Origin of the sequence: Nisaea sp. (assembly GCF_017640745.1) — a bacterium.
Lineage (GTDB): Bacteria > Pseudomonadota > Alphaproteobacteria > Thalassobaculales > Thalassobaculaceae > Nisaea.
Map to the genome: position 1 here is coordinate 111,527 of NZ_JAEPQA010000005.1, position 56,849 is coordinate 168,375.

Annotated in this window: 53 protein-coding genes (2 of these 53 running past the window's edge); 13 read left to right on the forward strand and 40 right to left on the reverse strand. The window is 64.4% G+C overall.

The features are described 5' to 3' along the window. Positions 1–506, reverse strand: the beginning of a protein-coding gene (ald, locus tag JJ959_RS05895; protein WP_292880776.1) for an alanine dehydrogenase. The gene continues 613 nt to the left of window position 1, outside the view; only the first 506 of its 1,119 coding nucleotides appear in the window; it begins with the start codon at positions 504–506; its stop codon lies beyond the left edge, outside the window. A 471-nt stretch (positions 507–977) separates the two neighbouring features. Between ald and JJ959_RS05900 the strand changes: the two genes are divergently transcribed. After that, the gene (locus JJ959_RS05900) at positions 978–2,144 is read left to right on the forward strand and encodes an FAD-binding oxidoreductase (RefSeq protein WP_292880779.1); all 1,167 of its coding nucleotides are present in this window, start codon (positions 978–980) and stop codon (positions 2,142–2,144) included. Between the two features lie 3 nt (positions 2,145–2,147). Here JJ959_RS05900 and JJ959_RS05905 read toward each other — a convergent pair whose 3' ends face one another. After that, positions 2,148–4,523 (reverse strand): transketolase, encoded by a 2,376-nt coding sequence (locus tag JJ959_RS05905; RefSeq protein WP_292880781.1) that lies wholly within the window; start codon positions 4,521–4,523, stop codon positions 2,148–2,150. 324 nt (positions 4,524–4,847) lie between these two features. Between JJ959_RS05905 and JJ959_RS05910 the strand changes: the two genes are divergently transcribed. From JJ959_RS05910 to JJ959_RS05920, 3 genes are read left to right on the forward strand one after another with little or no spacing between them, the layout of a single operon-like run. Then, on the forward strand, positions 4,848–6,212 hold the full coding sequence (locus JJ959_RS05910) for a class I SAM-dependent methyltransferase (RefSeq protein WP_292880784.1): 1,365 nt from the start codon (positions 4,848–4,850) through the stop codon (positions 6,210–6,212). Then, positions 6,209–7,240 (forward strand): GDP-mannose 4,6-dehydratase, encoded by a 1,032-nt coding sequence (locus JJ959_RS05915; RefSeq protein WP_292880787.1) that lies wholly within the window; start codon positions 6,209–6,211, stop codon positions 7,238–7,240. Before JJ959_RS05910 ends, JJ959_RS05915 begins: the two co-directional genes overlap by 4 nt. Positions 7,241–7,297: 57 nt before the next feature. Beyond that, entirely contained in the window at positions 7,298–8,047 is a 750-nt protein-coding gene (locus JJ959_RS05920) for an FkbM family methyltransferase (protein ID WP_292880790.1), read from the forward strand. A gap of 10 nt (positions 8,048–8,057) precedes the next feature. Here JJ959_RS05920 and JJ959_RS05925 read toward each other — a convergent pair whose 3' ends face one another. The 8 genes from JJ959_RS05925 to JJ959_RS05960 form a co-directional block, all read right to left on the reverse strand. Then, positions 8,058–9,893: an ABC transporter ATP-binding protein/permease gene (locus JJ959_RS05925; RefSeq protein WP_292880793.1), complete on the reverse strand. Its 1,836-nt coding sequence runs from the start codon at positions 9,891–9,893 to the stop codon at positions 8,058–8,060. 277 nt (positions 9,894–10,170) lie between these two features. Next, positions 10,171–10,524 (reverse strand): iron-sulfur cluster assembly accessory protein, encoded by a 354-nt coding sequence (locus JJ959_RS05930; protein ID WP_193179821.1) that lies wholly within the window; start codon positions 10,522–10,524, stop codon positions 10,171–10,173. Positions 10,525–10,583: 59 nt separating this feature from the next. Then, positions 10,584–10,988 carry an SUF system Fe-S cluster assembly protein gene (locus JJ959_RS05935; RefSeq protein ID WP_292880798.1) on the reverse strand — a complete coding sequence of 135 codons (405 nt, stop codon included), beginning with the start codon at positions 10,986–10,988 and terminating at the stop codon, positions 10,584–10,586. Further along, on the reverse strand, positions 10,985–12,214 hold the full coding sequence (locus JJ959_RS05940; RefSeq protein WP_292880801.1) for a cysteine desulfurase: 1,230 nt from the start codon (positions 12,212–12,214) through the stop codon (positions 10,985–10,987). Before JJ959_RS05940 ends, JJ959_RS05935 begins: the two co-directional genes overlap by 4 nt. Next, on the reverse strand, positions 12,214–13,524 hold the full coding sequence (sufD, locus tag JJ959_RS05945; protein WP_292880802.1) for a Fe-S cluster assembly protein SufD: 1,311 nt from the start codon (positions 13,522–13,524) through the stop codon (positions 12,214–12,216). The genes JJ959_RS05940 and sufD overlap by 1 nt, the downstream gene beginning before the upstream one ends. A gap of 19 nt (positions 13,525–13,543) precedes the next feature. Further along, positions 13,544–14,299: a Fe-S cluster assembly ATPase SufC gene (sufC, locus tag JJ959_RS05950; RefSeq protein WP_292880947.1), complete on the reverse strand. Its 756-nt coding sequence runs from the start codon at positions 14,297–14,299 to the stop codon at positions 13,544–13,546. Between the two features lie 46 nt (positions 14,300–14,345). After that, positions 14,346–15,803: a Fe-S cluster assembly protein SufB gene (sufB, locus tag JJ959_RS05955; protein WP_292880805.1), complete on the reverse strand. Its 1,458-nt coding sequence runs from the start codon at positions 15,801–15,803 to the stop codon at positions 14,346–14,348. A gap of 49 nt (positions 15,804–15,852) precedes the next feature. Next, on the reverse strand, positions 15,853–16,323 hold the full coding sequence (locus JJ959_RS05960; protein ID WP_292880808.1) for an SUF system Fe-S cluster assembly regulator: 471 nt from the start codon (positions 16,321–16,323) through the stop codon (positions 15,853–15,855). A gap of 236 nt (positions 16,324–16,559) precedes the next feature. Here JJ959_RS05960 and JJ959_RS05965 point away from each other — a divergent pair, with 236 nt between their 5' ends. Together JJ959_RS05965 and JJ959_RS05970 are read left to right on the forward strand one after the other, a co-directional pair. Continuing rightward, entirely contained in the window at positions 16,560–17,486 is a 927-nt protein-coding gene (locus JJ959_RS05965; RefSeq protein WP_292880810.1) for a DMT family transporter, read from the forward strand. Positions 17,487–17,570: 84 nt separating this feature from the next. Beyond that, positions 17,571–19,301 carry a hypothetical protein gene (locus JJ959_RS05970; RefSeq protein WP_292880813.1) on the forward strand — a complete coding sequence of 577 codons (1,731 nt, stop codon included), beginning with the start codon at positions 17,571–17,573 and terminating at the stop codon, positions 19,299–19,301. Positions 19,302–19,334: 33 nt separating this feature from the next. Here JJ959_RS05970 and JJ959_RS05975 read toward each other — a convergent pair whose 3' ends face one another. Together JJ959_RS05975 and JJ959_RS05980 are read right to left on the reverse strand one after the other, a co-directional pair. Further along, positions 19,335–20,195 (reverse strand): DUF1194 domain-containing protein, encoded by an 861-nt coding sequence (locus tag JJ959_RS05975; protein WP_292880816.1) that lies wholly within the window; start codon positions 20,193–20,195, stop codon positions 19,335–19,337. A 52-nt stretch (positions 20,196–20,247) separates the two neighbouring features. Beyond that, positions 20,248–21,054, reverse strand: coding sequence for an alpha/beta fold hydrolase (locus tag JJ959_RS05980; protein WP_292880819.1), 807 nt, complete (start codon positions 21,052–21,054; stop codon positions 20,248–20,250). Positions 21,055–21,223: 169 nt separating this feature from the next. On the opposite strand from JJ959_RS05980, the gene JJ959_RS05985 reads away from it, so the two are divergent. After that, the gene (locus JJ959_RS05985) at positions 21,224–21,889 is read left to right on the forward strand and encodes a trimeric intracellular cation channel family protein (RefSeq protein WP_292880822.1); all 666 of its coding nucleotides are present in this window, start codon (positions 21,224–21,226) and stop codon (positions 21,887–21,889) included. Between the two features lie 3 nt (positions 21,890–21,892). On the opposite strand, the gene JJ959_RS05990 is transcribed toward JJ959_RS05985, so the two are convergent. The 7 genes from JJ959_RS05990 to nhaA form a co-directional block, all read right to left on the reverse strand. Then, positions 21,893–22,477: a peroxidase-related enzyme gene (locus JJ959_RS05990; RefSeq protein ID WP_292880825.1), complete on the reverse strand. Its 585-nt coding sequence runs from the start codon at positions 22,475–22,477 to the stop codon at positions 21,893–21,895. A gap of 12 nt (positions 22,478–22,489) precedes the next feature. Then, a complete protein-coding gene (locus JJ959_RS05995) occupies positions 22,490–23,893 on the reverse strand; it encodes an FAD-dependent oxidoreductase (protein ID WP_292880828.1) in 1,404 nt (467 codons plus the stop codon). Then, entirely contained in the window at positions 23,880–24,197 is a 318-nt protein-coding gene (locus JJ959_RS06000) for a (2Fe-2S)-binding protein (RefSeq protein ID WP_292880830.1), read from the reverse strand. The genes JJ959_RS05995 and JJ959_RS06000 overlap by 14 nt, the downstream gene beginning before the upstream one ends. Then, complete coding sequence (locus tag JJ959_RS06005) at positions 24,178–25,296, reverse strand: FAD-dependent oxidoreductase (RefSeq protein ID WP_292880831.1); 1,119 nt, start codon at positions 25,294–25,296, stop codon at positions 24,178–24,180. Before JJ959_RS06005 ends, JJ959_RS06000 begins: the two co-directional genes overlap by 20 nt. Positions 25,297–25,303: 7 nt before the next feature. Next, the gene (locus JJ959_RS06010) at positions 25,304–25,657 is read right to left on the reverse strand and encodes an arsenate reductase (RefSeq protein ID WP_292880833.1); all 354 of its coding nucleotides are present in this window, start codon (positions 25,655–25,657) and stop codon (positions 25,304–25,306) included. 4 nt (positions 25,658–25,661) lie between these two features. Further along, on the reverse strand, positions 25,662–26,810 hold the full coding sequence (locus tag JJ959_RS06015) for a M14-type cytosolic carboxypeptidase (RefSeq protein WP_292880835.1): 1,149 nt from the start codon (positions 26,808–26,810) through the stop codon (positions 25,662–25,664). Positions 26,811–27,081: 271 nt separating this feature from the next. Continuing rightward, positions 27,082–28,296 carry a Na+/H+ antiporter NhaA gene (nhaA, locus tag JJ959_RS06020; protein WP_292880837.1) on the reverse strand — a complete coding sequence of 405 codons (1,215 nt, stop codon included), beginning with the start codon at positions 28,294–28,296 and terminating at the stop codon, positions 27,082–27,084. 116 nt (positions 28,297–28,412) lie between these two features. Between nhaA and JJ959_RS06025 the strand changes: the two genes are divergently transcribed. Then, positions 28,413–28,598, forward strand: coding sequence for a helix-turn-helix domain-containing protein (locus JJ959_RS06025; protein ID WP_292880840.1), 186 nt, complete (start codon positions 28,413–28,415; stop codon positions 28,596–28,598). Positions 28,599–28,712: 114 nt separating this feature from the next. On the opposite strand, the gene JJ959_RS06030 is transcribed toward JJ959_RS06025, so the two are convergent. The 7 genes from JJ959_RS06030 to pcaF form a co-directional block, all read right to left on the reverse strand. Beyond that, positions 28,713–29,015 (reverse strand): alkylphosphonate utilization protein, encoded by a 303-nt coding sequence (locus JJ959_RS06030; protein WP_292880842.1) that lies wholly within the window; start codon positions 29,013–29,015, stop codon positions 28,713–28,715. 203 nt (positions 29,016–29,218) lie between these two features. Next, positions 29,219–29,851 carry a LysE family translocator gene (locus JJ959_RS06035; RefSeq protein WP_292880845.1) on the reverse strand — a complete coding sequence of 211 codons (633 nt, stop codon included), beginning with the start codon at positions 29,849–29,851 and terminating at the stop codon, positions 29,219–29,221. Positions 29,852–29,867: 16 nt separating this feature from the next. Further along, positions 29,868–30,356, reverse strand: a complete 489-nt coding sequence (locus tag JJ959_RS06040) for a PAS domain-containing protein (protein ID WP_292880848.1) — start codon at positions 30,354–30,356, stop codon at positions 29,868–29,870. 708 nt (positions 30,357–31,064) lie between these two features. Then, positions 31,065–31,469, reverse strand: a complete 405-nt coding sequence (locus JJ959_RS06045) for a tautomerase family protein (protein ID WP_292880851.1) — start codon at positions 31,467–31,469, stop codon at positions 31,065–31,067. An 8-nt stretch (positions 31,470–31,477) separates the two neighbouring features. Then, the gene (locus JJ959_RS06050; protein ID WP_292880854.1) at positions 31,478–31,777 is read right to left on the reverse strand and encodes a hypothetical protein; all 300 of its coding nucleotides are present in this window, start codon (positions 31,775–31,777) and stop codon (positions 31,478–31,480) included. Between the two features lie 19 nt (positions 31,778–31,796). Then, complete coding sequence (locus JJ959_RS06055) at positions 31,797–33,305, reverse strand: 3-hydroxyacyl-CoA dehydrogenase (protein WP_292880856.1); 1,509 nt, start codon at positions 33,303–33,305, stop codon at positions 31,797–31,799. Between the two features lie 4 nt (positions 33,306–33,309). After that, positions 33,310–34,518 (reverse strand): 3-oxoadipyl-CoA thiolase, encoded by a 1,209-nt coding sequence (pcaF, locus tag JJ959_RS06060; protein WP_292880860.1) that lies wholly within the window; start codon positions 34,516–34,518, stop codon positions 33,310–33,312. 160 nt (positions 34,519–34,678) lie between these two features. On the opposite strand from pcaF, the gene JJ959_RS06065 reads away from it, so the two are divergent. Continuing rightward, positions 34,679–35,464, forward strand: a complete 786-nt coding sequence (locus JJ959_RS06065) for an enoyl-CoA hydratase-related protein (RefSeq protein WP_292880863.1) — start codon at positions 34,679–34,681, stop codon at positions 35,462–35,464. Between the two features lie 44 nt (positions 35,465–35,508). Here JJ959_RS06065 and JJ959_RS06070 read toward each other — a convergent pair whose 3' ends face one another. From JJ959_RS06070 to JJ959_RS06085, 4 genes are all read right to left on the reverse strand, one after another. Beyond that, positions 35,509–37,941 (reverse strand): patatin-like phospholipase family protein, encoded by a 2,433-nt coding sequence (locus tag JJ959_RS06070; RefSeq protein WP_292880865.1) that lies wholly within the window; start codon positions 37,939–37,941, stop codon positions 35,509–35,511. A gap of 87 nt (positions 37,942–38,028) precedes the next feature. Beyond that, positions 38,029–39,033 carry an NAD(P)-dependent alcohol dehydrogenase gene (locus JJ959_RS06075; protein WP_292880866.1) on the reverse strand — a complete coding sequence of 335 codons (1,005 nt, stop codon included), beginning with the start codon at positions 39,031–39,033 and terminating at the stop codon, positions 38,029–38,031. A 26-nt stretch (positions 39,034–39,059) separates the two neighbouring features. Continuing rightward, on the reverse strand, positions 39,060–39,821 hold the full coding sequence (locus JJ959_RS06080; RefSeq protein ID WP_292880868.1) for an SDR family oxidoreductase: 762 nt from the start codon (positions 39,819–39,821) through the stop codon (positions 39,060–39,062). Positions 39,822–39,835: 14 nt separating this feature from the next. Continuing rightward, positions 39,836–40,720 carry a 3-keto-5-aminohexanoate cleavage protein gene (locus JJ959_RS06085; protein WP_292880871.1) on the reverse strand — a complete coding sequence of 295 codons (885 nt, stop codon included), beginning with the start codon at positions 40,718–40,720 and terminating at the stop codon, positions 39,836–39,838. A 183-nt stretch (positions 40,721–40,903) separates the two neighbouring features. Between JJ959_RS06085 and ggt the strand changes: the two genes are divergently transcribed. Further along, entirely contained in the window at positions 40,904–42,490 is a 1,587-nt protein-coding gene (gene ggt, locus JJ959_RS06090) for a gamma-glutamyltransferase (RefSeq protein WP_292880874.1), read from the forward strand. A 29-nt stretch (positions 42,491–42,519) separates the two neighbouring features. Continuing rightward, positions 42,520–43,485: a Gfo/Idh/MocA family oxidoreductase gene (locus JJ959_RS06095; protein ID WP_292880876.1), complete on the forward strand. Its 966-nt coding sequence runs from the start codon at positions 42,520–42,522 to the stop codon at positions 43,483–43,485. Positions 43,486–43,508: 23 nt separating this feature from the next. On the opposite strand, the gene JJ959_RS06100 is transcribed toward JJ959_RS06095, so the two are convergent. Next, complete coding sequence (locus JJ959_RS06100; RefSeq protein WP_292880878.1) at positions 43,509–44,375, reverse strand: LysR family transcriptional regulator; 867 nt, start codon at positions 44,373–44,375, stop codon at positions 43,509–43,511. 111 nt (positions 44,376–44,486) lie between these two features. On the opposite strand from JJ959_RS06100, the gene JJ959_RS06105 reads away from it, so the two are divergent. Continuing rightward, positions 44,487–45,665: a YbfB/YjiJ family MFS transporter gene (locus JJ959_RS06105; protein ID WP_292880880.1), complete on the forward strand. Its 1,179-nt coding sequence runs from the start codon at positions 44,487–44,489 to the stop codon at positions 45,663–45,665. Here the strand turns inward: JJ959_RS06105 and JJ959_RS06110 are convergent. Then, positions 45,629–46,594 (reverse strand): C45 family autoproteolytic acyltransferase/hydolase, encoded by a 966-nt coding sequence (locus JJ959_RS06110; RefSeq protein ID WP_292880883.1) that lies wholly within the window; start codon positions 46,592–46,594, stop codon positions 45,629–45,631. The two genes, JJ959_RS06105 and JJ959_RS06110, sit on opposite strands and share 37 nt — an antisense overlap. A 5-nt stretch (positions 46,595–46,599) precedes the next feature. Further along, positions 46,600–47,511, reverse strand: a complete 912-nt coding sequence (locus JJ959_RS06115; protein ID WP_292880886.1) for a GyrI-like domain-containing protein — start codon at positions 47,509–47,511, stop codon at positions 46,600–46,602. 98 nt (positions 47,512–47,609) lie between these two features. On the opposite strand from JJ959_RS06115, the gene JJ959_RS06120 reads away from it, so the two are divergent. Continuing rightward, entirely contained in the window at positions 47,610–49,061 is a 1,452-nt protein-coding gene (locus JJ959_RS06120) for an L-lactate permease (protein ID WP_292880888.1), read from the forward strand. On the opposite strand, the gene JJ959_RS06125 is transcribed toward JJ959_RS06120, so the two are convergent. The 7 genes from JJ959_RS06125 to JJ959_RS06155 all read right to left on the reverse strand — a co-directional run. Then, a complete protein-coding gene (locus tag JJ959_RS06125; protein ID WP_292880890.1) occupies positions 49,056–49,481 on the reverse strand; it encodes a DUF1810 domain-containing protein in 426 nt (141 codons plus the stop codon). The two genes, JJ959_RS06120 and JJ959_RS06125, sit on opposite strands and share 6 nt — an antisense overlap. Before the next feature lie 12 nt (positions 49,482–49,493). Continuing rightward, on the reverse strand, positions 49,494–50,501 hold the full coding sequence (locus tag JJ959_RS06130) for an NAD(P)H-quinone oxidoreductase (protein WP_292880893.1): 1,008 nt from the start codon (positions 50,499–50,501) through the stop codon (positions 49,494–49,496). Between the two features lie 16 nt (positions 50,502–50,517). Further along, on the reverse strand, positions 50,518–51,543 hold the full coding sequence (locus JJ959_RS06135) for a 2-dehydropantoate 2-reductase (protein WP_292880895.1): 1,026 nt from the start codon (positions 51,541–51,543) through the stop codon (positions 50,518–50,520). Positions 51,544–51,636: 93 nt separating this feature from the next. Next, complete coding sequence (gene frc, locus JJ959_RS06140) at positions 51,637–52,878, reverse strand: formyl-CoA transferase (RefSeq protein WP_292880897.1); 1,242 nt, start codon at positions 52,876–52,878, stop codon at positions 51,637–51,639. A 70-nt stretch (positions 52,879–52,948) separates the two neighbouring features. Then, positions 52,949–54,673 (reverse strand): thiamine pyrophosphate-binding protein, encoded by a 1,725-nt coding sequence (locus JJ959_RS06145; RefSeq protein WP_292880899.1) that lies wholly within the window; start codon positions 54,671–54,673, stop codon positions 52,949–52,951. 60 nt (positions 54,674–54,733) lie between these two features. Beyond that, positions 54,734–55,420, reverse strand: a complete 687-nt coding sequence (locus JJ959_RS06150) for a GntR family transcriptional regulator (RefSeq protein WP_193179740.1) — start codon at positions 55,418–55,420, stop codon at positions 54,734–54,736. A 262-nt stretch (positions 55,421–55,682) separates the two neighbouring features. Next, positions 55,683–56,849, reverse strand: partial view of an FAD-dependent oxidoreductase gene (locus JJ959_RS06155; protein WP_292880904.1) — the 3' portion only. It continues 66 nt past the right edge of the window; 1,167 of the gene's 1,233 nt are visible here — the last part of the coding sequence; the start codon falls outside the window, past its right edge; its stop codon occupies positions 55,683–55,685.

Here is a 56,849-nt window from a genome sequence, read left to right on the forward strand (position 1 = left end):
CCCGCCGGAACGCCGGGCACGCCGCCGAGAAGCGTGCCGCTGCCGCCCTGCGCCTTCTCGAGGCAATGGGCGCCTGCCTGGATCGCCATACGGCCGGCGACCTCGCTCATCGGCGCCAGCAGGGGCAGGCCGCCGCGCGCGTTGGTCACGGTCTCGTAGGCGATGGCAATGGACCCGCTTTCGATCAGTCCGGTCGTCTGAGGCAGGTCCGGTGCGAGATGAAGGTAGGTGAAGAGGATCTGGCCCTCGCGCAGCATCCGGCATTCCACCGCCTGCGGTTCCTTCACCTTCACGATCATGTCCGCCCGCGCGAAGATCTCTTCCGCCGTCTGGACGATTTCGGCGCCTGCAGCCAGGTAACGGTCATCGTCGAGACCGATGCCGTATCCGGCATGGGACTCGACAAGAACCTTGTGCCCATGATGCACGAGCTCGCGCACGCTCGACGGGATCAGCCCGACCCGGTTCTCGTCCGTCTTGATCTCTTTCGGCACACCGATCAGCACGTTCTTTCCTCCCGTTTGTGTTGGGCTCGCGAGCCTTCATCTGTGTCGACCTCGCAAGGATGACTGTCAAGTTAGACAATCCGATTCACGGAATAGATGCCCTTATCCGGTCACAGAATGGTCACGATCGCTCACGAGGATTTCTTTTGTCAGCGATGGGAGCAAAGCCTACGGTATTCACAGCTGCGTGCCGCTGGCCGTCTTCCGATGTGTTGGCGAAGTGGCATGGGGAGAGGGTCATGACCGTCGAAGCGTATAATCTGAAGCGTTCCTGCGTCATTCTAGGCGCCATCGTGCTGAACGTTCTCGTTTGGCTGAGCGCGGCCCTGCCGGGGCTGGTCGTCTAGCCGGCACGGTCGCGAGGACGTTGAGATTTTTTCACCTGCCGTTCACGGGATGCGGGCGCTCGGACTGGATGCGCTTACGGATCGGGACTAGGCTTTGCCGGTTTCATTTTCCGGAGCGTCTTTCATGTACCGCCATATCATCGTCGGCCGCGGCCTGATCGGCTCCGCAGCAGCACGCCACCTATCGTCCTGGCAGGACGGCGTGGCCGTGATCGGCCCGGACGAGCCGGCGGACCGGATGTCCCATGACGGCGTTTTTGCAAGCCACTACGACGAGGGACGGCTGACACGGATCTACGATCCGGTGGCCGAATGGTCGATTACCGCGACCCGCTCGATCGCCCGCTATCCGGAAATCGAGGCCGAGAGCGGGATCGATTTCTTCACTCCGAGCGGCTTCCTCGGCATCGTCGGATCGGAAGACGTCACCACCAGACCCGCGGTCACGCTGGCGCGCGAAAACGGCGGCAACACGACGACGATAGACGCGGCGGCGATGCGCGAGCTCTATCCCTTTCTCTCGCTGCCGAACGATTGCGCTGGAATCCGGGAAACCGAGACCGCCGGCCACATCAGTCCGCGCGCTCTGGTCAAGGCGCAGACCGCCCTGGCGGAGAAGAACGGTGCCGACGTGATCCGCTCGACGGTCACGGCGATCGACGTCAAGGGATCGAGCGTCGATGTCACCCTGGATGACGGCCGCGTCCTCGAGGCCGAACGGGTGCTGATCGCAACCGGCGGCTACACCACCGCCTGCAAGCTGCTGCCGCGACCGGTGTCGACCAGGGTCTATGCCCGCACGGTCGTGCTGTTCCGCGTCACCGACGCCGCCGCCGAGGTGCTCGAGCACATGCCGACCATCATCGACAAGTTCGCCGGGTCGTACATCCTGCCGCCGATCCGCTATCCGGACGGACATTCCTACGTGAAGATCGGAATCGGTACCGAGGCGGATGCCCAGCTCGGCTCGCGCGAGGAGCTCGACGCCTGGTTCAAATCCACCGGATCGGAACGCAACCGGCTCGAGTTCACCGACGTCGTAGAGCGGCTGATCCCAGTCCTGAAGGACTGTCCGGAACGCCACACAGATACTTGCGTGACCACCTACAGCACCTCCGGCCTGCCCTATATCGACTTCGTCGCGGGCGACCATCTCGCGATCGCGATCTGCGGCAACGGCAAAGGGGCCAAGGGGTCGGACGATTGGGGCTATGCCGCCGCGCGCCTGATGGAAGGCGGCGACTGGGACCACCCAATCCCGCGCTACAAGCTGAAGGCGGTGTTTTCCTGAAGCTCAGACCGCCATCGGCGTTCCGCGCGCCGTATCCACGCAGGCCGCCGCCACTGCATCCATGATCGCCTCGGCGTCGATGCCGTGGGTCTGGTAGAGATCCGGCAGGTCTCCTGACTGACCGAAGGTGGTCACGCCGAGCGGGAACAGCCGGCGGCCGAGAGCACTGCCGATCCAGCTGAGGTTGGCCGGATGGCCGTCCTGCACGGTCACGATGCGGACCTCCGGCCCGAGATCCCCCATCAGCTTTTCGAGATGCGATTTCGGCGCCTCCGGACGGCGGATGCGGGATTGCCAGCCGCTGTAGAGCCGGTCCGCACTGGTGACCGCGAGGACGCCGACGCCCGGTAGTTCCTCTTCCAGCATCTCGCAGGCCTGCAGCACTTCCGGCGCCACCGCACCGGTGAAGACGATCACAGCCGGGGCGTCATGGGCCGGCGCGCGCAGCCAGTAGCCGCCGGAAACGATATCGTCGCGCAGCTCCTCATCGATCTCGCGCTCCGGCTGTTGAAGCGGCCGGGTCGAAAGCCGGAGATAGACAGCTCCGCCGTCATCGGCCTGCATATGCGCGAAGCTCCAGCGCATGATCTCGGCGAGTTCGTCCGCATAGGCCGGCTCGAAGCTGGTCAGGCCGGGCTGCCCCATGCCGATCAGCGGCGTCGAGACCGACTGGTGTGCGCCGCCTTCCGGCGCGAGCGAGATGCCCGACGGCGTCGCCACCACCATGAAGCGGGCGCCCTGGTAGCAGGCGTAGTTCAGACTATCGAGGCCGCGCTGGATAAAGGGATCGTAGAGCGTGCCGACCGGCAGCAGGCGGGTGCCGAAAAGCGGTCCGGAAAGGCCGAGCGCCGCCAGCATGATGAAGAGGTTGCTCTCCGCGATGCCGAGCTCGAAATGCTGGCCACCGCCGTGACGCAGCCATTTCTGCGCCGATGCCACCTTCTCGTCGCGGAAGACGTCGTTCCGCATGTCGAGACTGAAGATGCCGCGCTGATTCACCCAGGGTCCGAGGTTGGTCGAGACCGTGACGTCGGGCGAGGTCGTGACGAGACGCGAGGCGAGCGCCGAATTGCCGCGCGCGAGTTCGTTAAGCACCGCGCCGAAAGCCTGCTGGGTCGAGGTCTTGGCCTGCCGCTTGATGGCGAGACTGTCCGGCAGCTCGACCTTGTCCGCCAGATGCACGCGCGAGCCGCCGCGATTGAAGGACACGCCGGCGACATAGTCGCGGACCTCTTCCTTCGGCATGGCGAGATGCGCGAACGGATCCCACTCACCACCCTCGGGCACACCCATACCGGAGCGGAACAGCTCCATCTGCTCCGGCGTCATCAGACCCGCATGGTTATCCTTGTGGCCCGCCAGCGGCGTGTTGAAGCCCTTCACCGTGTAGGCGATGAAACATTGCGGGCTGTCGTCCTCCACGCCGTGGAAGCTTTCCAGCACCGACTCCATGTCGTGCCCGGCGAGGTTTGTCATCAGCTCGTGCAGCGCCCTGTCGTCGTGATCGTCGAGGATCGCCTTGATCCCCTTCACCCCATGCAGGTCCTTCTTCAGGTGGTCCCGCCATGTTCCGGTTCCACCGGCCTGTCCCTTGAAGGTCAGCGCGCTGTAGAGATCGTTCGGGCACTCGTCGATCCAGTTCTCCAGCACGTCGCCGCCCGGCAGCTCGAACACGCGCTGCAGCTTCTTGCCGTATTTCAGCATGTTGACGTTCCAGTCGACGGTTCCGAAGAACTGCCGGATCTTCTGGAACAGCCCGTCGGAGACCACGCCGTCGAGGCTCTGGCGGTTGTAGTCGATCACCCACCAGAGATTCCGGACGTCGTATTTCCAGCCCTCGAGCATGGCCTCGTAGATATTGCCCTCGTCGAGCTCCGCATCTCCCATGATCGAGATCATCCGCCCCGCCGGCTGCTGCTGCAGGCCCTGATCCTGGATCAGGTGATGCAGCCGGACATAGTCCTGCACCATGGAGGCAAAGAGAGTCATGGCCACCCCGAGGCCGACGGAACCGGTGGAGAAATCCACCTCGTCCCGGTCCTTGGTGCGCGATGGATAAGACTGCGCGCCACCGAGCGCCCTGAAGCGTTCCAGCGCGGACTGGTCCTGCCGCCCCATCATGTACTGGATGGCATGGAAGATCGGGCTCGCATGCGGCTTCACCGCGACCCGGTCCTGGGGCTTCAGGACGTCAAAATAGAGCGCCGTCATGAGGGTCGCGACGGAAGCGCAGGAGGCCTGATGCCCCCCGACCTTGATGCCGTCGCGCGAGGGCCGGATGTGATTGGCGTTGTGGATCATCCACATCGCCAGCCAGAGGACTTTCTTCTCCAGCTCGCGCAGGGTCTCGATCTTGTTCTGCGGTTCCACCAGGCCCATTGCGGCCCCCTTCCGACGGTCGTTGATCGGGCGAATATGCTGCCCGCGAAATAATGTGTCGATAGGGGGCAGTGAATTCGCAACGATCAAACCAAAGTCATCTCCGCCGCCCGCAAGTTTGCGCGCGCCCGGGCAAAGGACGGAACTTTGTTTCGCGGGCAGGTTCGCGAATCAGGGAAGACGCTGCCGATGGCTCGGACATTTCTCCCTTGCTTGCGGCAGGACCGCAGAAATAGAAGGAAGCGGCAGGCTGGTCTGCGCAGTGGCCAAGGAGTCTCCGCACGGCCTCGACGCAGAAAACCGGTTCAACAAGGATAGGATTCGATGGCCCCGAAAGTTACAGCGATCACCACCTTCAACAGGAAGGGGCTGGAACAATATGGGCGCACTGCGATCAGCAGTTTTCTGCAGCACTGGCCGTCCGAGGTGGACCTCGTGGTCTATTCGGAAGGCTTCGATCTCGAGCCTGCGCAGCGTATCCGCAGCATTTCGCTGAACGAGGCCGCGCCGCGGCTTGTCACCTTCAAGAACCACTACAGCAAGCAGCCCATGGCAGCCGGTCATACGAAGACTGGCTACGACTACAATTTCGATGCCGTCCGCTTCGCGCACAAAATGTTCGCCATGTTCGCGGCCGCCGGGACACTCGAGACCGATTATCTGGTCTGGCTCGACGGCGACGTCGTCACCCAAGCGGACGTTCCCGAGAGCTTTATACCCCGGATCATGCAAGGCGTCTTCGCCGTCTATCTCGGGCGCAAGGGAATGCACAGCGAAACCGGCTTCCTCTGTTTCGATCTGCGCCATCCGGAAGCGAAGCCATTCTTCGAAACCATGGAACGGATCTACCTCACCGGGGAACTGTTCAAGCTGAACGCCTGGCACGACTGCGAGGTGTTCGATGTGACACGCACCGTCTTCGAAGCGCAGGGCAAGATCAGGACACGTGACCTTTCGGCAGACCTTGAGACCCTCGACCCGTTTTCGGAAAGCTGCCTTTCCGCCTATATGAGCCACTTCAAGGGCCAGCCGAAGACCGAGGACGGCGCCGAGGATCAGGGCTCGATCGAGACCTTGAACAATCCGCGCCGCTACGAGCAGATCCTGCGTCTGATCGACGCCTTCAAACCGGAAACGATCGTCGAGGTCGGAACCTGGAACGGGCGCCGCGCGATCGAGATGGCGCGTCAGGGGCTGCGCCGCAGGGACCGTATCCACTATACCGGATACGACCTGTTCGACGACGCGACTCCGGAAAACGACTCCGAAGAGCTGAACGGCAAGAGCCCTGTGACGCTGGCGGCGGTCGACGCTGCGCTCGCCGCATTCGAAACCGCCAATCCGGGGTTCAGCTATCGCCTCGTCCGCGGAAATTCGATCGCCACCCTGGAAGCCCAGCACGCCGATTTCTGCTTCATCGACGGCGGGCATGCCTGCGAGACGATCTCGCACGATTTCTCGAAGCTGAAAGGTTCGGACATCCTCGTGTTCGACGACTACTATCTGGACGGGGCCGATACCGGCGCGTTCGGATGCAACAAGCTGCTTGAAACCATCCCGCATCTTGTTCTTCCGGTCACCGACAGGTTCTCCAATGGCCTCGCCATAGCGCTCGCGGTGACGGCAACGCCGGCAAAGCTGGCCGAAATCAAATCGCTGTTTCCACATGCATCGGGCAGAAGCGTATGAAGACCGCTCTCATCACCGGCATCACCGGTCAGGACGGCGCCTACCTCGCCCGGCATCTTCTGAACGAAGGCTACAGGGTGGTGGGAACGCGCCGTCGCTCGGCAAGCACCAATACCTGGCGCCTCGACGAACTCGGCATCACCGACCGGGTCGAGATCGCAACCATCGAGATGCTGGAATTCGGGAGCATCCTCTCCGCCCTGCAGGAGAGCAAGCCGGACGAGATCTACAATCTCGCGGCCCAGAGCTTCGTCGGCGCCTCTTTCGGGCAGCCTATCTTCACGATGGAGGCCAACGCCGTCGCGGTCTACCGGCTGCTTGAATCCATCCGGATCGTCAACCCTGAGGCCCGGCTTTACCAGGCCTCCACCTCGGAGATGTTCGGCGGCATCAGCGCCGAAAGCCTGAACGAGACCTCCCGCTTCTATCCGAAGAGCCCCTACGCGGTCTCCAAGGTCGCCGCGCATATGGCGACGACGAACTATCGCGAGGCGCACGGGATGTTCTGCTGCAACGGCATCCTGTTCAATCATGAGTCCCCGCTCCGCGGCGCGGAATTCGTCACCCGGAAGATCACGACCAACCTCGCCCGGATCGCCCTCGGCGACGACCGGCCGCTCACGCTCGGGAATATCGACGCCCGGCGTGACTGGGGATATGCGGAGGACTATTGCCGCGGCATGCACATGATGATGACGCGCGGGACGGCGTCCGATTATGTGCTCGCCACCGGCGTCAGTATCAGTGTCCGGGACTTCTTCCAGCATGCCGCCGAGGCGCTCGGGATGGAGATCGTCTTCGAGGGCAAAGGCGCCGAGGAGGTCGCGCATGATCGCAAGTCGGGAAAATGCGTGCTCAGGATCGACCCGGGCCAGTATCGCCCGGCCGAGGTGAAGACGCTGATCGGCGATGCATCCAAGGCCCGGCGCGAGCTCGGCTGGGCTCCGGAGGTCGAGGTCGGCGGTCTCGCGGCCATGATGGCGCGGAGCGACCTCGAGAGATTGAAACGCGGAGCGACCTTACTCTAGCGCCGCGCGGCACCGGTCAGCGGATGCGGCAGTTTGCACGTCGAGGAGGCGTTGCCCGTGAATGACAGGATAAAATCCACCGACGACGCCCTCGCGGAGATCGCACAGTACGAACGAGGCATGCCGTTCTTCAAGATGCGGGTTGGCGACGCGGTCCTCCGCATCGCGGTCCCGAACCATAAGTGCCTTTATTTCGCGACGTCATACGAGACCCGCGAGGCCGAGACGAACGACTGGATAAGATCCTTCCCCGACGACGCGGTGTTTTTCGATGTCGGCGCCAATATTGGGATCTTCAGCCTCCTGGCATCCGTCTGGACGAACGCGCGGATCGTCGCCTTCGAGCCTCATTTCGCGAGTTACTACGCGATGGTCAGAACCCTGCTCGAGAACGGGCTGCAGCAGCGCGTGCGTGCCTTTCCCCTCGCGCTGACAGACCGATCCGAATTCGGCAGCTTCTTCGTTGCGGACAGCACCGCCGGAAAGAGCCTGAACCAGTTTGGCGCGCCGAACCCGCAATACCAGGCGACGGGAGACGAATTCATCGAGCTTGCCGCCGTATCGACGACGCTGGACCGGTTTGTCTCCGAGTCCGCGATCGTCCCAACCCATATCAAGATCGACGTGGACGGTCTGGAACTCGCGGTTCTGCAGGGAGCGCACAATACATTGGCGCATCCGTCAATGTCAGCGGTGATGGTCGAGCTGGAAGGCGAGGAACAGCCCCAGATCATCGACTTCATGCGTGACATGGGATATGCGCGCGTCAACGGGGGAACGCCGAACGCGATCTTCCTTCGCTCCTGATAGCGGACAATCAGGCGCTTGCCGGCACCTTGTCGTGATCCCGCTGTTCCCGCATCTGTTCGCGCCACATCGCCGCGTAAACACCGCCAGATGCGAGGAGGTCCGCGTGACTGCCCCGCTCGGCGATCTCGCCGTCGCGCAGCACGATGATCTCGTGCGCATCGATCACCGTCGAGAGCCGGTGTGCGATGACGAGCGTCGTGTAGTTCTGGCTGACCTCGGAGAGGCTGCTCTGGATCGCCTTTTCCGTCTGGCTGTCGAGCGCCGACGTCGCCTCGTCGAACAGGAAGATCTTCGGACGTTTCAGCAGCGTGCGGGCGATCGCGACGCGCTGCTTTTCCCCGCCGGATAGCTTCAGGCCGCGCTCGCCGACTGTCGTCTCGTAACCGTCCGGCAGGCTCGTGACGAAGTCGTGGATGCTGGCGAGCCTTGCCGCTTCCTCCACTTCCTCGCGGCTCGCCGAGGGACGGCCATAGGCGATGTTGTAGAAGATCGTGTCATTGAACAGCACCGTGTCCTGCGGAACGATGCCGATGGCGCGCCGCAAGCTGTCCTGGGTCACGGTGCGGATATCCTGCCCGTCGATCAGGATGGCCCCGTCGTCGATATCGTAGAAGCGGAACAGCAGGCGCGAGATCGTCGATTTGCCGGCGCCGCTCGGCCCGACCAGCGCGACGGTCTTCCCTGCCGGGACCTCGAAACTGATGCCTTTCAGGATCGGCCGCGCGGCGGAATAACCGAACTTGACGTCTTCGAAACGCACCTGCCCCTGGTCAACCACGAGCTCCTTGGCGTCCGGCGCATCCTCGATCTCGCGCTCCTCGTCGAGCAGGCGGAACATCTGCTCCATGTCGGTCAGCGATTGCTTGATCTCGCGATAGACGAAGCCGAGGAAGTTGAGCGGCAGGTAGAGCTGGATCAGGTAGGTGTTCACCATGACGAAATCGCCGACCGTCGCCCGGCCTGCCGCGATATCTCCGCCGGCGAGGATCATCACCAGCGTCAGCCCCGCGGCGATGATCCCGCCCTGCCCGACATTGACCAGCGAGAGGCTGGTGCGGCTCTGCACCGCCGCGTCCTCGTAGGAACGCATGGACTGGTCGAAACGCTCCTCCTCGTGCCGCTCGTTCCCGAAATACTTCACCGTCTCGTAGTTCAGCAGACTGTCGATCGCCCGCGTGGTCGCCCGGTTGTCCATCGAGTTCATTTTCCGGCGGAACTTCAGGCGCCATTCGGTGATCAGCGTGGTGAAGAGGATGTAGGAGCCGATGGTGCCGAAGGTGACCACCGCGTAGCGGTAGTCGAACATCGCCCAGAGAATGCCGCAGACCAGCAGGATCTCGAACAACGTCGGCAGGATGTTGAAGAGCATGAAGTTGAGCAGGAACTCGATCGCCTTCGTGCCGCGTTCGATGACCCGCGAGATCCCTCCGGTCTGCCGGTCGAGATGGAACCTGAGGGACAACTGGTGGAGATGCCGGAAGGTCTTCAACGCTGCCATCCGGATTGCACGCTGCGCGACCCGCGCGAAGAAAAATTCCCGGAGCTGCGCGAAGGCCTGCTGCCCGAGACGGGTCAGGCCATAGGCGACGATGATCCAGATCAGGACCGTGAAGTCGAACTTGTCACCGCCGGAAATCAGGTCGACGGCGTCTTTGTAGAGGATCGGGACATAGACCGACGCCCCCTTGGCGAGCGCGAGACAAAGCAGCGCGATCACCACCCGCGCCCGCATCTCGAACTGCCCCTTTGGCCAGAGATACGGCAGGAGCGTCTTCACCGTCTGGATATCGGCCGTCGCCGGAGCGTCGGATTCGGTGAGGTTCGCGGTCGGGCGACGGGGCATGAAATTTCCAGTCAGGCGGAAGGGAGCAGTACTGAGCCCCATATTTGTTCGATGAATATGGAACTATTATTCGCAGGCGCGAGTCCAGCGTCAACCTCGCGCCCGGCAGCGAGACTAGATCCTACACTTAGGGAAGTTGACGGCCCGGGACCGCGAATCCGTCGCGGAAAGAAACCGGTGCTGTCGAGTTTACCGCGAGCATCGCAGGAGCAAACCCGTCGGGTCAGGAGATGAGGCTCCAGTCCCCGGATGAGATGGCTCTGCTCTTAAGAGAGCCTCAGGAGGCGACGTTGAAGCTCTCGCCGCAGCCGCAGCGGCTGGTCTCGTTCGGGTTCTTGAAGACGAAGCCCGAATAATACTTGTCCTGCTGGAAATCCATCTCGGAGCCGAGGATGAACATGACCGAGGCCGGGTCGACGAAGATCGTCACGCCCTTGTCCTCAACCACATCCTCAAATTTCTTCCGCTCCTTGGCATACTCGACGAAATAGCTGAGACCGGAGCAGCCTTTCGCCTTCACGCCGACGCGCAGCCCGAGAACGCCGTCCTCCGGATTGGCCGCCATCAGGTCCTTGACCCTGCCGGCGGCTGCGTCGGTCAATGTGATCGGGGCTTTACCGGGTTGAAACATGATGTCTCTGTCCTCTGATGAGCCTGCCCTTTCAATATAATGATGAGGCAGATCAGTTTCTAGAACATGTTGAGGGCAAGGCGCGCTTCGTCGCTCATCCGTTCGGGATTCCACGGCGGGTCCCAGGTCAGTTCCACCTGCACGCGCCCGACGCCCTCCACGGAGGCCGCCTTCTCGGCGACGTCGATCGGAAGCTGTCCGGCCACCGGACAGGCCGGTGCCGTCAGGGACATCACGATCCGAACGTCTCCGTTCTCCGAAATGGCGATCTCGTAGATCAGTCCGAGCTCGTAGATATCGACCGGAATTTCCGGGTCGTAGACTTCCTTCAGCGCGAGAATGATCGCGTCTTCTTTGGCAACCGCAACGCCTGCAGCGAGCGGCTCGCCCCGTTCCGCGACGATCCCCTCTTCCGGCGGCGGAAGATCGAGGAAGTCGTGCATACCCGGACCATGCGGCATCATGCGAAAATCTCCCTCACCTTTTCGAGGCTGTCGGCGAGCGCGTCGATGTCCTGGCGCGTGTTGTACATGCCGAGGCTTGCACGGGCCATCGCCGGAACGTCGAACCGCTCCATTAGCGGCTGCGCGCAATGGTGCCCCGCGCGGACCGCGACGCCGGCCTGATCGATAATCGTCGAGATGTCATGAGGGTGCGCGCAATCCATGACGAAGGACAACACACTCGCCTTACCCGGTGCTGTGCCGATAAGCCTGAGGCCCTCGACGGAGGCGAGACGCTGGGTCGCGTATTTCAGCACGTCGGTCTCATGGGCGCCGATCGCCGCCATGCCGATCTTCTCGACATAATCCACCGCCGCTCCGAGACCGACCGCCTGGACGATCGGCGGGGTCCCCGCCTCGAACTTGTGCGGCAGGTCCGCCCAGGTCGATTTCTCGAAGGTGACGGTATTGATCATGTCCCCGCCGCCCTGCACCGGCGGCATCTTCTCCAGCACTTCTTCCTTGCCGTAGAGGATGCCGATCCCGGTCGGGCCATAGAGCTTGTGACCGGAGAAGGCGTAGAAGTCGCAGTCGAGATCCTGCACGTCGACCGGCATGTGGGTCACGCCCTGGGCGCCGTCGACCACAAGCACCGCACCAGCCTTGTGCGCCAGCGCCGCGATCTCCTTCACCGGCAATACTGTGCCGAGCACGTTGGAGACATGGGGAACGGAAATCAGCTTGGTCTTCTCGGTGATCAGCGCCTCGAGATCGGCGATATGGAACGCCCCCTCGTCGTCGACGTCGACGACCTTGAGCGCCAGGCCCTTCTCGTCCCGCACCATCTGCCACGGCACGATGTTGGAATGGTGCTCCATCGTCGTGATGATGATCTCGTCGCCTTTCTCGAGAAAGGCGCGGGCGTAGGAATGCGCCACGAGATTGAGCGCGTCCGTCGTGCCGCGGGTATAGATCACCTCGTGACTGTGGCGGGCATTGATGAAGCGCTGCACCTTTTCCCGGGCACCCTCGTAGCGCGCGGTCGCCAGCTCGCTCAGATAATGCAGTCCGCGATGCACATTCGCATACTCGGCCTCGTACATCCGCGTGACCGCCTCGATGACCTGCCGCGGCTTCTGCGCCGACGCGGCGGAGTCGAGGAAGACCAGCGGCTTGCCGCGGACTTCCGTCGAAAGGATCGGAAAATCCCGGCGGATCGCTTCGACGTCGTAGGCCAGCTCGTTCATCACGCAGCATCCTCCCGAGCAATCCGCTCGGCCAGCCAGTCGGAGATCTTCTCGCCGAATGCGCGGGCGACCTTGTCGACCCGGATCTCGTCCAGCGCGTCGCGCAGGTAAGCCTCGATCAGCATGTTGCGCGCGTCGTGCTCGCTGATGCCGCGAGCCTTCAGGTAGAAGAGCTGCTCGGCATCAAGCTCGCCCACGGTCGCACCATGGCTGCACTTGACGTCGTCGGCATAGATCTCCAACTCCGGCTTGCTGTCGATCTCGGCCTTGCGGGAGAGCAACAGTGCGCGGTTCATCTGGTATCCGTCGGTCTTCTGCGCAGGGCGCTGCACCAGGATCTTGCCTTGGAAGACGCCGCGGCCGTTCTCGTCCAGAACGCCCTTGTAGATCTCACGCGACTCGCTGTTCGGCTTCGCATGCTCGATGAAGGTCGTGTTGTCGAGATGCTGGTTCGCCGCCGCCATGTAGACGCCGTTCACCGCATAGAGGATCTCCGAGCCGTCGAGCTTGCTGCGGATCTCGTTGCGGGCGAGCTTCGCGCCGCAGGAAAGGGCGAAATTGTCGTAGACCGTCTTCTCGCCGCAAAGCACGTGGGTCATGGCGACGTGGTAGGCCTCGCGGGACTCGTTCTGCAGCTTGTAGTGATGAAAGACCGCCTCGTTCTCGACCGTCACATGGGTGACAGAATTGGAGAAGTAGCCGCCCTCGCCGACATGGCTTTCGACCACGGTAGCCTTGGCGTTCGGGCCGACCCAGATCACGTTGCGCGGGGCGAAAGCGGTATTTCCAGTCCCGATCGAGATGATGTGAATCGGCTTGGCGATGTCGGCGTCCTTGGCAATTTCGATCAGCACGCCGCCGGTGATGCCGGCCGTGCTGAGCGCCGCGAGCGGCAACCCGTCGATCGCGCTTTCGTCCTGCAGGGCATGCATGGTCACGCCGTCCTTGTATTGCAGCGCGTCCGCCAGCGGCGTGACCAGCAGGCCAGCCGGCAGCCTGTCGAGGTCCAGCCGGCTCTCGTCGAGACGGCCATTCACCAGGACGATCTCGATACCCTCGATCCCGGCGATCCTGTCGCGCGGGATATCCACCGTCTCGGCACCCTTTGCCGGAGGGCTGAACTCCACGCCGCCGAGGCTTCGCAGGCTGGTATATTTCCAGGCCTCGGTCCGGTTCGTCGGCAGCCCAAGTTCCGCGAAGCGGGCGGCGCCGGCTTCGGTGACTTTCCCGAACCATTCGGGCGCACCGTCGAGCGCCGCGGCACCGAAAGCCTTCAGCAGCGGATTGTCATGTGCCATGTCGTTCGGCATCTCTCGCTCTCCGATCCGGTCAGGCGGCCTTGCCGGTGAAATCGGCGTAACCCTTTTCCTCGAGCTCCAGGGCCAGTTCCTTGCCGCCGGACTTCTGGATCTTGCCGTAGGCCATGACATGCACATGGTCCGGCTGGATATAGTTCAGCAGGCGCTGATAGTGGGTGATGACCAGCATGGAGCGGCCCTGATCGCGCAGCGCGTTGACGCCGTCGGCGACGATCTTCAGCGCGTCGATATCGAGACCGGAATCGGTTTCGTCCAGCACGCAGAGCTTCGGCTCCAGCACCGCCATCTGCAGGATCTCGTTCCGTTTCTTTTCGCCGCCCGAGAAGCCCACATTGACGGCGCGCTTCAGCATGTCGTCGCCCATCTCCAGCGACTTCGCCTTTTCGCGCACGAGCTTCAGGAACTGCATCGCGTCAAGCTCTTCCTGCCCGTTGTACTTGCGCTTGGAATTCAGCGCCTCGCGCAGGAAGGTCATGCTCGGCACGCCCGGGATCTCGACCGGGTACTGGAAGGCGAGGAACAGGCCCTCGTTGGCCCGCTCGTCCGCTTCCAGATCCAGCAGGTCCTTGCCGTCGAAGGTCACGGAGCCTTCGGTCACCTCGTAACCGTCGCGGCCCGCAAGCACGTAGGACAGCGTGCTCTTGCCGGAGCCGTTCGGCCCCATGATCGCATGCACCTCACCCGGCTGGATGGTCAGGTCGATCCCCTTGAGGATTTCCTTGCCTTCCTCTTCCAGCGAAGCGTGCAGGTTCTTGATTTCCAACAGAGCCATGTCTCTCTCCGAGCGTATTCTTATTTGATGATGTGGCGCGTCAGCCGACGCTGCCTTCCAGACTGATACCGATAAGCTTCTGCGCCTCGACGGCGAATTCCATCGGCAGTTCCTTCATGACTTCCTTGCAGAAGCCGTTGACGATGATCGAGACCGCATCCTCTTCCGAAAGACCGCGCTGGGCGCAGTAGAAGAGCTGGTCCTCGCTGATCTTCGAGGTCGTCGCCTCGTGCTCGACGCGGGCCGTCGGGTTGCGGGATTCGATATAGGGCACCGTGTGGGCGCCGCACTGATCCCCGATCAGCAGACTGTCGCACTGGGTGTAGTTGCGCGCATTCTCGGCCCCCGGAAGGATCTTCACCAGGCCGCGATAGGTGTTGTCGGCCTTCCCGGCGCTGATGCCCTTGGAGATGATGGTCGACTTCGTGTTCTTGCCGATATGAATCATCTTGGTGCCGGTATCGGCCTGCTGCGCATTGTTGGTGATCGCGACCGAATAGAACTCGCCGACCGAATTGTCGCCCTGCAGGATGCAGCTCGGATATTTCCAGGTAACGGCGGAGCCGGTTTCGACCTGGGTCCAGGAGATCTTCGAATTGTCGCCGCGGCAGGCACCGCGCTTGGTCACGAAGTTGTAGATGCCGCCGGCTCCGGTCTCGTCGCCCGGGTACCAGTTCTGCACCGTCGAATACTTGATCTCAGCATCCTTCATCGCGACCAGTTCGACCACAGCGGCATGGAGCTGGTTCTCGTCGCGCTGCGGGGCGGTGCAGCCTTCGAGGTAGGAGACGTAGGAGCCTTCCTCGGCGACGATCAGGGTGCGCTCGAACTGGCCGGTGTTCTCCGCGTTGATGCGGAAATAGGTCGAGAGTTCCATCGGGCAGCGCACGCCCTTCGGGATGTAGACGAAGGAACCGTCGGTGAAGACCGCGCAGTTCAGCGTCGCGAAGTAATTGTCGGAGTACGGGACCACCGAGCCGAGATATTTCTTCACCAGCTCCGGATGCTCCTGGATCGCCTCGGAGATGGAGCAGAAGATGACACCGTATTCGGCCAGCTTCTTGCGGTAGGTGGTCGCGACGGAAACGGAGTCGAAGACTGCGTCGACGGCAACGACGCCGGCGAGCACTTCCTGTTCCTTCAGCGGAATGCCGAGCTTCTCGTAGGTCTTGAGCAGTTCCGGGTCGACCTCGTCGAGGCTTTTCGGCCGCTCCTTCATCTTCGGCGCGGCGTAGTAATAGATGTCGCTCAGATCGATCGGCGCATACTCGACCTTGGCCCAGTCCGGCTCTTCCATGGTCTTGAAATGCTCATAGGCCTTGAGGCGCCATTCCAGCATCCATTCCGGTTCTTCCTTCTTCGCCGAAATGAAGCGAATGACCTCCTCGCTGAGGCCCTTCGGCGCCATTTCCGACTCGATGTCGGTGACAAAGCCGTACTTGTACTTCTCGGTACCGAGTTGTTCGACCTGTTCGATTGTCTCGACAGTTGCCGCCATGTCTCTGTGTCCCGTGTCCTAAAGCGTCAAATCAAAAACCAAATGCCCGTCAGCTCTCGGCGACAGCCGGGCTCCGGGAGCCTTCCCGCACGGCCGGCCGTAGCGGGAACATTTCCGTCGGGTCCAGCAGATCGGCCAGCGTCACTTCTTCGAGCGCCGCACGCACCGCCTGGTTGACCCGGTCCCAATTACCGCTGATCGGGCAGGAGTTGCTGACCTCGCAACCGCCGTCGCCCTCCTCGACACAGGCCGTCAGCGCGATAGGGCCGTCGATCGCCTGGACGATCCGCGCCACGGTGACCTGCTCCGCCGTCACGTCAATTGAGTAACCGCCATTGGCGCCTCGGTGGGAGGTCACGAGCCCGGTTCCGGCGAGTATCTTCAGCAGTTTGGAGACCGTCGGAAGCGGAATGGCCGTGCTGTCCGACAGCGCCGCCGCGGTCCGCACCCGGCCCGGCTCGCGCGCCATCTGGCCAAGCACCACGACCGCGTAGTCGGTCATTTTGTTGAGTTTCAGCATCGCGTCGCCCCGAATTCGGACTAATTTTGTCCCATTAATTAAACCTGCGGGGAGATAAATCAACCGCAATCTGCGGGCTGACGGCAAAATTTTTGAAAGGTTCTAATTCCGGGGAGGCACCGGAGATGTGCCACAATCCGCGCAACCATGCGAGCGATTTATTGCAGGATACGCGGCCGCGTATACCGTTGCGCCGGGCTGCCTCAAATCAATCAAGAAGACCGTCCAGACCCGTCATGACCTCGCCCCAGAACCAGTCGCAACCGCTCCTCGCCGTCCTCTGGATGATGGGCGCGCTCGCCTCCTTCACTTCGATGGCGGTCGCCGCGCGGGAGCTGACGCAGGAACTCTCGGTCTTCCAGATCTCCTTCATGCGCTCGGCGATCTGCCTCAGCCTGCTGATGCCCTTCGCCATCCGGCTCGGCTGGCAGCAGATGAAGACGCCGCACCTGAAGACGCATCTCTGCCGCAATGTCATTCATTTCGCCGGACAGTTCGGCTGGATCTACAGCGTCGGTGTTCTGCCGCTTGCCGCTGTCTTCTCGCTCGAGTTCAGCGCCCCCCTCTGGACCGCCATCCTCGCCGCCATCCTGCTGAAAGAACGGGTGACGCGGACCCGCGCGATCGCGATCGGGCTCGGCTTCGCCGGCATCCTCGTCATCCTCCGTCCCGGTTCCGAGATGATGCAGCCTGCCTCCTTCATCGTGATCGGTTCCGCGATCTGCTTCGCCTTCACCTATGTCTTCACCCGCGGCCTCGCCGCCACCGAAAGCGCGTTCAAGATCATCTTCTACATGAATCTGATCCAGCTCCCGATCGGGCTCGTGCCCTCCATTCCCGTCTGGATCACGCCCAGCATCGACATGGCGCCTTTCATCGCCATCCTCGGGATCTGCGGCATCACCGCGCATTACAGCGTGGCGCGGGCAATGGCCCATGCCGACGCCGCAGTCGTCAGCCCGCTTGATTTCCTGCGCCTTCCTCTTATCGCGGTGATCGGTTACCTGCTCTACCAGGAGCCATGGAACCCGTACGTCCTGCTCGGCGGTGCGATCACCTTTTCCGGAAATCTGCTCAACATCTGGACGGAACAGAAAGCTCACCGGAAGACCGCCATGCCGGTCCTCGACACGACCGAAGCCGCCCGGGAACGCGACACATAAACTGGCACGAATCCTGAATCGCCTTTATCCGCAATCAAATTAACAATAAAATCACCCGAATTCCGGGAAAGGCACTCGGCCAGGATGCGTCGAAACAAGAATCTAGAGATCCTGACCCTTCGCGAAGGGTCATGGGCCATCGAAGGTGCCGCGCGCGATATCGAAAGCGCGGAGAAGACCGCCATGCAGTTCATGGCGCGCGCCGGCGTCATGGGTGTCCGTGTGGTCAAGGAATCCCTCAAGGACATCCGCAATCCGGCACCAGGCGACATCCTGTTCGAAAAACTCCGTGCAACCGGCGGCGGCGATCAGATCGCCGTCGGCGAGATCGGCAACACCCCTCCGGTCTGCGAGGATGTGGAGGAACTCTTCCACGGCGCGGGCCGCAAGACCATCAACCGGCTGTTCCGCGCCTATCTCGACAAACAGGGCGTGACGCCGACCGAGGTCATGCACAATGCCCGCGAGATGAAACGCGCCATGGACTTCCAGTCCATGCTTCCATCGGCCGTCGCCAGAGTCGCCCAGCTCCAGTCGCGGGGCGAGGATGGCGGAGCCACGGGCGCCCGACGCGACGCGCTCTACGGGTTTGTAGAGAAGATCAGCGAACGCGCCAAGAACGCGGAAAGCAAGAAGCTGCCGTCGATCGAAAAGGACGGGATCAACGAATCCATCGAACGCATCAACAAAGCGGCGAACGGAGAGGCCCCCGGCTATCTCTTCCGCGTCGCGGCGAGCCGAGACCTGGTCGGCAAGCGCAACTGGTGGGACAAGTTCGCGACCTCCGTCGGCTGGGCGGAAGCGTGCGAGTCCGACCCCGCTCTCGCCAATCTCGACTGGTTCATCAGCGATGCCCTCAGCAACGCGGAAGTCCTGCAGGATCTGCTCGGCGAACAGGACAGTCTCGCGGGTGCCCTGATCACGCTCATGGAGATCGCTGACGGCGTCCGCGAGATCAACGAAGAGAAAGCCGGCAACCCGGAGAACATCGAGGCGACGGCACTCAAGATCAACAAACTGTTCCGCAAGGCGAAGCTGCCAGAGTCCAAGCTCGCGGTTATGGACCGGGTCTGCCGCCAGCTGCAGGGTTCCGGAGCACTGACCAAGGACAAAGAAGACGAACCGAAGGTGTTCCGGGAAATGCTGCAGAAGCTGATCCCGGGAACCGAACTCGTCGGAGGCCCCGAGATGGCGGAGGCGATCACGCACCGCCAGTCCCACATCATCAACAAGGGCGGCGAAGGCGGCCTGAAGGCGGCAACCGCGAGCGTCCTGCCGGCCCTGCGCGATCCTGGCCGCAAGGCAGGGTACCTGCTCGCCCTGTTCGAGAGCGATCTCGGGCGCAGCATTCTGAAAGACGAGATCGAGCATCATCTCAACGGGCTCTTCATGACGCCCGCGTCGGTCAACCAGATCGTCCGCAGCTCGGTCGCGCCGAACAAGAAGATGGAGAAGGTCACCTCGATCTTCTACCGGATCCAGAACTCGAACCTGCCCGACGCGCGCAAGCAGCAGCTGACCCAGCATCTCGACGAGTTGCTGGCGACCTATATCGTCGACGGCCGCATCCTCGACCGTGTCGACGATCCGGACAAACCGCTCCATATCCGGGCCTTCATGCTGGTCAGCATGTGCCAGCCCGAAATGCTTCCCGACGGCAAGGCGTCAAAACTCGCGCGGGAAATCATCGTGAAGCATTTGCGCCGGCCGAATTTCGAGACCGAGCTCGTGGCACAGGTCCCGGACCCGGCGAAGAAGGAAAAGATCCTCCGGGACTTCCACGTCCAACTGCAGCGCAGCGGATTTTTCGGCTGACCCTGCCGGACAGGACGATATTCCGGAAAGGCGCTAGTCCCCGCCCCGGTTGAGGAACTCGTGCAGCTGCTTTTCGCCGATCCCGCAATTATACCCGCCGGGGCCCCTACCGAGCGCGGCGGGCAGAGCGCGGACCGGTTTCTCCGGCACAAGCCCCGCGACCTCGAGGATCATCTTGCGGCGCACCGCCGAGGCAAAGGATTTGATCCCCTTGGCGGCGATCACAAAGGCACCGTCGCCGCCGATGACGCATTCCTCGTAATAGACATCGAGATCGTCGAGTTTCGGGAAGCCGTAGGGCGACGGCCGCTCGTTCAGGATCGGCAGGGCATTGATCACCAGCCCCGCGGCGATCGCCCGGTCCCGCGCCTCGTCCACACGGGCCCCACTGTTGTTCGGCCCGTCTCCGGAGATATCGATCACCTGTCTTTCCGCAAAGAAACGCGGGTCCTGGAACATCTTGACCGCAAAATCCAGCATGTTGCCGATCGAGGTGCGACGGCCGGCCATATGCGCCCGGACGGAGAGGTTCTCCGCGAAATCATAGGCCGCCTGCTTGCTGTCGATCAGGGTCCAGTCAAGCAGCACGCGCTGATGGGTGCCGCCGGCCCACTCGACATATGAGAGCGCGATGCGACCGAGCTGTCCCGAGAGGATGGTATTGATGACGGCATCGTCCTTGAGGGCCTCGACATAGCCGTCGCGCTGCAGTCCGCCTTCCCAGAAATCGATCGATCCCGAGACGTCGACGGCGAGCAGAAGCTTCAGATCGACCAGCTGCGGACCGGTCTGGGGCAGGCTTTGGGCAAGAGAAGCAGCAGGCAACAGGAAGAGCGCAGCGAGCGCACCGATCGCGGATTTACGCCAAACACCGATAAAACGCGCAAGCGGCATATCAGGTGACCTCCACCCGTATTAGCGCGCATTTTCGGGCGGAGAGGCAAGCCTATGTTGAGAGGAACTCCCTCAAGAGTCCGTTATAAGCCTCCGGCGCTTCCATGTAGGGAGCATGTCCGACCCCCTCTATCCGCACATGTCGCCCGGCGGGATAGAGCGCGGCCAGCGCTTCCGACTGGCGATGGGACACCACCTTGTCGCCCGCGCCGGAGATCAGCAGAACCGGGCAGCGGATCGCGGGCGCCACCGGGCGGGTATCGGCGTGATGAAGCATGGTCGCACAGGTCCTCAGCCCCGCAGCGGTTACCCCGCGGGCAATCTCCTCGACCGTCGCCCGGACCGCTTCCGGTGCGCCGTCCGCAACCATCATGCCGGAGCGCTGCGCGGCGTAGGCCGCACTGCCTTCCTTCTCCAGCGCGGCAATACGCGTCGCGTAACTGGCGGACAGCGGCTCGCTTGCCGGCTTGGCGCTGCCGGAATGAGTACAGGAGAGGATCATGTGCTTGACCCGCTCGCCGCCCTCGCCTGCCACCGCCTGCGCGACGATGCCGCCCATGGAATGCCCGATGACGGAAAAACCGCCGACCCCGAGATGATCCATCAGCGCAAGGGCTAGGGTCGCGAACGCCGTCTGGTCCGGGCCGATCACCATGGTTTCGCCATAGCCCGGCGCGTCCCAGCCGATAATGCGCCAACTATCCGAGAGCGCTGCATACTGCGCCCGCCAGGTCGCCGAATTACCGCCGAGACCATGCAGTGCCAGCAGCACGGGCTTGCCCGAACCGGTGCCGGCCTCGCGATACGAGATATGCCCGGCCGGGGTATCGACCCGCTTCCGCTCAGGTTCTTTCGCCATGACCGTCTCCCTCGGCAGCGCCGGACTCTGAAAATCATTGATTCTTGGGTCATTATGCCAGCATTCCGGCGCGGATAAACGCGCTGACTGCCCCTCCTCTCATTCCATACGAGAACAAGCGCGCATGGCCCGCGATCCGTCGTATCATCCGGCAAAACGGGGAGTAACCATGCAGGACATCGTCGAACTTTCGCGCCTGACTTTCGTCATGGACATGCTGGCGGCGGTGGCCTTCGCGATTTCCGGCTCGCTCGTCGCCTCGCGCAAGGGGCTCGATATTCTCGGCTTCATGTGGCTCGCCATCCTGACCGGCGTCGGCGGCGGCACGGTTCGCGATCTCGTGCTTGACGTGCCCGTCTTCTGGGTCGCCGATCCGTCCCACGTGATCGCCTGCCTGATCACCGCGACGGTGATGTTCTTCATCGCGCCGAAAGTCGAGTCCCGGATCCGGCTGGTGCTATGGTTCGACACACTGGGGCTGGCCTTCGTCACCGTGGTCGGCACGGTCAAGGGGCTCGATCACGGCACCGGACCGCTCATCGCGGTGGTCATGGGTGTGGTGACGGCCTCGGTCGGAGGCATCGTGCGCGATGTGGTCGGCAACGAGGAAAGCATCATCCTCCGCCGGGAGATCTACGTCACCGCCGCAGCCCTCGGAGCGATCACCTATGTCGCACTGGCAGGTCTGGCGATCGGGCGGCTGGAGGCGGCTGTGGCCGCCTTCCTTGTCACTTTCGCCGTCCGCGCGATGGCAATCACCTTCGACTGGTCGATGCCGAGCTATTACCGCAAGCCGAAGACGATCGACGAATACCGCCAGAGCCGAGAGGGCTGACGCTCAGCCGCGCCCGGCCGAGTGATATTCAGCGTTCGGCATCATGTGCACGGCGCTCGCCACCCGGTTCGACATGTTGAAGAAGCCGGCGACATTGGCGATATCCCAGATGTCGCGATCGGCGAACCCGGCGTCGCGCAGCGCCTGCCGGTCGGCCTCTTCCATCTCCCAGGGAGACCGGGTCAGCTTCTCGACGAACGCAACCATCGCCCGCTGCCGCGCGTCGAGACCGGCGTACCGGTGATTGAAGGCGAGCGCCTCGCCAAGCTCCGGCTGGCCGGACAGCTCGCGCACCGCAGCACCGTGGGCGACAAGGCAATAGAAGCAGTGATTGATCGAGGAGACGACGACCGCGATCATCTCCCGCTCCAGCTTGCTGAGACCGGAAGGGCCGAGCATCAGCGTGTTGTAGAGCGAGGTGAAGCCTTTCAGATGCCCGTCGTCGGAGCTGTAGGCCTTGATGACGTTCGGCACCAGACCAAGCTTCTCCGCGCAGAGATCCCAGTATTTCCGCGTCTCTGGCGACAGATCGTCCGCATCCGGGACCGGCAGCCCGATTTCCAGGGCATGCACTTTTTCCTTGCTCACTCTTTCCTCCTGTCAGTCCGATCCGTCCAGCGCCGCCAGCTCACCGAGCGTGACCGGCTTGATGGGCGGGCGGATCCGGTAATAACCGATCCGCTCCGGGGATTCCCCGCGCGCATCGGCAAGAATTTCGGTCACGGTAAGACCGCACATGCGTCCCTGGCACGGCCCCATGCCGGCGCGCAGGAAGGCTTTCGCCTGGTTCGGTCCCGGTGCACCGAGGGCGGCAGCATTGCGGATGGCGGCAGCGCTCACTTCCTCGCAGCGGCACACCGTCACGTCTCCGTCCAGCCGGGCGATCCAGTCCGGCGGCGGGAACATCGCGTCGAGCAGAGGCCGGACGGCGAGTTCCGCACGCAGCGCGTCCCGCGCCTTGACGATCTCGACATCGCCGGAGGGACGGTTGACCGCACCGCAGCGCTCGGCGATCTCGAGCGCCGCGATGCGTCCCGAATGGACCGCCGCCATCGCGCCGCCGATGCCGCCCCCATCCCCGGCGACGAAAACGTTGTCGACGCTGGTCTCGCCGCGATCGCTGAGATCCGGTCGGAAACAACGCTGCGCCGCGTCCCAGTGATGCTCGCAGCGCAGCAGCCGGGTCAGCTGCGGGTTCGGAACGACGCCTTCGTGCAGCAGCAGGTGCGCGGCCTCGAGTTCCACCGGCATGCCAGCGCTCCGGAAACGCACGCGCTCAAGCCGTTCAGCGCCTTTCGCGGCGAGGTCGGTGACGGCCCGGTAAACCGGTATCCCGGAAACTCCTAGCTGCCGCTTCAGCCTGTGGCCCTTGAGCAGCGTGCGCCAGCCGAGCATAGCTTTCGGCAGATGCGGCAGACCGCGGAGATAAGCGCCCGGCGGCGTGGTTTCCAGCAAGGCGGCGATCTTGATGCCGGCGGCGACGCACTGCGCGGCAAAGAGCAGCAGCAAGGGGCCGCTCCCAGCCAAGAGCAGCGATGGCTCCGGATAGAGACCGGAGCTTTTCAGCAGCGTCTGCGCCGCACCGACCGTCATCACGCCGGGCAGCGTCCATCCGGGCACCGGGACCGGACGTTCCATCGCGCCGGTGGCGATCAGCAACGCGCGCGCCGTGAACTGCCGGGTCACCCCGTCCCAGGCGACCGTCAGGCTCTTGTCGCCGTCGTCAGGGCTGTCGACGTGCCAGACGGACGCGCTCGGCCAGAACTGCGCGCCCGAAGCCTCGAAACGCGCGGCAAGCTTCGCACCGCTCGCATAATCCTCGCCGAGAATAGCGAGATTTCCCGGGCGCGCGCCCGCGTTGCGGCCGATCGCGCGCCAGATCTGCCCGCCCGGGGCCGGCTGCTCGTCCACCACAATGACAGAAAGTCCGGCGTCCCGCGCCGTGACCGCCGCAGACATCCCCGCCGGACCGGCGCCGATGATCGCAAGGTCAAACCGGGTCATCGTCCGCCTCCCCCGGCAACCCCGGCGCGCCCTGCTGGCGCCGGACCCGCATCCCGTCCCGCACCTCGACCAGGCAGCTCTGCCGGTTCGGCACGCCGTCGATCTCAACCAGACATTCGAAACAGACGCCCATCATGCAGTAGGGCGCGCGCGGCGCTCCGCTCTTCGGCGTCGTCCGGGTCGTGCCCGCACCCGCAGCCATAAGCGCCGCGGCGACAGAGTCGCCCTCGAGCGCGCTCACCTGCTCGCCCTCAAAGAGGAAGCGTACTTTCCGTCCCTTCTGTTCAGGCAGCCGGCGCAGCATCGAACCTCTCCGGAGAAAAGGCGGCGAAGCGCGCGTTGAACCCGCCGCGAAGGATAACCGGCGCGAGTTCCATCGCATGTGCCGCAGCCAGCGTGACGCCGCTGTGGCAGGAAATGCTGAAGGCGCCGGGCATCGTCTCGCTCTCCCGGTAGATCGGGAAGCCGTCCGGAGACATCACCCGAAGCGCGCTCCAGGTACGGACGATCCGGGCGTCCTTCAGGACCGGAAAGCAGCGGATGATGGAGCGGGCAATCTCGCCGAGTTTCGCCGGATTGATGCGCGTGCTGTAGCCCGCATCCTCCTTCGAATTGCCGAAATTGATCGTGCCGTCGGCGGTCTGCCGCGCATTGACGAGAAGCGTCGGGATCACGGGCTGCATCCGCTCCGTGATCAGGATATGGCCCCGGTTCGGCTCGACCGGGATCGTGAGCCCGACCATCTCCGCCAGCCACTTGTTGGCGAGCCCGGCGGCGATCACAACCTTGCCGCCCCGGAACGTCCCGGCCTTGCCGGAGACGCTGAAACCGTCCCCGTCCTTCTCGATCTTCCGCACCTGCGCGCCGCTGACATAGAGTGCACCGAGCGCCTGCGCGCCGCCATGCAGGCCGCGCAGCAGATAAAGCGGGTTCACGTGGCCGTCGTGGGGAGAATAGCTCGCGCCCGTGACCTCCGGTCCGATCAGCGGCAGCATCTTCCGGACCTCTTCGCGGTCCAGCATCACCCGATCGTTCTCGCCGACTCCCGGCTGGTTGTGCATGCGGCGGATCTCGTCCTCGTTGGCGCGGAAATCCTCCTCGCCGAGGCAGAGTTCCAGCCCGCCCTCCTGCTTCAGTTCGATATCGGTTCCGTCGCCGCCGCGGATCGTGTCGGCAAAGCTCCGGTAGAGATCCTTCGAGCGCCGGGTCCAGCTGGCATATTCATGCATCCCGTCGCCCTTGCCCTGCACCCAGACGAGCCCGAAATTGCCGCGCGAGGCCCTCAGCGCGACATCGCCCTCGTCGAGCATCGTGACGGACGCCCCCTCGCGGGCGAGCCCGTAGGCGACGGCCGCGCCGACCAGCCCGCCGCCGACAACGATGACGTCACTGGCGCCGGTCATCGCATGGTCAGTCGAGCAGCGCTTCGAGATCGGCCTGGACCGCCTTGTCGAACCCGATGAGACGGATCTCGCCGAGATCGATGACCGGCCGCTTGACCAGCGAGGGATGGCTCGCCAGCAGCGCCGGGGCGGTCGTATCGGTCACGCTTTCCTGGATCGCGGGATCGAGCTTCTTCCAGGTCGTGCCGCGCTTGTTGACGACTTTCTCGACACCGAGTTCTTCGATCCAGCCCGCGGCCCGTTCCGCCGTCAGGCCGCCCTTCTTGAAATCGTGGAAGCTGTATGTGACGCCGCGCGCATCGAGCCATTTGCGGGCCTTCTTCACCGTATCGCAGTTCGGAATGCCGTAGACCGTAATCATCGCCTCAGTTCCTTTCCATGCGCGCCGGCAGATCGTCCACCGTCGCGAGCAAGACGTCGACCAGGCTGCGGCCGAGGGTCTTCGAGCGCTCCCCGTCCCAGCCATGCACCGGATCCGGCTGGTTGTCGGCGTCCTTGAACGGCATTTCCAGCGTCATGGAGAGCGCGCCGAGCCTGTTCGCGATATGCCCGGTCGAGGTGGTCAGATTGCCCTTGCCCGGCGCCGGTTTCGGATAGCCGTACGCCGTCTGGAAATCCGGGTTCATCGCCGCGTAGACCGCCTGGAACCGGTCCAGCATGGTAACATGCGCCTCCGATATCCCCGGCACGCCGTAGCTTCCGGCGATGAAGTTATAGGGAATCGCCTCGTCCCCATGAACGTCGAAGGAGAGGTCGATGCCGCGCTCGGCCATCGCCTCCAGCACGCAGAGCACTTCCGGGCTCTTCTCCCGGCTCGGTTCCGCCCATTCGCGGTTGAGGTTCACCCCGAGCGCATTGGTCCGGAGATGCCCGCGCTTGCTGCCGTCTGGGTTCATGTTCGGCACCGCATAGATCACCGCCTTTTCCAGCAGCGCCCGGCTGGTGCCGTCGGCGGGGTCGAGCAGGCGCTCGATGAAGCCTTCCATGTACCATTCCGCCATAGGCTCGCCCGGATGCTGACGGGCGAAGACCCAGAGCTTCTTCTTCCCCTCGGACGGCGTGCCGATGGTCAGCAGGTCGATGGTCTGCAGGTCGTGCGTCTCGCCGATCACTTCGGCGGTGCAGCGCGGGGAGCCCTGCGCGGCGGCGATCAGGTCCTGGTGCCGCTCCATCGAATAGGGCTGGAAATAGGCGTACCAGACATAATCCGCCTCCGGCACATGCCGGATCGTCAGTTCGGTGCCGTCATAGGAGGTCGGCACCCGGAACCAGGTCTCCCGGTCGTAGGAGGCGCAGGCGCGGTAATTCTCCCACCCTTTCGGATAGCTCGAGCCGCTGGCGTTCAGGATCCGCATGGTAACACCGCGCCCGTTCGCGCCGGAAAGGCGGAAATGGAACCACTGGTAAAAGTCGGAGCGGTGGTCCTTGACGATGCGGAGCCGGATGTCGTTCGGATCGTCGATCGAGACGGTCTCAATATTGCCGCTGTCGAAGGCAGCATCGATACGCAGCATGGGAACTCCCGGAGGTGGTCGGCGGTGACGGAGCGGTGCGGATGACCAGTTTCCGGGAGACTACGCGGCACCAGCTTTCCGCACCAGAGAGGAGTGCGGAAAGAGTCTCTTGGGTAACCGGCGCCGCAAGACATTCGAGGATGCGGAACGGGACCGCCGACGATCCCCGGGCTTTGACAGCGCGGGGACTGGTGCCGCCGCCATCCGTGAATCTTCACTCAGAAAAAAACCCCGGCCGTCATCGGGCCGGGGCAAGAGGGAGGATATTCGTTCAGGCTCTCGCAGAGGCCTCGGTTGCCGGCTGCTCGGCACTTCGGATCGCCCAGCGCAGGACCGTGTAGCCGATCACGCCGGAAAGGATGGAGCCGCTCATCACGCCGAGCCGCACGGCGCGCGCATGCTCCGGATCGCTGAAGGCGAGCGTGCCGATAAAGAGGCTCATGGTGAAACCGATACCGGCCAGCAGCGAGACGCCATAGATCTGCGCGAAGTTCGTATCTTTCGGCAGCGAGGTGAAGCCGGACTTGATCATCGCAAAGGTAAAGCCGAAGACGCCGATCTGCTTGCCGAGGAAAAGACCCAGCGCGATACCCAGCGGCAGCGGCTGGAACAGGTCGGCGATCGAGAGGCCGGTCAGCGGAATGCCGGCATTCGCGAAGGCGAAGAGCGGCATGATCATGAAACCGACCCAGGGCTTCAGGCCATGCTCGAGACGGATCAGCGGCGGCTCCTCGTCCTCGCGGGTGCGGAGCGGGATCGTCAGGCCGATCACCACGCCGGCCAGCGTCGCATGCACGCCGGACTTCAGCACCGCGACCCACATGACCGCCCCGACCAGTACGTAGGGCGCAACGCGCGTGACGCCGAGCCGGTTCATGGCGACCAGCACCACCGCGCCCACCAGCCCGGACAGCAGCGCGGTCTGCGAGAGTTCCGCCGTGTAAAACAGAGCGATGATCACGATCGCCCCGAGGTCGTCGATGATCGCGAGGGACAGCAGGAAGACCTTGAGAGCCGGCGGCACGCGATTGCCGAGAAGCGCCAGAACCCCGAGCGCGAAGGCAATGTCGGTCGCCGCCGGGATCGCCCAGCCCTGCATTTCCACCGCCATGCCCCAGGTGAAGAAGAGAAAGATCACGGCGGGCATCGCCATGCCGCCGACCGCCGCAAAAGTCGGCAATGCGGCCTCGCGCGGATCGGAAAGATGGCCTTCCACCAGCTCCCGTTTGATCTCGAGCGCGACGTAGAAGAAGAAGATCGCCATCAGGCCGTCGTTGATCCAGAGCAGCAGCGGCTTGTCGATGATGATCTGGCCGACCGCGAAGGTCACCGGGGTCTCAAGCAGCCCGTCATAGGCCCAGGACAGCGAGGAATTGTCGAGGATCAGCGCGAGGATCGCGGCGAGGAACAGCAGGACGCCCGGCGCCGCCTCGTGGCGCAGCAGGGCGAAAACGGAGCGCGAAGCAGCGGGTGCGGAAGCCGACATGGGAAATCCTGACGTCAGAAATGCGACAAACTGACGTTTATGTAGGGGAATGGATTTGAAATTCAACAAACAGATATAAAATGATATAAACGACGACGCAAAAATCAGGCACCGCGATGCTGAGCAAACCGCTTCTGACGATCCACGAGGTCGCCGACCTGTTGAAAATGAAGGAAAGCACGGTCCGCCACTGGATTCGCGACGGCGATTTGCGTGCGATCAAGATGGGGCGCGACTGGCGAGTGTCGGAAAAGGATCTGGAAAGCTACCTGAACGCCCACGCCAACAAGCCTGAGGCCTGAGTCCAGAAGCCCCCACCGTCATCCCGGCGCAGGCCGGGACCCAGGGGATCATGGAACCGCACTCTGCATCGCTGGGCCCCGGCCTCCGCCGGGGTGACGGCATGTGACTAGTTCTCACCGCTTGCGCACGAACTCCGTGCGGAGCACGAGGCCCTTGATGCTCTCGTGCCGGCAGTCGATCTCTTCCGGATTGTCCGTCAGCCGGATCGACTTGATGACGGTGCCCTGCTTCAGGGTCTGCCCCGCGCCTTTCACCTTCAGGTCCTTGATCAGCGTGACCGAGTCCCCGTCGGCGAGCGTGTTGCCGGCCGCGTCCAGGACCGCGTTCGCCGCCGCCCGCTCGGCCGCGAGCTCAGAGGCCGGCCGCCATTCGCCGGTCGCTTCGTCGTAGACGTATTCGTCATCCTGATCGGACATGGGGGTCTCTTTCCTGCACGGGATCGTGCGGTCCTTATACGCCCCTCGCCCGCCCGCACAACGGCCATGGGGTCGCACCCCTCAGCACGCACAACGGCCGTCATCCCGGCGCAGGCCGGGACCCAGGGGATCGTAGAGCCGTGCCCGTCATCCCTGGGTCCCGACCTCCGTCGGGATGACGACTTCGGAAAGCTAGGGCGGCGCTACCCCTTCAGCGCCAGCACCCCGCCGAGCGCGACGAACGCCCCGCCGGCCAGCATCTTCGCCTGCCGGAGCCAGGCGAACCCGCTCGCCCGTGACGCGAGGCGTTCGGCGGCGAAGACATAGACCACCTTGACGCCCCCGACCGAGACCACGGCGATGAACGAGAGCAGCGCGATATCCGCTCCGGAAAGGGCGGTCAGATCGAGGAAGGTCGGCAGCAGGCTCGCATAGAAGAGGATCGCCTTCACGTCCCCCATGGTCAGCAGCAGCCCGGCCATGAAGCTCCCCGCAAGCCCGCCACGCGCGCCCTTCGGTTTCACCGCGGCGCCCTCCCCGGCCACGGGCCGCAACTGGGAACGGATCAGCGAGATCCCGAACCAGACGAGATAGGCCGCCGCCGCGTAGCGGATCAGCGCGAACAGCGCCCCGAGCTCCGCCGCCAGCGCCGCCATGCCGAGCACCGCGAGCGCGATGAACACCAGGTCCCCGGTCACGATCCCGAGCGCCACCGCGAGCCCGTGCCGCACGCCGGACATCGCCGACCGCGCGACGACGAGCGCGACGCTGGAACTCGGCAGCGCCGCCATCGCGGCCAGAACGAGGAAAAGTGTGGCGGTGCCGAGGAGAGTCATGACGCCGTGCTCCGTTTCAGATCTTGCGGTCCCGCGCGGAAGGCAGTCCGGGATAGTCGATGACGGTAATCAGCTGGTCGACCTCGCCGCTACCGCAGCAGACCGGCGTCGAGACGGATTCGAAGGCGATCCAGGAATTGTTCAGCGACCAGATCGTCGAGCCCTTGCGGAAGGTCGGGACGGCGCGGCCGATGGTCTCGCGGTACCGTCCGAGCATGGCCTCGGCGCCGATCTTGTACTCGGACTCCGAGACGTATTTGCGGCTGAGGTCACGCCCGATCACGCTGACGATCTCGGTGCCGACGATGCGGTGAAAGAAATCGCGTCCGCCGTCGACGACCTCGACAATCTGCACATGACCGATCCAGGGCAGCAGGCTCTCCGGCGTGAAATGCGCGCGGTCCGGGATTTCCGCGCCATGGCGGCACTCCTGCCAGAAGCGGTGGAAGGAGCGCACGAGCGGGCTGGTGATGGCCTCTTCGGTAACGATGTCGGTCTCAGACATTCGGGCGCCTCCCCGCATCCACGCGAGACCTCAAGGCGACGGAGGGCGATCCGCTATGTCCCGAACATTCCTGCAACGATATGTCGACCAGAACCACGCAACATCAAAAGGATAGTCAGGATATCCGAGTTCCGGGCCGGCGGCAAAGGGGCGAATTGGGTCGGGTGGCGGCGCCTGTGCGCGAGAGATGGGGGGCGAGGGAGAGATGAGCAGGATTTCCCGCTAACTTCGGGTGTCCCGCCAATTTCAAACGAGTCGTGTGTCCATTTAATCTCGCCGCTCAAAATCGCCACGTAAATACCGTCATCCCGGATCGGGGTCCGGGATGACGAATTGTTGTTGTGGACTTGGCTGTATGTTGAATTAATCTAAACAAATAAAATCTCAAGGCGCGAACGAATGACAACCCTACGTATCCGCCGGTCCTATCGAATAGGCTTACTACTAATCGAACTTGTTTTATTCGTTTGCATATTTGTCTCTATTCCATCCAATCAAAGCGCGTCGTCAAAGCCTTACTACATTTTGCAATTGAGGAATGTGTTTGGTGAGTGGAACGACGCTCTCTTGGTCTTTGGATATGCGGATAATGCTTATGCGTGTAAGGAAGTGCTTGAAGCGATGACGGCAAAGAATCCAGCTCGACTATACAGATGTGTTCGTAAGACCGAATGAATGACAGCTTATAAAAAAAAGGAGTTGCGCAGATCACTGCTGCTGAATGTTACTCCCAACCCGATACCCCAACACCAGCTCGTCCCCCGTCTTCCCCCGGATCCCCCAGTTCGTCCTCGGCGTTTCGAAGATCGTGATCTCCACATCCTCGACCGGGATGCCGAGCCCCGCCGGGACCCGCTCCATGATCGCGTGCAGCAGCGCCCTCTTCGTCTCCGGCGCCCGGCCCTCGAACATGGAGATCTCGATCACCGTATAGGCGGACGTCCGGTCGGCCGGGCGGATGAAATCCTCCGGTTCGAGCGGGATGAAGCGGTGGAAGCGCTTCTCCTCGGGCAGTTTCAGGAATTCGGTCGAGCAGCCGTGCAGGATGTCGGACAGGCGCGACCGGTGGCGCGCGAGATGGGCGCGCTCACCGTAGATCTTGTAATGAGCCATGGGAGGGCTCAGCCGTCGTCGCGGGTCTCGGACGCGGCGGCCTGCGCCTTCTCCTGCCGCTTCTGGCGCCAGAGCGAATAGACATACATGACCGCACCGAACACGAGGCCATAGACCACGGCGCGGTAGACGTCCTCGCCGGTCACCTCGGTGCTCGGGCCAAGCCAGCCCTGCGCCTGGGCGCCGAGCATCAGGATGCAGAGCACGACGCCGTTGAAGACGCCGCGCCAGAGCGGCTTCTCCAGGATGAAGGGTTTGCGTTCTTCCCTCCCAGTCCCGGGGGTCCCGGATCCGTTCTCGCCGCTCATTGCATTTCCCTCACGTCACTCAGTTGGGCGTTTTGATATCGAGGCCCAATTGTGCCCGACGGCGGAGCCAGAGGCTAGGCCGGTAACGGTCGTCGCCGCTGACGGCATGCATCGCCGCCATGATGGCGAAGGCGCGCTCGACGCCGAGATCGGCGACGATCTCCAGCGGGCCGAGCGGATAGTTCAGGCCGAGCTTCATGGCGAGGTCGATGCTGTCCGGATCGGCGATGCCGATCTGCGCCATCTCGCAGCCGAGATTGCCGACCATGCCGCGGATGCGCTGGGCGATGAAGCCGGCGCTGTCCTTGATCGCCGTCACCTTGCGCCCGTTCTTCTGCAGCGCCGCCGAGACCGCGTTGAGCGCGTCTTCCGACGCCCCCGGCGCGGACATGATCGTCACCCTTTTGGAGGTATCGCCGGTCACGTCGATGGCGACGAGACGGGTGTGGTCGATGCCCATGCGGCTGGCGAAGGTGGCGCAATCCTCGCCGAAGAGCGCGGCGACGATCGGCGAGGAGCCGTCGTCGGTCTCGTCGAGCGCGACGCCCGCCAGCAGGTCGTCCAGTTCCGGCGCGTGCGCGGCGCCATGGATCTGCACCGCCGCGGCGGCCGAGGTCTCGTGATCCGGGCTCGGCGGATCGATCTCCTGCCCCTTTTCGTCATAGCGGAAATGGCCGATGCCGGTCTTCCGCCCGAAGCGGCCCGCGTCGTAGAGCGCCTTGTGCAGCGGCACGGTGCGCAGGCGCGGATCGTAGCTGTACTGCTCGTGAACGATCATCGAGACCGGGTAGTTCACGTCGATCCCGGTCAGGTCCATGAGCTGGAACGGGCCCATGCGGAAATGCCCGCAATCGCGCATCACCGCATCGACCTGGGCCGGCGTCGCGACGCCCTCGTGCACCACGGCGAGGCCCTCGGTGGTGAAAGCGCGGCCGCCGAAATTCACCAGGAAGCCCGGTGCGTCCTTCACCTTCACGGGCGTACGGCCCATGCGCTCGCCGAGGGCGCAGAGCCCGTCCATCACCCATTCCTCGGTGCCCGGTCCGCGGATCACCTCGACGAGGCGCATCAGCGGCACGGGATTGAAGAAATGGAAGCCTGCGACCCGCTCCGGGCGCTTGCAGACCCGCGCGATGGAGCCGATCGGCAGCGAGGAGGTGTTGGAGGTCAGCAGGCAGTCTTCGGCGACATGTTCCTCGAGCTCGGCGAAGACCTTCTGCTTCACCTCGAGATTCTCGAAGATCGCCTCGACCACGCACTGGCAATCCCTGAAGTCGGCGAGGCTGGAGGCGACGGTGACCCGCTCCGCCATCGCGGCGACAGCGTCGGCCGTCAGCTTGCCTTTCTCGACCAGACGCTCGAGGCGCGAGATCACCTGCGCCTTGCCGGCCGCGGCGGCGCCCTCCTTGGCGTCGAACAGCACGACGTTCATCTCGCCCTGGAGGGAGACCTGCACGATCCCCTGCCCCATGGCTCCCGCACCGATCACACCGACGGTGAGACCGGCTTTTCCCGCATCGAATGTCATCGCATCAGACCTTTTCAATGATGGTCGCCATGCCCTGGCCGACGCCGATGCACATGGTGCAGAGCGCGTATTTGCCGCCCTTGTCCTGCAGCTCCTCGGTCGCGGTCATGATCAGGCGCGCGCCGCTGGCGCCGAGCGGATGGCCGAGCGCGATGGCGCCGCCGTTCGGGTTCACCCGCTCGTCGTCGTCGTCGATGCCGAGATCGCGCAGCGAGGCGAGCACCTGGGCCGCGAAGGCCTCGTTCAGTTCCATCACGGAAAGGTCGCCGACCTTGAGACCGGCGCGCTCCAGCACCTTGCGGCTGGCCGGGATCGGGCCGACGCCCATGATCCGCGGCTCGACGCCGGCGGCGGCACCGGTGACGATGCGGGCGCGCGGGGTCAGGCCATGACGCCTGGCGGCTTCCTCGGAGCAGACGATCATCGCCGCCGCGCCGTCATTGACGCCGCTGGCATTGCCCGCCGTGACGGAACCGCCTTCCTTGCGGAACGGGGTGCCGAGCTTGGCGAGCGCCTCGGCGGTCGTGTCCGGGCGCGGATGCTCGTCCGTGTCGACCACGGTGACGGCGCCCTTGCGGCCCTGGATCTCGACCGCGGCGATCTCGCGCGCAAGACGGCCGTTCGCCAGCGCCTTGCCGGCGCGCTGCTGGGAGCGCAGCGCGAAGGCGTCCTGGTCCTCGCGGCTGATCTGGAACTGCTCGGCGACGTTCTCCGCCGTCTCCGGCATGGAATCGGTGCCGTACTGCTTCTGCATCTGCGGATTGATGAAGCGCCAGCCGATGGTGGTATCGTAGATCTCGGCATTGCGGTCGAAGGCGCTGGTCGCCTTGCCCATGACGAAGGGCGCGCGGGACATGCTCTCGACGCCGCCGGCGATGAAGAAATCGCCCTCGCCGGAGCGGATCGCGCGGGCCGCGGCATTCACCGCCTCCATGCCCGAGGCGCAGAGCCGGTTGACCGTCGCGCCCGGCACTTCCGGTGACAGGCCGGCCAGCAGCAGGGCCATGCGGGCGACATTGCGGTTGTCCTCGCCGGCCTGGTTGACGCAGCCGTAATAGACGTCGTCGAGATCGTTCCAGTCGACCGAGCCGTTGCGCGCCATCAGGCTCTTGATCGGATGCGCCGCCAGATCGTCCGCGCGGACCGCGGAGAGCGCGCCGCCATAGCGGCCAATGGGGGTGCGGATCGCATCGCAGATGAAGGCTTCGGTCATGTCGGCGGCTCCCAATGAGTTTTTTGCGAAACTGAATTTCGCAGCTTATTGTCGCGTGCAGTATGCACAGCCTAATATCCCGGTCAATTTCCACTCGGGAAGCATAATCTTGCCGTCCGCGCCCTCACCTCCGGACGGTGCCAAGCCAAGGGAGCAAACAGTGTCCGTCGTCATCCTCGATCATCCGCGCGAGCGCGAAGAGAACGACCGCATCGCCATCGTCCGCATCAACCGTCCGGACGCGCTGAACGCGCTGAACCTGGAAGTGCGGCAGGAGCTGGCCCGCATCTTCCGGGAGCTGACCGAGGACGACGAGGTGCTGGCGGTGGTGCTGGCCGGCGACGAGAAGGCGTTTGCCGCCGGCGCGGACCTGAAGGACATGGCGGACCGCACCACTGTCGAGATGTTCCACCGGCGCACCGAACGCCTCTGGCAGGCGATCGCCGACTATCCGAAACCTGTGATCGCGGCGATCAACGGCTATGCCCTCGGCGGCGGGCTGGAGCTCGCCATGCATGCCGACATCATCGTGATCGGCGAGACGGCGCAGGTCGGCCAGCCGGAAGTCCGCGTCGGCATCATGCCGGGCGCCGGCGGCACCCAGCGCCTGACCCGCGCGGTCGGCAAGTTCCAGGCGATGCGGCTCTGCCTCACCGGCCGGCCGATCGACGGCAAGGAGGCCTTCGCCATCGGGCTCGCCAGCCAGGTGGTGCCGGACGCGGAGGTCTTCGAGACCGCCTACAAGATGGCGAAGGACATCACCCGCATGCCGCCGATCGCCGTGCAGCAGATCAAGTCGGCGATCATCAAGGGTCAGGACGCCTCGCTGGAGACCGGCATGGCGCTTGAGCGGGCGATGTTCCAGGGCCTCTTTGCCACCGCCGACCAGAGCGAGGGCATGCATGCCTTCATCGAGAAGCGCCGGCCGGAGTTCAAGGGCGAATAGGACGCCTTCCCTCAAAGGGAGCGGAAGATGGCGGCGGCGGGAGGCTACGCACCGCCGTCCGCCGCTCCCCAGGCGCGCGATAGCAATGTCCTCAGGCGCGCGCCCCTGATCATATCCTCTCCGATCGCATTGCCCAGTTCCCGATAGGCCTCGAACTGCGCCGGGTCGAAGAACTGGTCCGAGGTCGGCTCGTGCGGAAAGGCCGGATGGTCGGTCTTGTAGCCACGCGTCTCGAGGCTGAGCCCGTCCAGCATCACCGCCTTGATATAGACGATCACGCCCTCCTCCTCCGGCGTCTCCGTCCCCCGCGCGGGATATTTGATCCGGCCGATGATGTATCCATGGTCCGCGGCGGTCCCGTTGACCGGAAAACCGGTCTCCCGGCGCGGCACGAGGCTGGAGACGCGGTTGCGCCAATGGTCGTAGACCTGGCTCTCGCCGAGCGCGACGGGCTTGCCCGCCCCATCCGCCTTCTCGAAGGCCTTCACATATTCGTCCCGGTCGTAGAACGGCTGTCCGAATTCGACATTCACGCCGAAATCCTGGCTGACCCGGCGGACCGTGTTCTGCAGATCGCCGAACTGGAAATCCGGATCCGCCCCGGCATCCGACACGACGATGAGTCGGCAGCGCCGGCGGATCAGTTCGTAGATCGCCAGATTTTCGAAATGCCCCCCGTCGCTGAGCTGGAACCATTTCCCCTTTTCCGACAGCGGCGACAGGCCGATCGACGAGGCCATGACGTCGAAATGGCTCGGCTTGCCGCTGTACCAGAGGAATTTCGGCGCGTTCCTGTTGCGCACGAAATAGCCGAGCCGGATATTCAGCAGGCTCATCAGCCAGGAGACCGAGCGCCTCCGCGTCGCGCCTGTGCCCGCCCAGCCGGAATTCGGGTTCGCCGCTGCGCCCGAAATCGTCATCGCGGTCGCCAGCGTCATGTCGCCGCCGGAGAACTTGACGGTCGGCTGGTAGCCCCCGGCATCGCCGCCGCAATAGATCCGCGACATGACGAAATTGTCCCCGCCGCGCCGCCGGTAGAGGCTGTTCTTGGACTCCGTCAGGATCAGATTTGTATTGACCAGATGGTACGGCGCACCGGTGTCCGGATCGGAAATGTCGCGCAGTTCCTCGATATTCGCGCCGGTCGCCTTGTCGACCCGGTTGCCGGAAATCGACTGCGGCATCGGCATGAAGGCTTCCATCAGCCGGTCGCGGTAGAAGCGGTGCAGCGAGATGTAGTTCGCATTGACCAGATAGCCGCTGAGCAAGGCAACCGCGAGGAAGACAAGGAAAACGGCATTGCCGATCCCGAGCTGGGCGATCCAGTGTCCGTCGGAATCGGAAACGGCGATGACGCCTCCATGTTCCCGCACGATCAGCCCGAGCGTGCAGGTCAGCACCAGAAAGCCGCCGAGCACGAGCAGCGCAAGCCCGGGGAGAACCGCGCTTTTTATCAGTGGATGCTGGGATTTCTTTGCCGAGACCAGCGCGCTGGCCATACCGGCAAACATCGCCCCCGCACCGGAGCTGCCAAAACTTCCGAGGGTGCCATGCAGCAGAACGGCGATGTAGGGAAGCACGCCGACCGCGACTGCCAGCACGCTGAACGGCAGGATCCACTTGCCGGAAACCTCGAAGAGCCGGCGCTGGGCATAGGACCAGGCAGCATCCTTTCGCCGCGTGATGAAGAAGGTACCGACGGAATAGATCAGCGAGACCAGAGCGAAGAACGCGAGCCCCAGAAGTCCGCCGATCAGGACGATCTCGTGCAGATTGAGGAACCCTGGCCGGAGCAGCGACGCCGCCGCTTCCGGGAGGTTTGATTCAATCGCGGCGGGATCCAGGACCATCGCCTGAAGGTCCGGCCACCAGGGTGCCCGGAAGCCGAGCATCAGGATCAGGAAGAGCGCCATGAAGACCGGCACCCAGACCAGCAAGTTCAGCAGGATGCCCCGCACCACAACGGCAACCCCGGAGAGGAGAGAGATATCCGGGTTCGGCGCGAGATATTCCGCATGTTCGCGCAGGTAGCGCAGCATGCCTTCCCAGTGCGCCGGGTTCGCCCGGTCCTTCGGCGGTGCGGTGCCGAAGGGAAAATCGGCGGGGCCGAGGCCGTACGGGCCGCGGCCGGAGTCGGCCTCGGCGCGGTGCTTCTCGTAGTTCTTGCCGAGCAGCCAGCTGAGGCAGGAGCCGATATAGCCGCCGCCCGAGACCGTCGAGAGATAGTCGAAGCCCTTCAGCAGATCGTGGCGTGCCAGCGATTGCAGCAACCCGAGCGCGAAGGTGGCGGAGCGGATGCCGCCACCGGAGATGGCGAGCCCGGTGAACCGCTCGGCATCGCCGCCGCCGAACCTGCCGCGCCGGGCCGAAAGCCGGGCGCGTTCAAGCTTGTAGATTTCGCTCTCGCAGAAATTCTCGCCGCGGATCTCGTCCTTGGTGCGCGATCCGATCGGCCTGAAGGTGGCGTCTTCCGTCATCACTCTTCTCCATGCCTTTCGCAAGGATGGAGAAGAGTAAATAGATATGCAATTTAAAATTGCAGATCGACCGATGTATTTTTCACCCTAAAGGCGCACCACCAGCTTGCCGAAATGTCCGGCCGCCCGCATGGCATGGAAAGCCTGACGCGCGTCCGCGAAATCGAAGGTCTCGCTGATCACCGGTTTCAAGCCATGCTGCGAGATCGCCGCGTTCATGTCTTCGAAGACCCGCCGGGAGCCGACATAGATACCCTGCAGCCGGATGGACTTGCGCATGATCATCACCGGATTGACCGTGCCGCCCGTCAGCACGCCGATCAGCCCGATGCTGCCCGCGATCCGGGTCGAGGCGATGGAGCGCTCCAGCGTTCCCGCACCGCCGACCTCGACCGTATGGTCGACGCCGCGTCCGCCGGTCAGTTCCAGAACCTTCTCCTGCCACTCGGGATGCGTGCGGTAATTGATCACCTCGTCCGCACCCATCGCCTTCAGACGCGCGATCTTCTCGTCGCTGGAGGAGGTGCAGATCGCGCGCACGCCCATCAGCTTGCAGAACTGCAGCGCGAAGACCGAGACGCCGCCGGTACCGAGCAGCAATACCGTCTCGCCCGCCTTCACGTTGCCCTTCTCCACCAGGCTGACCCAGGCGGTCAGCGCGGCGCAGGGCAGCGTCGCCGCCTCCTCGTAGGAGAGATGCGCCGGCATGGCGACGAGCCCGTCCTCGCGCAGCACGACATACTCCGCCAGCATGCCGTCGACGGTCCCACCGAGCGCGCGCCCCATGATCTCCGGCGTGATGTCGCCGTCCTGCCAGCCCTGGAAGAAGCAGCCGCAGACCTTGTCGCCCGCCTTCCAGCGGGTGACGCCGGCACCGGTTTCGACCACGTCGCCCGCTCCGTCGGAATTCGGGATGCGCGGATAGGGAATGCCCCGCGGCACCGGGTCCTCGACGGTCGAGAGGTCGCGGTAGTTGATCGAGGAGGCGCGCACCCGCACCAGCACCTCGCCCGGCCCCGGCTTCGGGTCCGGCCGCTCGTTCAGCGCCAGCGCGTCGACGCCGCCGTCGGAAACGATCTCGTAGGCTTTCATCGGAAAATCTCCCGGTGAGTGTCTTGTCAGGCGCCGAAGCGGCCGCAATCGATCAGCAGGGTCTGCCCGGTCACGGCACCGTTGGCGCAGAAGAACAGCATGGTCTCGGCGATGTCTTCCGGCTCCACCATGCGCTTCAGCAGGGAATTGGCAACCGACGTGTCCTTCCGCGACTGCGGCCAGACATCGGTCCAGGGCGTCCGGACAAGGCCCGGCGCCACCGCGTTGACCCGGACCTCCGGCGCCATCGCCTTGGCGAGGTTCTTGGTCAGGTTCATCAGCGCGCCCTTGGAGGCGGCATAGGCGATCGAGCTGCCGATCCCGCCGAAGGCCGCGATCGAAGCGGTGTTGACGATGCAGCCCCGGCTTTCCTTCAACGCCGGCCGCGCGGCGCGGGCGCAGCGGAACGGGCCCATCAGGTTGGTCTGCAGGATCTGCGACCAGAATTCCTCGGTCATCGCCTCCAGATCCTCGAACGGGATGGGCTCGATGGAAACCGGTGTGCCCGCATTGTTGATCAGGATGTCGAGCCCGCCGAGCGCGTCGATGGCGTCCGCCACCATGCGGTCGGCGTCCTTCGGGTCGGCGACGTTGCCGGCGATAGCCTGGGCGGAGAGGCCGGCCTGGCGGAAGGCCGCCACCGTCTCCTCGCCGCGCACGTCGTCCGGCAGATGGTTCACAGCGACCTCGGCGCCGCATTCCGCCAGCAGCTTCGCCGTCGCGCGCCCGATGCCGGACGCGCCGCCGGTGACCAGCGCCTTCTTGCCGCTCAGATCGGCCTTCAGCATGTCCCGCCCCCCGATCAGGCGTTGGCGCCGAGCTTGAAGGCGGCACGCGCCTCGCTCGGATCCGCGACTTCGCCGCCGATGCTCTCGATGATCTGCACCGCACGCTCCACGAGTTGACCGTTGTTCTTCGCGAGCTCGCCGCGGGCAATGTAGAGATTGTCCTCAAGTCCGACGCGGGTGTGGCCGCCAAGCATGGCCGCCTGCGCCACCATCGGGAATTCGGTGCGCGAGATGCCGAAACCGGACCAGATCGCGTCCTCGGGCAGCAGGCTCTTCATGAAGGCCATGCCTTCCGGCGTTGCCGGCGCGCCCCACGGAATGCCGAGGCAGAGCTGGAAAAGCGCCGGGGATTCGAGATGGCCTTCCTTGATCAGCTGCTTCGCCAGCAGGACATGGCCGCTGTCGAACACTTCCAGTTCCGGTTTGACGCCGAGCTCCTTCGCCCGGTCGGCCATGGCGCGCAGATGCTTCGGCACGTTGACCATGGCGCGCTCGCCGAAATTCAGCGTTGCGACGTCGAGCGTACAGATGTCCGGCAGCAGATCGGCGATATGCTGCATCCGGACTTCCGGCGTCTTCATGTTGGTACCCTTGTCGAACGCAATCGGCTCGACATCGCCCGGAATGAAGCTGCCGCCCGGCCCGGTCGTCAGGTTGATCACGACGTCGGAGCCGCTGTCGCGGATCCGCCCGACGGTCTCGCGGTAAAGCTCCAGGTCCATGCTCGCCTTGCCCGTCTCCGGGTCGCGGACATGGATATGGACGACAGCGGCCCCCGCCTTGCGCGCCTCGAGCGCAGCATCGGCGATCTGCTTCGGCGTGACCGGCACGGCCTTGCTCTTGCCGGCGGTGTCGGCGCTGCCCGTCAGGGCACATGTGATAACGGTTTTCTGGCTCATTTCGCTCCCCAGTCAGCTGCCATCTGGTTGCGCCTTCCGAATTGTGGAAAGATGTTCCACGGCGCTTGTCTCTAAAGGCGCCGCATCTTAGGGAAGGCCACTTTCCGGTGTCCACGCCGGTTCGAGCATGGATTTCCCCCCGCCCGCGCACGAATGCGCTTCGATCAGACGAGTCATGAGATCATGAGAAACCTTCAGCTTCCCGGCCGCTCTCCCGTTTTTGCGCGCAACGCCGCGATCGCGACCAGCCATCCGCTGGCGACGGCGGCCGGCCTCTCGATCCTGAAATCCGGCGGCAACGCGGTCGACGCGGCCATCGCGGCCTGCGCCGTGATGTGCGTGGTCGAACCCGCCATGACCGGCATCGGCGGCGATTGTTTCGCGCTCTATGCCCCGAAGGGCGCCTCGAAGCCGATCGCGCTCAACGGCTCCGGCAAGGCACCGAAGGCGGCAACGCTGGCGAAGCTGCAAGAGCTCGGCATCAAGGACGAGATCCCCCTGCACAGCCCGCATGCCGTGACCGTGCCGGGCGCCATCGCCGCCTGGTCGAAGCTGCTCGCCGATCATGGCTCGAAGAGCTTCGCCGAGATCCTGGCCCCGGCCATCGAATACGCCGAACAGGGTTACGTCGTGCATTCCCGTGTCGCCTTCGACTGGGAAGGCGACGCCGCGGAACTCGCCGCCGATCCGGACAGCGCGCGGATCATGCTGGTCGACGGCAAGGCGCCGAAGGCCGGCTCCGTGCACCGCCAGCCCGAACTCGCCGAGACCCTGAAGAAGATCGCCGCGGGCGGCCGCGACGCCTTCTACACGGGCGAGGTCGCCGAAGACATGGTGGCCAAGCTGAATTCCGTCGGCGGCCTTCACACGATGGACGATTTCGCCGCGGCCGACGCGGAATATGTCGAGCCGATCAAGACGAACTACCGCGGCTACGACATCTACGAATGCCCGCCGAACGGCCAGGGCATCTGCGCGCTGATGATCCTGAACATCCTCGCCGGCTTCGACGTCGCGTCCCTCAATGAGGCCGACCGGGTGCACCTGATCGCGGAAGCCACAAAGATCGGCTACAACCAGCGCAACGCCTATGTCGCCGACCCGAAATTCTCCAACGTGCCGGTCGAATGGATGCTCGGCGACGAGCACACGGCCCAGATGCGCGCCATGGTCGACATGAAGAAGGCCGGGAACTTCAAGGACAGCGACTTTCCGGTGCATCGCGACACGATCTACCTCTCCTGCATCGACGAGCAGGGCAACGCGATCTCCTTCATCAACTCGCTGTTCTCCGGTTTCGGCAGCATGATCATGGCGCCGAAATCCGGCGTCATGCTGCATAGCCGCGGCAACAGCTTCCATGTGAAGGAAGGCCACCCGAACTGCATCGAGCCGCGCAAACGCCCGATGCACACCATCATTCCGGGCTTCGCTTTCAAGAACGGCACCCCTGTCGCCCCGTTCGGCGTCATGGGCGGGCAATACCAGTCCACCGGCCAGGCCAACTTCATCTCCAACGTGGTCGACCGCGGTCTCGATGTACAGGAGGCGATGGACGCCCCGCGCAGCTTCGCCACCACCGAGGGCGTGCTCCAGGTCGAGTGCACCTTCGAGGAGGCGACCTACGCCACCCTGGAAGCCCGCGGCCACACTCTGGAGCGGGTCGACAAGCCGATCGGCGGCAGCCAGTGCGTCTGGCGCGACCCGGAGACCGGCATCCTTCAGGCGGGCTCCGACCCGCGCAAGGACGGCCACGCCTCCGGCTACTGATCGACACGCAGCGAAAGACCTGAAGACACATGAGCAAGCGCTACAATCTCGTCGTCATCGGCCTCGGCATAATGGGCCGCCGGATGATCCAGTACATGCTGCAGCATGACCGTTTCGCGGTCATGGGCGCATGGGATCCGTCGGCGGACTCCGTGAAAACCGCGAAGGCCGAGTTCCCGGGCGTGAAGATCTGGGACAGCGCCGAGGCGATGATCGCCGCGGTGGAGACCGAGCTGGTCTACATCGCCTGCCCGCCGGCCTTCCACAAGCACTATGCCGACCTCGCGATGGACGCGGGCAAGCCGGTCTATTGCGAGAAGCCGCTCGGCATCTCCGTGCCGGAGAGCGAGGCGATGGTCCGCCGCCTTGAAGAGACCAAGACGCCGAACGTCGTCAATTTCTCCCAGGCCTCTCTCGAGGGCGTCGAGATCATCGAAGCGGCGATGAAGAACGGCGAGATGGGCGAGATCGTCGGCGCCGAGCTGGTGATGCATTTCTCGCAATGGCCGCGCGACTGGCAGGCGGATGCCGACTGGCTCCGCTTCCGCGATCAGGGCGGCTACACGCGCGAGGTGACCTCCCACTATCTCTACATCACCGAGCGTTTCCTGGGCCGCGCCGATCTGCTCTGGAGCAAGCCGACCTATCAGGCCGATCCGGTGCTCTGCGAGACCCATGTCCACGCCATGCTCGATTGCAGCGGCGTGCCGGTGAGCTACAACGGGGCCGTCGGCGGCGTCGGTCCGGACCGGATCGAGGGTACCTTCTACGGCACCAAGAAGAGCTACCGGCTCAGCACCTTCTATGTGCTGGAGGAGACCACGGGCGGCGCCTGGGAACTGGCGATGGAACTGCCGGAAGACCCGCGTGCGGTCTCCGTCCCGCGACAGATCGACAATGTCGCCCGCTGGATGGACGGCAGCGCCCACACCATGCCGTCGGCAGCCGACGCCCTCTCTGTGCAGAAGCTGGTCGAAGGCATTCTCGCCGACTGACCGAACACCGTGCTCCCGGCGGCTCAGGCTGCCGGGAGCTTTTCCTTCAAGGCATCGAGCTTTGCCGAGCGATACCCCCGGCGCGTGACCATCAGCGTCCGGATCGCGGCGAATTTTCCGGCGAGCGGCTTGCGGACGAAACGCCCGCTCGAATTGACCACCTCCAGCACAGACTGCGGCACGACACAGAAGCCGGTTCCGGCCGAAACGCAGGCCAGCATCGCGAGGTAGGAGCCGACAGACAGCACCGTGCCGGGCGCAATGCCGGACTCCAGCAGCCAGTCCTCCAGATAGCGCCGGTAGGCACAGCCCTGCTCGAAGGCGATCATGGTGCGGCCGCTGAGCTTTCCCGGATCGTCCAGCGACCCGAAACTTTCCGGCGCGACAAGCACCAGCGCCTCCTCGAAGACCGGCTCGGAGACCAGATCCTCGTGCCGGGCCGGTTCCGCGACGAAACCGACATCGATCTCCCGCCCGAGCAGCTTTCCGACGATCGCACCCGCGGTGCCGGTCACCACGTCGACCGCGACCTCCGGGCAGGTCTCGTGAAAGCGCGACAGGGGCTCCGGCAGCCGGGAAGCGGCGGTGCTTTCCATCGCCCCGATCCGGAACGGACCGCGCGGCACATCCTGGTTGAGAGCATCGGATGCCTCATCCGACAGGTCGAGCAGGCGCTGGGCGTAACTCAGCAGCAGTTCGCCCTCCGGCGTCAGCGCGATGCCGCGTTTGCGGCGCTCGAACAGGGTCCGGTCCAGCTGCTCCTCGAGCTGCTTCATCCGCGTGCTGACATTGGACTGCACGCGGTTCAGCTTTTTCGCCGCTCCTGAGACACTTCCTTCCCGGGCGACGGCGCGAAAAATCTCCAACGTCCTGAGATCGAGTCCGTGCAAGGCATCTCTCTTCTTCTCAATTTGAGATATCTTGCTTCACTATAATTCATTTTCTGAAAAGCACGAGGCGGATTATGGTCGGCCTCATTGCAAGCCCCCTCGGAGCAAGAAATGACTGAGCACAGGTCACCGGCCCAGATCGCCGCCCTCGGCCTGCTCGCGCTGGCTCTGGCGATGGGGATCGGGCGCTTCGCCTTCACGCCGCTCTTTCCGATGATGCAACAGGACGGCACGCTCGACATTTCCGGCGGCAGCCTGCTCGCGGCGGCGAACTTCCTCGGCTATTGGATGGGCGCACTTTCCGCCGCCGCCCTGCCCTTGCCGCCGCGCAACACCCTGCGCCTCGCGCTCCTCGCCACCGGCATCGTCACCGCCGCGATGGGCCTGACCGATGCCTACTGGCTCTGGCTCGCACTCCGCTGGCTCGCCGGGCTGTTCAGCGCCTGGACGCTGATCGTGGTCTCCAACCATGTGGTCAAGGCGCTGGCGGATGCGGGAGAAACGCGGCGCCAGGGATGGGTCTTTGCCGGGGTCGGCAGCGGCATTGCCCTCGCCGGTCTTGCCTGTCTCGGGTTCATGGTGGCCGGGTTCTCCGCCAATGCGTCCTGGCTCGCCCTCGGCGGCGGTACGCTCGGTCTGGCCGGTCTCCTGTCCTTCCTCATCGGCCCCGAGGTCCCGTCGGTGCGCCGAAACGCGGGAGAAGGCGCAGTGGAAAAGGCCCCGCTCGTCTGGCGCGTCGTGATCGCTTACGGCGTCATGGGTCTCGGCTACATCATCCCCGCGACCTACCTTCCGCTGATGGCCCGCGAAATTGTCTCCGATCCCCTCGTCTTCGGCTGGAGCTGGCCAGTCTTCGGCCTCGCCGCCGCGCTCTCGACCGTCGCGGCGCGCAATCTCTTCGCCCGTTACGGCAACCGCCCTGTCTGGGCGGCGGCGCAGGCGGTCATGGCGCTCGGCCTCGTCCTCCCCGCCCTGCTCCCGCACATGGCGACCATCGTCCTCTCCGGTCTGCTGGTCGGCGGTACCTTCATGGTCGTGACCATGGCTGGCATGAAGGAGACCCATGTCATCGCGCCTCCGGGCGATGTCAGCCGCCATATCGCGGTGCTGACCGCCGCCTTCGCGACTGGACAGATCGCCGGACCGCCCGCCGCAAGTTTTCTGCATGGACTGACCGGGAGCTTCTCGGCAGGGCTTCTCGCGGCAGCGGTTCTGCTTCTGCTGACCGCCCTGCCGATCGCGATAGCGCGCAGCTACGCAGCCAGCCGCGGCACCGCCCCCACGCCATAGGCGATCTTGCGGCTGCCAGCCTCGAACCGGTCGAGCGCGTGTTCCCAGCTGTCCGCACCCCAGTGGTAGCGCACGCTCCCGCCGGCCGGGCGATATTCCGCCGTGTAAAGCGTGCCAAGCCAACCGTCGAAATCATCGAGGCAGAGTTCACCCTCGGCGAACACGGCCCGCCCCGATCCGGCGTCGTCCGCCAGGCTGCAGGCGGTTTCGAAACGGCGACGCGAGCTTTCGCCCGGCACGACTTCGGCCTGATGATTGGTTACCGCGTCCGCCTCGACAATCCGCGGCTCGCGATCCGGCGCCAGCTCGGCGCGCAGCGCCTTTCCGCTCCGGTCCTGCACCAGAACGTTTTGCGACCAGGCGCAAGGCACGCGACGCAGCACCTCTGCGGCGTCCCCGAGGCCGCGTGAAACTTCGAGCAGGTAGCGCAGGATCTGGACAATGCCGAACCCCGGCCCATAGACATGCCGACCGCCGAAGGTGAGCGCCGCGGCGACGCCATACTCGTTGACCCCGTCGAGCAGCCCGCTCACGCCCTCCGCCATGCCGAGCACCCGGGTTCCGCTCCAGCGGGTGCGGAGGATGACGGCGGAGGTCGCATCGGGATGGAAATCGTAGTTCCGGAGCATTGTCGGCTCCGGCCGCGTGAAGGCTCGCACGGTGCATCCGGCGGGGATCAGCGGCGGCGGATCGATCCCGGCAAACGCCGCGATCATCGCGGGGTCGCCCGCGGCGAACTCCGCCATCGCATCGAAGACCGGCAGCAACTCCGGCATGATCTCCACGACGCGCCGCCGGCAGTCTTCCGGCGCAGGGATTCGGTCCGCCTTGGCGTACCAACCGCGCACGAACCCTCGGCTCTCTTCGATTGCCCGTTTCGTAAAGTCACCGGGCACCGGCTCGTCGATCGCGCGGAAGAGCTTTTCCATCGCGTTCAGCCTTTGAGCGGAATGCAGATCAGGGTGCGAAGGTCGGCTTCCGGAACCTCCACCGGATCGTTCAGGTACCATTCCATGCAGGCTCGCCCATCCAACTCCTCGCCACTTTCCGGCAGCCAGAGCCCGAACAGCCGGTGGAACGTGTCCTGCATGCCCGTATAGGAGCCTTCGAGCAGCGCGCAGGCAAAGCGGCCGCCGGGCAGCGTATCGAGGCGCATGCCCTCCGGCAGACCTCCCGGCGGCAGTTTCGCGCCGTCGCGCAAGGTGGCGCAGGCATCGTACCGCAGCTCCGCCGCCGGCACGCTTCCGGGATCGTCGTAGGAAAGACCGTAGCTTCCGGTAACAAAGTCATCGAGACCCTGTTTGCCGAGCCAGCCCTTCAGAGCCGAGAACGCCCGTCCGACTTCGTGATACGGCCCGAGATGGCGCAGCGCGATCATCTGCTGACTCTCGACCGTTTTGATTTCGACCTGCATGCCATGCTCCTTCCTGTCCGCGATCAGGCGGATCTCTCCCGTCTCGGGGCGGTAATGAATGTTGATGTTGGTTGGCCGGAACGGCGTCGCCGCGCGCGATTTGCGGTACTGGCTCGGCGACAGATCGAAACTCTGCCTGAAGGCCCGCGAAAAGCCCTCCGGGCTCTCGTAGCCGGCGTCGAGGGCGATCTCTGTCACGCTCTTCCCGCCGGAGCGCAGCTCATGTCCCGCCCGCATCATGCGCACCCGGCGCAGCGTCTCCTGCACCGTCTCCCCGGCGATGCCGCGATAGACACGATGGAAATGGAACGGCGACAGGGCGGCCGTATCCGCCAGCGCGGCGAGCGGAAGAGGCGCGTCGACATTGTCGGCGACCTGCTTCAGCACGCGCCCGATCCGTTCGACATAGGAGGCTTGAGTCTGTTTTCTCATGACGAACAGCATGCCACCGCTTGGCCCTCGCCGCCCGACGGATCTTGCGGTTATGATCGCCCCCGGCGTCCCGCCACTCCTCCTTCCAAGACGGTCACATGTCCACGCTCCTTGCCGCCGCGCCGCTGATCCTTGCGACCCTCGCCATCCTGCTCGCACGCCAGTCGGCAATGCGGGCGGGCGGGCTCGGACTTGCCGCCGCCATCCTGATCGCCTCCCTCACCTCCCACTTCCATCTTCCGCTTTCGGGAATCCTCTCCGCCGTCTTCGACGGGCTGCTGACAACGGCGACGGTCGCCTATGTCCTGCTGGGCGGCGTTACCCTCTACTGGGTGCTGAAAACCGGCAATGCGCTGGAGCGCCTCGGACGGGCCGCTGCGGAAGCTATCCCCGATCCGGCGGAGCGCGTGCTGGTCCTGGTGCTCGGCGTGTCGGTGTTCTTCGAGAGCGCGACCGGTTTCGGCGTCGGCATCATCGTCACCGTCCCGCTGCTGATCGCGCTCGGCTACAGCCCTGTACGCGCGGCACTGATCGCCCTGCTCGGACAATGCGCCGTACCGTGGGGCGCACTTGCCATCGGCACTGTGCTCGGCGCCGATCTCTCGGACCTCTCCGCCTCCGAAACCGCGATGGAAGCGGTATGGCTCTGCCTGCCCTTCATCCTGCTCTGCGCCTTTGCCGCACTGCATTTCGCAGAGGAGAGCCTTTTTCGTCCGGCACATGTGATCGCCGCAGTCGGCTACAGCGCCCTGCTCGCCGCCCTGCTCTGGGCCGGCAGCGCCTGGGTCAGCGTCGAACTCGCCGGCTGCATCGCCGGGCTCGGCGTCACGCTGGTCGGCCTCATGCTCGCGCGCCTCAGGACGGGAGCGCGGGCGGAGGGTAGTGGCCTCGGCGCGGCGGCGCTGCCGCTCTTCGTCCTCATGGGGACGCTCAGCCTGACCCGTCTCGTGCCCGAGATCGAGATGCTGACGAGCAACACGTTGCTGGTCGAGGTATCCTCGCACAATTTCTCGCTCTCGCTGGTGCATCATCCGGGCTTCTGGATGCTGCTCGCCGCGGCAGCCGGCATCCTCTGTCTCCGCATCCCGGCGAACGAGGTCCGCATCCTGTTGCCGAACGCATTCCGGCAATGGCTGAAGGCGAGCCTCTCCGTCGCCGGCTTCATCTGCTTCGGGCATGTGATGCTGCATGCGGGCATGACCGACGATCTGGCGGAAACGGTCGCGGCCAGCGCCGGGACCGCCTATCTCTACGCCGTCCCCGGCATCGGCGCACTTGGCGGGTTCCTGACCGCCAGCAATGCCGGCTCCAACGCGATCTTCATGGCCTTCCAGAGCACGGTCGCGAACCGTCTCGCGCTCGACCCGGTGCTGGTCGCGGCGGCGCAGAACGCGGCAGGGGCGAATATCACTCTCGCCTCGCCCGGCCGGATCGTGCTCGCCGCGGCAGTATCGGGACTTGCGGGCGAAGAGAACCGGCTGATGCGTCCGGCCCTGACTGTGGGGCTCATCGGACTGCTGCTGATGCTGCCGGTGCTGGCGCTGCTATAGGAGATCGAGCGTCACCCGGTCCCGCTCGCCCTCGTAGAAGAGATCGAGGGCGCGGCTGAACAAGCTCCTGTCATCCGCCTCATCCGCCGCCGCCTCGAAGAGCGTGAGGCAGGAGCGGAACTTCATGTCGTCGGGGGATCCAAGGATCTCGTTGGCGCTCTTGTCGCCGTGGGTGAGCATCGCCTCCACACAGGCCTTGAGACGCGGCCCGAGCACCGGGTCGGCGAGATAGCGCCGGGCCTGATCCTGCCCCGTGATGCCGTAATGGAGCGCCCGCTGGCTGCGGCCGAGCTCGCGGAGCTGCGGCAGGACGTACCAGATCCAGTGGCTGGTCTTGCGGCCGGTGCGCAGCTCGCCGAGAGCGCGCTCGTAGTCCCGCTCCTGCGCCTCGACGAACTTCCTCAGATCCTCGTCCGTCATGCCGCCCTCCGGTCAGCCGCCGCCGACCTCCAGCATGATCTTACCGATATGGCCGGCGCTTTCCATGAAGGCCTGGGCCGCGGCCGCCTCTGCCAGCGGGAAAGTCCTGTTCACCACCGGCTTCAGCTTGCCGTCCTCGAACATCGGCCAGACGTTGAGCGCCAGGCTGTCGCGGATCTCCGCCTTGTTCTCCGGCGTGCGGGACCGGAGCGTCGAGCCGGTATAGGTCAGGCGCTTCAGCATCACCGGCATCAGGTCGATCTCGACCTTGGAGCCCGCATTGAAGGCGAGCTGGACGATCCGGCCGTCCGGCTTCGAAGCCTTGATGTTCTTGGCGATGTTCGGGCCGCCGATGATATCGAGGATGACGTCGGCGCCCCTGTATTCTCCGCGCACGGTCTCGACGAAATCGTCGGTCCGGAAATCTATTGTAAGATCCGCCCCGAGATCCTTGCAGACCGCGCAGCGCTCTGCCGGGCTGTCGACCGCGACCACCGTTGCGCCGATCGCCTTGGCGAGCTGGATCGAGGTGGTGCCGAGCCCGCCGGCGCCGCCATGCACGAGGAAGACCTCGCCGCGCGAGAGCTTCGCGCCCATGAAGACGTTCGACCAGACGGTGAAGTAGGTCTCCGGCACCGACGCCGCCTCAAGCAGGCTGAAGCCGTGCGGCAATGGCAGGCAGTGCCGGGCATCGACTGCGCAATAGTCCGCATAGCCGCCGCCGTTTGTCAGCGCGCAGAGCCTGTCGCCGACCTTCCAGTTGCCGACGCCCGCACCGACCGCGACCACCTCGCCGGAGATCTCGAGCCCGAGCAGGTCCGAGGCCCCTTTCGGCGGCGGGTAGTGACCCCGCCGCTGCACCAGGTCCGGGCCATTCACGCCGGCATAGGCGACCTTGACCAGCACCTCGCCCGGTGCCGCCTCGGGAACCGGCCGGGTGCCGGGGACGAGCGCCTCCGGCCCTCCGGGTTCGCTGATCTCGATGACGTTCATCTCCGCCGGAAGGCTGGCGTTGCTCATGTCTCTTGGCTCCGGGTTAGTCGACGGCCAGGGATTCGGGGCTGCCGGCCTCTTCCGGGAAGACCGGATAGAGACCCTGCGTACGACCCAGTTGTTGCACGAGTGCGAGCACGGAGTCGATGTGCGGGGTCTGCAGGTCCACAAGACGGCCCATCTCCTGCACCGCGGTCAGCAGCGCGTCGATCTCGAGCTGGCGGCCCTTCTCCAGGTCCTGCAGCATCGACGTCCGGTGCGCGCCGACCTTGGCCGCGCCGTTGATCCGGCGTTCCACATCGACGCGGAAATGCACGCCGAGCCGGGCGCCGATACGCTGCGCCTCTTCCATCATGTTGCGCGAGAGTGCACGGGTGCCTGGATCAGTCGCAACCACATCGAGCGTCGCGCGGGTCAGGGCGCTGATCGGATTGAAGCAGAGGTTACCCCAGAGCTTCAGCCAGATTTCGTCGCGGATGTTTGGCAGCACCGGCGCCTTGAAGCCGGCCTTCTCCAGCACTTCGCTCAGGCGCTGACAGCGCTCGGAGATCGAACCGTCCGGCTCGCCGATGGCGAACTTGTTGCCGTAGGTGTGCTTGATGACGCCCGGCGCGGTGATCTCGGTCGCCGGATAGACGACGCAGCCGATCGCACGCCCGGGGCCGATCAGATCCCACTGCCGGTCATCCGGGTCGACCGTGTTGAGACGGAGATTGCGATAGGCATTGTCGACGCCGTGGAAATACCACCAGGGAACGCCGTTCTGGCAGGTGACGACGGCGGTTTCGTCGCCGAGCAGCGGCACCATCTGGTCCGCGACCTCCCAGGCCTGATGCGTCTTCAACGCGACGATCACATAATCCTGCGGACCGAGTTCCGTCGGATCGTCCGTCGCCCGCACCTTGGCGACATGTTCCTCTTCGCCGATCTCGAGCTTTAGCCCGTTCTCGCGGATCGCCGCCAGATGCGAGCCGCGCGCGATCAGCGAAACCTCGACGCCTTCGACCTGCGCCAGTTCCACCCCGAGATAGCCGCCGATCGCGCCGGCGCCATAAATGCAAACCTTCATGCCCCTAAATCCTTATGCATGCGTTCCTTATGAAAACGGCGCCGGCTGATAAAGCCGGCGCCGCCCCTACTATCCCTTTAGGCCCAGTGCTTTCTAAACGGCACCTTCAGCCTTGGCGGCTTCGATTTCCGCGGCCGACATCCCGAGAACGGATCCCAGGATCTCGTCGGTATGTTCGCCCAGCAACGGGGAACGATCGACCTTGGCCGGCGACGCGGACAGCTTAATCGGATTGCCGACGGTGAGATAGCTGCCACGGGTGGGGTGCGGCACTTCGACCACCGTTCCCGTCGCGCGCAGCGACTGGTCTTCGGCCAGTTCCTTCATGCTGAGGATCGGCCCGCACGGCACGTTGAGCGCGTTCAGAATCTCCATGACCTCGAACTTGCTCTTGGTCTTGGTCCATTCCTCAATCATGGCGAAGCACTGGTCGAGCTTCGGCAGGCGGACTTCAGGCGTCGCCCATTCCGGATCCTCGATCAGCTCTTCGCGGCCGATGGTCTTCATCAGCGGCGCCCAGCCCGGCGGCTGGATGATGACGTAGATGTAATCGTTCGGTCCGCCGCCCTTGGTCTGCACGGCCCAGCCCGGCTGGCCGCCGCCGGAGGCGTTGCCGGCCCGCGGCACGGCTTCGCCGAACTCGCCGTTCGGGTATTGCGGATATTCCTTCAGCGGCCCGTGCTCCAGACGCTGCTGGTCGCGCAGCTTCACGCGGCAGAGGTTCAGCACGCCGTCCTGCATGGCGCATTCGACGCGCTGGCCCTTGCCGGAATGGGTCCGGTGATAGAGCGCGGTGACGATCCCAAGCGCGAGATGCAGGCCGGTGCCGCTGTCGCCGATCTGCGCGCCGGTGACGATCGGCGGGCCGTCGTCGAAACCGGTCGTCGAAGCGGAACCGCCGGTGCACTGGGCGACGTTCTCGTAGACCTTGCAGTCCTCATAGGTACCCGGACCGAAGCCCTTGATGCTGGCATAGATGATCCGGGGATTGATCTCCTGGATCCGTTCCCAGGTGAAGCCCATGCGGTCGAGCGCGCCGGGGGCGAAGTTCTCGACCATGACATCGCACTCTTCGATGAGGCGGGTCAGGATCGCCTTGCCCTTCGCATTCTTGGTGTCGAGGGTGACGCTGCGCTTGTTGCTGTTCAGCATGGTGAAATAGAGGCTGTCGGCATCCGGCAGATCGCGAAGCTGTCCGCGCGTGATGTCACCGACACCCGGGCGCTCGACCTTGATCACGTCGGCCCCGAACCAGGCCAGAAGCTGCGTGCAGGTCGGCCCCGACTGCACATGGGTCATGTCCAGAATGCGGACACCTTTCAGCGCTTCGCTCATTTTCTTCCTCTTTCCCCCTTAGCGGATTGAACGCAAAAAGGGCGCGCCGGAGACCGGCGCGCCCTTCCGCTTACTTGTACATGGTCTGGTTCTTGGTACCCGGAGCGTATTCGTTCGGATCGACCCAGATATTGACGACGGCGGATTTGCCCGTGCTCTTCACCGCCTCGCGGGCGCGCTGCAGCGCCGGGGCGATGTTCGCCGCCTCGTGGACTTCCTCGCCGTGGCCGCCGAGCATCTCGGCGAACTTGGAGAACGGAATGTCGCCGAGCTTGTTGCCGACATTGCCGCGCTGCTCGCCATACTTGGCGATCTGGCCGTAGCGGATCTGGTTCATCGAGGAGTTGTTGCCGATCACCGCGATGTAGGGCACGCCGAAGCGGTTCGCCGTCTCCATGTCGAAGGCGGTCATGCCGAAGGAACCGTCGCCGTAGTAGCAGAGCACTTCCTTCTCCGGATTGGCGAGGCCGGCCGCGATGGCGAAACCGGTGCCGACGCCGAGCGAGCCGAGCGCGCCCGGGTCCATCCAGTTGCCAGGGCCTTTCGGCGCTACGGCCTGGGCGGAGATGGTGACCACGTCGCCGCCGTCGCCGATATAGATCGTCTTCTCGGTCAGGAACTCGTTCAGTTCCCAGGCCACCCGGTAGGGATGGATCGGGGACTGGTCGGAGAGGAAGAGCGGCATCAGCTTCTGGGTCGCCGTTTCTTCAGCCGCCTTCAGCTCTTTCAGCCAGCCGGCGCGGCCCTTGGAGCCGTTGTCGACGCGGCCCTTGATCGCCGCATGCACGGCGGAGAGGATCGCGCCCGGATCGCCGGCGAGGCCGAGATCGATGTCCCGGTTCTTGCCGACCGTGCGGTAATCCTGGTCGATCTGCACCAGCGTCAGGTCGGAGCGGATGCGCTTGCCGTAACCCATGCGGAAGTCGAACGGGGTACCGACGATGAGCAACAGGTCGGCCTTCTGGAAGGCCATGCTCCGGGTCCGGTTGAAATAGTGGCTGTCGGTCTGGGGCAGGATGCCGCGGGCCGCGCCGTTCATGTAGCAGGCGATGTTGAGGTCCTTGACCAGATCGATCGCCGCCTGGTGGCCGCGGCTCATCCATACCTGGGAGCCGACGAGGATTGCCGGGCGCTCCGCCTTGACGATCAGGTCCGCCAGCTTCTCGATATCGGCAGGATCGCCGATCGACTTCACCGAGGCGCGGTACTTGCCCGGCGACGGGATGACGGCACTGGACATCGGCACTTCGCGGTCGAGCACGTCGCGCGGGATCTCGAGATAGGACGGGCCATAGGCGCCGGCGAAACATTCGCGCGCCGCCATGGAGACCATGTCCGCCGCCCGTTCGGTCGAGCGCACGCCCGCGGAGAACTTGGTGATCGGCGCCATGATGTCGACATGCGGCAGATCCTGCAGCGAGCCCATCTTGTGCTGGGTCAGCGCGCCCTGGCCGCCGATATGCAGCACCGGGCTCTCGGAGCGGAAGGCCGTCGCGACGCCGGTGATGGCGTTGGTGCAGCCCGGGCCCGCCGTGGTGACGACACAGCCGAGCTTGCCGGTCTGCCGGGCGTAGCCGTCGGCGGCATGGGCCGCAACCTGCTCGTGCCGGACGTCGATGATGCGGATGCCCTCGTCGACGCAGCCGTCATAGATATCGATGATGTGCCCGCCGCAGAGCGTGAAGATCGTGTCCACGCCCTCGTTCTTCAGGGCCTTGGCGACCAGGTGACCGCCGGAAACAACCTCGCCGGAGCGATCTTTTTCTTTAAGGGTATCGGTGGCGGTATCGCTCATTCTAGTAGCTCCCTTTTATTATAGACGGCCGGTTTCCCCGGCCCGCCTCTTGATCTTTGGTTATCCGAGATAGTTCACGTTGTTGGCGACATGCTTGGCGAGCGCCAGCGCATGATCCCTGACGAGCCGTTCCGCGGTTTCCGCGTCGCGTGCCTCGATCGCCTCGACGATATGCATGTGGTCCTGCATCGAGCGGGCGATACGGTCCTGCTCGCCGATGGTCCGGTTTCGGATCGCGCGGACATGGAGGAAGATCTTGTCGATCATTTCCTCGATCAGCGGCGAATGGGCCAATTTCAGGATCGCCTGATGGAACTCGATATTGCGGCTGGAATATTCGTCGATCTCGAGCCGCCCTTTCTCCGTCTCGGAGAAGATCCGGCGCAGCTGCTTGATCTCGTTGTCGGAGGCGACGTCGCAGGCAAGACGCGCGGCCATGCCTTCCAGCGCCGCCCAGACCTTGATCATCTCGATGATCTCGGCCTTGGTCTTGCGTACGATGAAGACGCCGCGCCGCGGCTGGATATCGACAAGCCCTTCCTGGGCAAGGCGGGCGAGCGCCTCGCGGAGCGGCGTGCGGCTGATACCAAGCTGCTCGGAAAGCTGACGTTCGTCGAGCCGGAGGTTGGCATCGGGGTCGTAGATGTTCATCGAGACGATGCCGTCCTTCAAGGCCGCATAGGTCTTGTCCTTGAGACTGACCTCGGCCGCGATGGGCGTCACCATCAACGCGGAAGTATCGTTCATGTAGAGTTCCCCGGCCGTTCGACCCACGGAGGATACACCCGAAAACGGGCTCGTGGGTTCTGGTATACCACACACTTTATGCCATGGAATACCTAAATTGCGGCTCGGGACGGTTCCGAATGTCGCAGTGCTCTCACTGCTGCTTAACCGTCACCCCGGCGCAGGCCGGGGCCCAGAAGATCGAAGAACAGGCTTCACGCTCCCTTGGTCCCGGCCTGCGCCGGGGTGACGAATGAAAATGGGCGATTGACGGAGGATTACCTCAGCCGCGCGCCCGTTTCACCAGTCCGCGCAGATCGAAATCCGGATCTGCCGCCTGCTCTGGCGTCACCTCAGCCTCCATTGCAATCAGACGCCGCGCCAGCGCGTGGTCGCCCGCCTTGTTCACCGACTCGACGCAGCGCAGCTTGCCGCCGGAGAAGAGGAAAGCCGAGAAAGACCCGCTCTCCGGATTGCCGCGCAGCACCGCCTCCTCCGAACCGTCCGAAAGGCCTGCAATCTGCAGCTTGGCCTCGGCCTGATCCGACCAGAACCACGGCACTTCATGGTAAGGCGCAGCCTCGCCGAGCAACGCCGCCGCCGCGGTCTTCGCCTGGTCGACAGCATTCTGGACGGATTCGAGCCGCACCCGCCGGCCGAGTTGCCAGTGCACGTAGCTCGCGCAATCACCGATCGCCGCGATCTCCGGCACCGAACTCAGCATGATCTCGTTCACCGCAATACCGTTCTCAAGCGTCAGCCCCGCACTTTCAGCGAGTTCCGTGCAGGGGACCACACCGGTCCCGGAAATCACGCAATCGGCCTCGATCACCGTTCCGTCCGCCAGATCCGCGCCGGACGCCTTTCCGCCCGAAACGCGCACGCCGGCGACGCGGGCATTCAGACGGATATCGGCGCCGAGCGAAGTCAGATAACCGAAGAAATACGCGGACACCGTCGGCGACACCGCGCGCGCCATCAGCCGGCCTTCGGCTTCGAGAACGGTGACCTTCTTGCCGAGCTGGGCGGCGGTCGCCGCGATCTCCAGACCGATGAACCCGCCGCCGATCACCAGAACCGAGCCGGAGGCATCGAAGGCGGCCTTGATTTCCTGGCTGTCGTGATAGGTCCTGAGCTCGAACACGCCCGGCGCGTCGACGTTCGGCACCGGGATCCGGCGCGGACGGGAGCCGACCGCGAGCACGATCTTCGAACAGGCGATGCTGCTGCCATCGGCGAGCGTGACCGATCCCGCGCCGCGGTCGATCGCCGTCGCCTCGGTCCCCAGCCGCAGGTCGATGTTGCGGTCGGTGTAGAATTTCTCCGGACGCAGGATCGTCGGCTTCGGGTCCGGTTCCTTGATATAGCCCTTGGAAAGCGGCGGCTTCTGGTAGGGAAGATCCGGCTCGCTGGTCAGCATGGTGAGCGGACCCTCGTAGCCCTTCTCGCG

Coding starts and splice junctions, on each gene's coding strand:
- JJ959_RS05925 (WP_292880793.1), bottom strand. CDS start 9,893: ATGCCCCGTCGCCCGACCGCGAACCTCACCGAATCCGACGCTCCGGCG.
- JJ959_RS06115 (WP_292880886.1), bottom strand. CDS start 47,511: ATGAGAAAACAGACTCAAGCCTCCTATGTCGAACGGATCGGGCGCGTG.
- JJ959_RS05960 (WP_292880808.1), bottom strand. CDS start 16,323: ATGCTGAAACTCAACAAAATGACCGACTACGCGGTCGTGGTGCTTGGC.
- JJ959_RS05975 (WP_292880816.1), bottom strand. CDS start 20,195: ATGCCGCTTGCGCGTTTTATCGGTGTTTGGCGTAAATCCGCGATCGGT.
- JJ959_RS05910 (WP_292880784.1), top strand. CDS start 4,848: ATGGCCCCGAAAGTTACAGCGATCACCACCTTCAACAGGAAGGGGCTG.
- JJ959_RS06125 (WP_292880890.1), bottom strand. CDS start 49,481: ATGACGGACGAGGATCTGAGGAAGTTCGTCGAGGCGCAGGAGCGGGAC.
- JJ959_RS06135 (WP_292880895.1), bottom strand. CDS start 51,543: ATGAAGGTTTGCATTTATGGCGCCGGCGCGATCGGCGGCTATCTCGGG.
- JJ959_RS05980 (WP_292880819.1), bottom strand. CDS start 21,054: ATGGCGAAAGAACCTGAGCGGAAGCGGGTCGATACCCCGGCCGGGCAT.
- JJ959_RS06070 (WP_292880865.1), bottom strand. CDS start 37,941: ATGACGGAAGACGCCACCTTCAGGCCGATCGGATCGCGCACCAAGGAC.
- JJ959_RS06080 (WP_292880868.1), bottom strand. CDS start 39,821: ATGCTGAAGGCCGATCTGAGCGGCAAGAAGGCGCTGGTCACCGGCGGC.
- JJ959_RS06050 (WP_292880854.1), bottom strand. CDS start 31,777: ATGAGCGGCGAGAACGGATCCGGGACCCCCGGGACTGGGAGGGAAGAA.
- JJ959_RS06035 (WP_292880845.1), bottom strand. CDS start 29,851: ATGACTCTCCTCGGCACCGCCACACTTTTCCTCGTTCTGGCCGCGATG.
- JJ959_RS05900 (WP_292880779.1), top strand. CDS start 978: ATGTACCGCCATATCATCGTCGGCCGCGGCCTGATCGGCTCCGCAGCA.
- JJ959_RS06105 (WP_292880880.1), top strand. CDS start 44,487: ATGACTGAGCACAGGTCACCGGCCCAGATCGCCGCCCTCGGCCTGCTC.
- JJ959_RS06015 (WP_292880835.1), bottom strand. CDS start 26,810: ATGCTGCGTATCGATGCTGCCTTCGACAGCGGCAATATTGAGACCGTC.
- JJ959_RS05995 (WP_292880828.1), bottom strand. CDS start 23,893: ATGACCCGGTTTGACCTTGCGATCATCGGCGCCGGTCCGGCGGGGATG.
- ggt (WP_292880874.1), top strand. CDS start 40,904: ATGAGAAACCTTCAGCTTCCCGGCCGCTCTCCCGTTTTTGCGCGCAAC.
- JJ959_RS05930 (WP_193179821.1), bottom strand. CDS start 10,524: ATGTTTCAACCCGGTAAAGCCCCGATCACATTGACCGACGCAGCCGCC.
- JJ959_RS06030 (WP_292880842.1), bottom strand. CDS start 29,015: ATGTCCGATCAGGATGACGAATACGTCTACGACGAAGCGACCGGCGAA.
- JJ959_RS06025 (WP_292880840.1), top strand. CDS start 28,413: ATGCTGAGCAAACCGCTTCTGACGATCCACGAGGTCGCCGACCTGTTG.
- JJ959_RS05965 (WP_292880810.1), top strand. CDS start 16,560: ATGACCTCGCCCCAGAACCAGTCGCAACCGCTCCTCGCCGTCCTCTGG.
- JJ959_RS05915 (WP_292880787.1), top strand. CDS start 6,209: ATGAAGACCGCTCTCATCACCGGCATCACCGGTCAGGACGGCGCCTAC.
- JJ959_RS06120 (WP_292880888.1), top strand. CDS start 47,610: ATGTCCACGCTCCTTGCCGCCGCGCCGCTGATCCTTGCGACCCTCGCC.
- JJ959_RS06000 (WP_292880830.1), bottom strand. CDS start 24,197: ATGCTGCGCCGGCTGCCTGAACAGAAGGGACGGAAAGTACGCTTCCTC.
- JJ959_RS06075 (WP_292880866.1), bottom strand. CDS start 39,033: ATGAAAGCCTACGAGATCGTTTCCGACGGCGGCGTCGACGCGCTGGCG.
- JJ959_RS05935 (WP_292880798.1), bottom strand. CDS start 10,988: ATGATGCCGCATGGTCCGGGTATGCACGACTTCCTCGATCTTCCGCCG.
- nhaA (WP_292880837.1), bottom strand. CDS start 28,296: ATGTCGGCTTCCGCACCCGCTGCTTCGCGCTCCGTTTTCGCCCTGCTG.
- pcaF (WP_292880860.1), bottom strand. CDS start 34,518: ATGACCGAAGCCTTCATCTGCGATGCGATCCGCACCCCCATTGGCCGC.
- JJ959_RS06040 (WP_292880848.1), bottom strand. CDS start 30,356: ATGTCTGAGACCGACATCGTTACCGAAGAGGCCATCACCAGCCCGCTC.
- JJ959_RS05970 (WP_292880813.1), top strand. CDS start 17,571: ATGCGTCGAAACAAGAATCTAGAGATCCTGACCCTTCGCGAAGGGTCA.
- JJ959_RS06010 (WP_292880833.1), bottom strand. CDS start 25,657: ATGATTACGGTCTACGGCATTCCGAACTGCGATACGGTGAAGAAGGCC.
- JJ959_RS05905 (WP_292880781.1), bottom strand. CDS start 4,523: ATGGGCCTGGTGGAACCGCAGAACAAGATCGAGACCCTGCGCGAGCTG.
- frc (WP_292880897.1), bottom strand. CDS start 52,878: ATGAGCGAAGCGCTGAAAGGTGTCCGCATTCTGGACATGACCCATGTG.
- JJ959_RS06095 (WP_292880876.1), top strand. CDS start 42,520: ATGAGCAAGCGCTACAATCTCGTCGTCATCGGCCTCGGCATAATGGGC.
- JJ959_RS05940 (WP_292880801.1), bottom strand. CDS start 12,214: ATGAACGAGCTGGCCTACGACGTCGAAGCGATCCGCCGGGATTTTCCG.
- JJ959_RS06055 (WP_292880856.1), bottom strand. CDS start 33,305: ATGACATTCGATGCGGGAAAAGCCGGTCTCACCGTCGGTGTGATCGGT.
- JJ959_RS06150 (WP_193179740.1), bottom strand. CDS start 55,420: ATGAACGATACTTCCGCGTTGATGGTGACGCCCATCGCGGCCGAGGTC.
- sufD (WP_292880802.1), bottom strand. CDS start 13,524: ATGCCGAACGACATGGCACATGACAATCCGCTGCTGAAGGCTTTCGGT.
- JJ959_RS06085 (WP_292880871.1), bottom strand. CDS start 40,720: ATGAGCCAGAAAACCGTTATCACATGTGCCCTGACGGGCAGCGCCGAC.
- JJ959_RS05985 (WP_292880822.1), top strand. CDS start 21,224: ATGCAGGACATCGTCGAACTTTCGCGCCTGACTTTCGTCATGGACATG.
- JJ959_RS06045 (WP_292880851.1), bottom strand. CDS start 31,469: ATGGCTCATTACAAGATCTACGGTGAGCGCGCCCATCTCGCGCGCCAC.
- JJ959_RS06110 (WP_292880883.1), bottom strand. CDS start 46,594: ATGGAAAAGCTCTTCCGCGCGATCGACGAGCCGGTGCCCGGTGACTTT.
- JJ959_RS06130 (WP_292880893.1), bottom strand. CDS start 50,501: ATGAGCAACGCCAGCCTTCCGGCGGAGATGAACGTCATCGAGATCAGC.
- JJ959_RS06145 (WP_292880899.1), bottom strand. CDS start 54,673: ATGAGCGATACCGCCACCGATACCCTTAAAGAAAAAGATCGCTCCGGC.
- sufB (WP_292880805.1), bottom strand. CDS start 15,803: ATGGCGGCAACTGTCGAGACAATCGAACAGGTCGAACAACTCGGTACC.
- JJ959_RS06005 (WP_292880831.1), bottom strand. CDS start 25,296: ATGACCGGCGCCAGTGACGTCATCGTTGTCGGCGGCGGGCTGGTCGGC.